The organism is Streptomyces sp. BV286, from assembly GCF_019090165.1.
GTDB lineage: Bacteria > Actinomycetota > Actinomycetes > Streptomycetales > Streptomycetaceae > Streptomyces.
The window spans coordinates 1-57,671 of the sequence record NZ_JAHRIB010000179.1 but is presented as its reverse complement, the minus strand read 5'-3'; the positions used below and the strand labels follow the sequence as shown (position 1 = coordinate 57,671).

The window sequence follows — 57,671 nt, the reverse complement described above, 5'->3', positions numbered from 1 at the left end:
GAGGTCCACGTTCCAGACGGGGTCGGGCAGCCCGTGCTCCGCGATCATGCGGTAGAGGCGGTCCTCGGCGATGGCCCGGCCCTCCGCGAGGAGGGAGTCGACCGCGTCCACCACATGCGGCCGGCTCAGCAGCCTGGCCTGCGTCAACTCCCGCACGACGGCCGCCGGTTCGCAGTGGCCGCCGCGCACCGCCTCGGTGAGCAGGCGGCGGACGGCTCCCGCGTCCGTGAGGCCGGCGACCGCGTCGGCCAGCGCGCGCGGGACGGGCGCCACCGGGATACCGGTGATCTGCTCGGGTTCCGGCATGCCCGGCGTACGGACGATCCGGACGCAGCCCGTCGAGCGCAGCCGGCGCAGTCGCGGGACGAGGACGTCGATGCGGTCCAGGGACAGCAGCGGCGGAGCGGACGAGAAGCGGTGCAGGGCGAGCGCCGCGAGACCGGTGATCATCGCTTCGGCGTACCGATGCGGCGGGTACGGCACGTCGGCTCCCGGCTGGGCGGGGACGGCCGGTTCCGTGAGGGGCGAGCGGGCCGCGTACAGGAGGACCGCGTGCAGCCGCTCCTCGCTGGTGGCGGGCCCGGGGCGGAGCAGGAAGACGCCGGGCAGGAGCTGCTGCCATGAACCGCCGGGTCGGCACTGCGCGTTGGTGTCGGCGGCGCTCACGCCGCGGGACCGCAACTGCGCGGAGGTCAGGACACGCTGCTGGACGTCGGACAGGTGGCGGAGGGGCCGGGGGGAGAGCGGGGTGTTGTGGTTCATGACCCCGAATGTCCCGCGCCCGGTCTCCCTCCTAACCGCTGTTACACGTCCGTCGACAAAACAGGACAGGCCCGTCCTAAAGTGCAAGCGTTCGACTGCCGAAACCCCCTGGTCCGTAAGGGGGTCACGGCACCGATTACCCAAATTCCGTAACTGTTATGGACGCACCCGAGGTCAACCACGGTGTCCCCGTAACCCGTTAGTGAACCCCGGCAGCGGAGCAGTCTTTGAGGGGTGCGAGGAACGGCGCAGTCTTTTGCCTTGAGGGGCGCGGGGAACGGCGCAGTCTTTTAGGGGCGCGGGGAACTGCGCGACCAGCCACAGCGCACCCGGCACCCGAAAACCAACCGCACCCCACCACTCCGCCCCCGGCCCGGAGGGCCCGGAGGGACCCGAGGTGCCGACGGTCAGCCGCCGTCACACGCCTGCCCCCGCAGCGCCCGCGCCAGATCGTCCCGAGCCTCCAGCACCAACCGCCGAAGCGCGGGCGCCCCCGCCTCGTGCGAGGCAAGCCACGCGTCCGCCGCCTCCAGTGTCTCCGGTGTGTCCTGGAGGGACGGGAACAACCCCCGCACCACGTCCATGCCGATCTGGATGGACCGCTCGTCCCAGACCCGCTCGATCACCTCGAAGTACTTCGCCGCGTACGGAGCGGTCAGCTCCCGGTGCGACGGCTGGGCGAAACCGGCGATCGTCGCCTCCACCAGCGCGTTCGACAGCGAGTCCGACTCGACCACCGACGCCCACGCCTGGGCCTTGACCGCGGCGGAGGGCCGGGCCGCCAGGCACCGCACCTGGTGCCGCTTGCCGGACGCCGTGTCGTCCCGGGCCAGCTCGGCGGCGAGCACACCCTCGTCCACGACCCCGTACGCGGCGAGCGGTTCGAGGAAGGTCCAGCGCAGCTCCTGGTCGACCTCCAGCCCGTCGATCTTCGCCGTCCCGTCCAGCAAACCCTGGAGCAGCTGGAAGTCGGCCTCGTTCGACGCGACGGCCGCCAGGAACCGCGCCCAGGTCAGCTGGTGCTGGCTGCCGGGCGCGGCGATCCGCAGCTCGCGCAGCGCACCCTCGGCGAGCAGCCGTCCGCCGGTCTCCCGCCAGCCGGGCGCCGCGTAGTGGGCGAGCGCGGAGTTCGCCCAGGCGTGCAGCATCTGCAGCACGCCGATGTCCGACTCGCGGCCCGCGAAGCGCAGCACCAGGTCGACGAAGTCCCGGGCGGGCATGAGCGCGTCGCGGGTCAGGTTCCACAGCGCCGACCAGCACAGGGCGCGGGCGAGCGGGTCCGTGATGTCGCCGAGGCCGGCCCGCAGGGTCTCCAGCGAGCCCTCGTCGAAGCGGATCTTGCAGTACGTGAGGTCGTCGTCGTTGACGAGGACCAGCTCGGGGGCGTCGGCGCCGACCAGCTCCTCGACGACCGTGCGCGGACCGTCGACGTCGACCTCGGCGCGCGCGTACCGCTCCACGGCGCCGTCGGGGGACCGTCGGTACAGGCCCACCGCCACCCGGTGGGGCCGCAGTTCGGGATGCGACTCGGCCGCCTCCTGGAGGACCGCCAGCTCGGTGACGCGGCCCTCGGCGTCGAGGATCACCTGGGGCGTGAGGGAGTTGACGCCGGCCGTCTGCAGCCAGGACCGCGACCATGCCGCCAGGTCGCGCCCACTCGTCTCCTCCAGGACCGACAGCAGGTCACCGAGGCGCGTGTTCCCGTACGCGTGCCGCTTGAAGTAGCGGCGGGCGCCCTCCAGGAAGGCGTCCCGGCCCACGTACGCCACCAGCTGCTTCAGGACCGAGGCCCCCTTGGCGTACGTGATCCCGTCGAAGTTGAGCTTGGCGTCCTCCAGGTCGCGGATGTCGGCGGTGATGGGGTGCGTGGAGGGCAGCTGGTCGGCGCGGTACGCCCATGCCTTGCGGTTGTTGGCGAAGGTGACCCAGCCGTTCGTGAAGCGGGTCGCCTCGACCATCGAGAACGTGCCCATGAAGTCCGCGAAGGACTCCTTGAGCCACAGGTCGTCCCACCACACCATGGTCACCAGGTCGCCGAACCACATGTGGGCCATCTCGTGCAGGATCACGTTGGCCCGGCGCTCGTACGCCGCCCGGGTCACGTTGCCGCGGAAGATGAACTCCTCGCGGAAGGTCACACAGCCCGGGTTCTCCATCGCGCCGAGGTTGTACTCCGGCACGAACGCCTGGTCGTACTTCCCGAACGGGTACGGGAAGTCGAAGTGGTCGTGGAAGAAGTCGAGACCCTGCTTGGTGACCAGGAAGACGTCGTCGGCGTCGAAGTGCCTGGCCAGGCCCTTGCGGCACAGGGCGCCGAGGGGGATCTCCAGACGGGTGCCGTCGTCGAGGACACGCTCGTACGAGTCGGTCACGTAGTGGTACGGACCGGCGACGAAGGCCGTGATGTACGTCGAGATGGGCTTGGTCCCGGCGAACTTCCATACCCCGTCGGTGAGTTCACCGACGCCGTTGCTCCACACGACCCAGCCCTCGGGGGCCCGTACCTCGAAGCGGAAGGGTGCCTTGAGGTCCGGCTGCTCGAAGTTCGCGAAGACGCGGCGCGAGTCGGCCGGCTCGTACTGCGTGTAGAGGTAGACCTCGCCGTCCTCGGGGTCGACGAAGCGGTGCATGCCCTCGCCGGTGCGGCTGTAGGCGCACCGGGCGTCGACCACCAGTTCGTTGTCCTCGGCCAGGTCCTCCAGGAGGATGCGGGAGCCGTCGAAGACCGCGCCCGGGTCGAGGTCCCTGCCGTTCAGCGAGACGGCCGTGACGCTCGGCGCGATCAGGTCGGCGAAGCTCGTGGCGCCCGGCTCGGCGCTGCGGAAGCGGATGGTCGTCACCGACCGGAAGGTGCGCGGCTCGGAGTCCGTCCCGCCGACCGCGGAGCGCAGGTCCAGGGACACCTCGTACTCCTCGACGGACAACAGTGCGGCCCGCTCGCGGGCCTCGTCGCGGGACAGATTCTCACCGGGCACGGGCGGCACTCCTCGGGGCGTCATGGGTACGCGTGAACAGGACCGATCCTGCCACGCGCCCCTGACACGGGACACCGGGAATGGCACGGGTGACCGATCGCGTTGGGGCAGGAGAGTGCATCCAGGACTCGTGCATCCCAGGCAGCCCCCATTGAGGAGAACCATGTCCGAGCAGACCTCCGGCAAGACGCCCGTCGACTTCTGGTTCGACCCGCTGTGCCCCTGGGCGTGGATGACCTCACGGTGGGTCCTGGAGGTGGAGAAGGTCCGGGACATCAAGGTCCGCTGGCACCTGATGAGCCTCGCCGTGCTGAACGAGGACAAGCTCGACGACCTGCCCGAGAACTACCGCGAGCTGCTCACCACCAAGGCGTGGGGCCCCGTCCGGGTCGTCATAGCCGCCCAGGAGGAGCACGGCGCCGAGGTGCTCGGTGACCTCTACACCGCGCTCGGCACGCGTATCCACAACGAGGGCGCGGGCCCCGAGAAGGAGGTCGTCGCGGCGGCCCTGAAGGACGTCGGCCTGCCCGAGTCCCTCATGGACCACTGGGACGACACCCCGTACGAGCCCCAGCTGCGCGCCTCCCACAAGGAGGGCATAGACAAGGTCGGCCAGGAGGTCGGCACCCCCGTCATCGCGGTCCCCGGCGCGGACGGCGAGCAGGTCGCCTTCTTCGGTCCGGTCGTCACCCCGGCCCCCAAGGGCGAGGACGCCGCCAAGCTGTGGGACGGCACGCTGCTGGTCGCGTCGGTCCCGGGCTTCTACGAGATCAAGCGGACGCGGACGGCGGGGCCGGACTTCAGCAATCTGTGACCGACCTCGGCGCCGACCTCTGACCCGGCAGGTCCCTCGCGGGACGGGGCGGTCGTCTCCGTCGCCCGGCGAGGCGCTCGGCCGGACCGGGACGCTCAGTCGAACTCGGGCATCCGCACCGGTGGGTGGAAGGGGTCGTCGACCCAGGCGTAGCGGACGTTGCGGCAGTCGCCCTTGGTGCACATCCAGTAGTCCTCGACGTACTTCTTGCCGGTGCGCTCCCGCAGCCACACCCGCTCCCGCTCGTCGGCGGGCGGCCGGTGGGATTCCCGGGATCCGCACGTGAAACAACGGAAGACCTGTTCGCTCGGCATCGCGCAACCATGCCCCCGGAATCCCCGATACCGGAAGACCCCCGCGAGTCACGTCCTCGCGGGGGTCCTCCTTTCATCCGCCTGCCCGCGTGAAAGGTGAGAAGACGATCACGAGGCAGGGCGCTTCGGGTGCCCTCAGGGGGCGAGCAGCAGCACGTCCGGACGGGACTTCGCCGCCGCGTAACGACGTGCCACGTCCTGCCAGTTGACGACCTGCCACATGGCGTCGATGAAGTCGACCTTCTGGTTGCGGTACTGGAGGTAGAAGGCGTGCTCCCAGGCGTCGAAGACCAGGATCGGGGTGGACCCCTGACCGACGTTGCCCTGGTGGTCGTAGATCTGTTCGACGATCAGCCGGTCGCTCAGCGGCTCGTACGCGAGGACGCCCCAGCCGGACCCCTGGGTGGTCGCCGAGGCCTTGGTCAGCTGGGACTTGAATGCGGCGAAGGACCCGAAGGACTCCGTGATCGCGTCGGCGAGCTCGCCGGTCCCGTCCGCCGCGAGCGGCTCGCCGCCGCCCTCGCCCGTCATGTTGTGCCAGTAGACGCTGTGCAGGATGTGGCCGGAGAGGTGGAAGGCGAGGCTCTTCTCCAGGCCGTTGATCGAGCTCCACGACTCCTTGTCACGGGCCTCCGCCAGCTGTTCCAAGGTGTCGTTCGCCCCCTTCACGTACGCCGCGTGGTGCTTGTCGTGGTGCAGCTCGATGATCTCGGGGCTGATCACGGGTGCAAGTGCGGAGTAGTCGTACGGCAGTTCGGGAAGTGTGTAGACGGCCATGCCAGGTCCTCTCCGACCTCTTATTGCAAAGTACTTGCAAGTGCACGCTAGCAGCAAGAGGGCGGCGTCGTCCGCTCGGGCACACCACTCGGGCACACCACTCAGGCACACCAAAGGGACCGCGCACGCGACCGGGGTTCGGTCGGTGCGCGGTCCGGAACGTGCGGGTTCGTAGTGGCTGTGCAGGGCCGGGTGGCGGAGTCGGACCGGCGCGGCCGGCGCTCCTACCGGGCGCGCCTCTCGCGGACTCGCTGCCAGGCGTAACCGGTGGCCGCCAGCGCCAGTGTCATCGCGCCCGTCGAGTACAGCTGTACCCGCGTGTCCGGCTCCCGGGCCATCAGGACGAAGATCGCCACCATCGCGGCCAGTGCCACCCAGGTCAGCACCGGGAAGGCCCACATCCGTACGACCAGCTTCTCCGGGGCCTCCCGCTCCAGCCCGCGCCGCAACCGCAGTTGCGCGACCGCGACGAAGATCCAGACGACCAGGATCACCGCCCCGATCATGTTGAGCAGCCAGGGGAAGACGTCGTCGGGACGCCAGTAGCTGAGCAGGACGCAGCCGAAACCGAAGACGGACGAGGCCAGTACGGCGACACGCGGCACCCCGCCGAAGACCCGGCCGAGAGCCCGCGGACCCTGGCCCCGCTCCACCAGCGAGTAGGCGATGCGCGAGGCGCCGTACACGTTGGCGTTCATCGCGCTCAGCAGCGCGACCAGCACCACGACGTTCATGAGCGGGCCGGCCCCCGGGATGTCCAGACGGTCGAGGGTGGCGACGTAGGGGCCCTGCTCGACGACGGCCTTCGAGTCCCACGGGACGAGCGTCACGATGACGGCCATCGAGCCGATGTAGAAGAGCGCGATGCGCCACATCGCCGTGCGCACGGCGCTCGCGACGCCGCGGACCGGGTCCTCCGACTCGGCCGCCGCGATCGTCACCGTCTCCAGGCCGCCGTACGCGAAGACCGAGGCGAGCAGACCGATGACGAGCCCCTCGCCGCCGTTCGGCAGGAAGCCGCCCTCACCGGTGAGATGGGCGAGGCCGGGGGAGTCCGTCCCGGGCAGCACCCCGGCGATCGCCAGCACGCCGAGGACCAGGAACAGGGTGATCGCGCCCACCTTCAGCGCGGCGAACCAGAACTCGAACTCGCCGAAGTTCTTCACCGCGGCGAGGTTCGCGCCGCAGAAGGCGACCATGAACAGCGCCACCCACGCCCACTCCGGCGTACCGGGCAGCCAGCCGGTCATGATCTTCGCGGCGCCGATGCCCTCCAGCCCGACCGCCGTGCACAGCAGCACCCAGAACGACCAGCCCGCGGTGAACCCCGCCCACGGCCCGATGGCCCGCTCGGCGTGCGCGGAGAAGGAACCGGAGGACGGGTACGCGGCCGACATCTCGCCGAGCATCCGCATCACCAGCATGACGAGCAGACCGGAGACGGCGTACGCGACGACGATCGACGGACCGGCGGCCGCGATCCCCGCGCCGGAGCCGACGAACAGGCCCGCGCCGATCACCCCGCCGAGGGCGATCATCGACAGATGGCGCTGCTTGAGGCCGTGCGGGAGCGAGGGCGGGTGCGCGTCGCCGGAGCCGGACGAACCGGGCGCGACGTCATGGGTGGTACGGGACATGGGTGCGGGTGGTCCCTTACGTGCGACTGGGCAAAAACGCCCACAGTCTGGGCGGCCCCTCCGTTCGCACGAAGAGGCCGTCCATCATGTGGACACACCCGGTACCCAGGGTGAGAGCCCGGCTACGCCACCGGGGTGTAGTGCGAGGCGTCGCCCGAGATCGAGTAGCTCTCCTTCCCTTCGATGCCGACCGGCACGTCACCGGCGACCGTCACCCGGTTCAGGCGGCGCGGCAGGCCGTCGTAGTTGTCGATGGCGTAGTGCTGGGTGATCCGGTTGTCGAACAGCACGAGCTGGTTCGGCGACCAGCGGTGACGCAGGACGTTCTCGGGCCGGGTGACGTAGGCCTGGAGCAGATCGAGGACCTTGCGGGACTCGTTCACGGACAGGCCGACGATCCGCTGGGCGAAGCCGCCGATGAACAGCCCACGCTCGCCGGTCAGCGGGTGGACCCGGACCACGGGGTGGGCGGTGCGGTACTTGATGGAGGTGAACTGGGCGCGCTGGGCGGCCTGTGCCTCGTCGATCTCCTCCTCGGGCACCGCGTAGTCGTAGTCGTTGGTGTGCTCGGCCCACAGGGTGTCCGCGAGCCGGCGGAGGGGCTCGGGCAGATTGCGGTAGGCGGCGGCGGAGCTGGCGATCAGTGTCTCGCCGCCGTACGGCGGGACCGTGATGCTGCGCAGGGTGCTGGCCTGCGGGGGGTTGAGGACGAACGTGACGTCGGTGTGCCAGTTGTTGGCGGCCCGGCCGCGCTCGCTGTCGACGGGCAGCACGTTCGGGGCGCCGTCCACGGCGGGCACGGTCGGGTGGGCGGTGGTGAGGTCGCCGAAGTGCCGGGCGAAGGCCTGCTGGCCCTCGTCGTCCAAACCGACGTTGTCGAAGACCAGTGCCTTGTGGTCGTTGAGGGCGGCCCGCAGGGCGGTGACCGTCTCCTCGTCGAGCGGCTCGGCGATGTCGACGCCGGATATCCGGGCGCCGATCCGTGCGGTGACCTTGTGGATCTCGAGGTCGGACATGGGGTTCCTTTCGGGTCGGGCTCAGACTCGGGCGAGTGCCGGGGAGACGTGCTGGTTGGCGGGGCGCGGGAGCCCGTACCGTTCGCGCAGGGTCCGGCGCGGGCCGTACTCCTCGCGGAGCAGTCCTCGGGTGCGCAGGATCGGGACGACGTGGTCGACGAAGGCGTCGAGGCCGGACGGCAGGACCGCGGGCATGATGTTGAATCCGTCGGCGGCGCCGAGCGTGAACCACTCCTCGATGGCGTCGGCGACCTGCTCGGGCGTCCCGGCGAAGGTCAGGTGCCCGCGTCCGCCACCGAGCCGGCCGATCAGCTGCCGCACGGTGAGGCGTTCGCGCCGGGCCAGTTCCACGACGAGCGTGTAGCGGCTCTTGGCACCCTCGATGGAGCTTTCCGGCGGCAGGTCGGCGGGAAGCCGGGCATCCAACTCCAGTGTCCCCGCAGGCAGTTGAAGCAGGCTCTCCAGGCGGCCCACACCGTGCGTGTACACGATGTGGTCCTCCAGGACCTGTTCGAGTGCCCGCGCCTCCGCCTCCGTCGAGCCGATCACCGGGACGATGCCGGGCAGCACCTTGATGTGGTCGGGGTCCCGGCCGACCGCCGCCGTACGGGACTTGAGGTCGGTGTAGAAGTCCTGGGCGTCCTTCAGGGTCTGCTGGGCGGTGAACACCGCCTCCGCGTACCGGGCCGCGAACGCCTTGCCGTCCTCGGAGGAGCCGGCCTGGACCAGCAGCGGGTAACCCTGCGGACTGCGCGGGACGTTGAGGGCGCCCTCGACGCTGAAGTACTTCCCACTGTGCCGGGGCGGATGGATCTTCGTGTCGTCGCCCCAGACACCGGCCGCCTTGTCGGCGACGATCGCGTCGTCCTCCCAGCTGTCCCACAGCTTGAGCGCCACGTCGAGGAACTCGGCGGCACGGGCGTACCGCTCGGCGTGCGCGGGCTCCGCGTCGAGCCCGAAGTTGCGGGCGGCCTCGGCGCCCGCCGTGGTGACGATGTTCCAGCCGGCCCGGCCACCGCTGACGATGTCCAGGGAGGCGAACCTGCGGGCCAGGTTGTAGGGCGAGTTGTACGAGGTGGAGGCGGTGGCGATCAGGCCGATGTGCTCGGTTGCCGTCGCCAGCGCGGTGAGCAGGGTGAGGGGCTCCAGGGTGCCGGCCGGCCGTTGGGCGATGTTGCCCCACAGCTGCGGTCCGTCGGCGAGGAAGAGCGAGTCGAAGGTGCCGCGTTCGGCGATCCGGGCCAGGTGGACGTAGTGGCCGAGCTCCACGTGGGCGTACGGGTCGCTCTCCGGGAGCCGCCACGACGCCTCGTGGTGGCCGGTGTTCATCAGGAACGCGTTCAGGTGGAGCTGTCTCGATGTCACTGGTGGTCCTCCGTCACGCCGAGCGCGGACAGCAGCCGCTCCCGGTATTCGCCCAGCAGCGGGTCGCGGTACGAGCGCGGGTGCGGGCGGTCGATGGTCAGGTCGAGGCCGACGCGGCCCCGGTCGAGCACGAGCACGCGGTCGGCGAGCACGATCGCCTCGTCCACGTCGTGGGTGACGAGCAGGACGGACGGCCGGTGGCGCTTCCACAGCTCGCGCAGCAGGGCGTGCATCTTGATGCGGGTGAGTGCGTCCAGTGCGCCGAACGGCTCGTCGGCCAGCAGGAGTTCGGGCTCGCGGACGAGGGAGCGGGCCAGTGCGGCGCGCTGGGCCTCGCCGCCGGACAGCTCGTTGGGCCAGGCCCGCTCGCGTCCCTTCAGTCCCACCTCGTCGAGAGCCTCACGGCCCCTGCGGTCGGCGTCCTCGCCGTCGAGACCCAGCAGCACGTTGTCCAGGACCCGGCGCCAGGGCAGCAGGCGGGAGTCCTGGAACACCACGGACACCCGTTCGGGAGCGGTGAGCCGGCCACTTCCGGTCACCTCGTGGTCGAGGCCGGCGATGGCCCGCAACAGGGTGCTCTTGCCGGACCCGCTGTGTCCGAGCAGGGCCGTGAACTGGCCGGGCGGGAGGTCCAGATCGATGCCGTCGAGGACCGTCCGGTCGTCGAACGACCTGGTGAGACCCCGGAGTTGGACCGTGGGCCGGGTCAGCTGCTCAGCGTGCGTCGCCATGACAGCACCCTCCGTTCGATGAGGCGGACCGTGCTGTCGGAGGCGAGTCCGAAGATGCCGTAGACGACCAGGCCGACGAGGATGACGTCCGTCTGGCCGTAGTTCTGGGCCTGGAACATCATGTAACCGAGCCCGCTGGTGGCGTTTATCTGCTCCAGCACGACCAGGCCGAGCCAGGAGCCGGTCACCCCGAGCCGCAGGCCGACGAAGAAGCCGGGCAGGGCGCCGGGTATGACGACCTGCCGGACGAAGGCCCACTTGGACAGCCCCTGGACCTCGGCGAGTTCGACGTACCGGTGGTCGATGCCGGACAGCGCGGAGTGCAGGTTCAGATAGATCGGGATGTAGACGACGATGGCGATGATCGCGATCTTGAAGGTCTCGCCGATGCCCAGCCAGAGGATGAACAGCGGGATCAGACCGAGGGTGGGGATCGCCCTGTTGAGGTTCACCGTCCCGTCGATCAGCGCCTCCCCGGTCCGGGTGAGCCCGGAGGCCAGCGCGAGCACCACCCCGGCGGTCAGACCGATCGCGAACCCGGCACCGGCCCGCTGCAGCGAGGTCAGGATGTCGCCCAGCAGCGTGCCGTCGGTCCACAGTTGGACGCCGGTTTCCAGCACCGTCCAGGGCGCCGGGATCGCGCCCGGATCCAGCTGACCGGCGGCCGAGGCCCCCGCCCACAGGGCGAGGAGGAGGACCGGGCCGATGAGCCGGGCGGCGGGCAGGGGCTTGCCGGGGGAGAGAGCGCGGCGGCGGCGCGCCTTCGGCACGGCCACTGCGTCGGTGACGACGGGCGCGGTCGTGGTGCTCGTGGTCACGGCGCTCACCTCCGGTACTCCGCCGTGACGGCCTTCGCCGCGATGCCCTCGAAGCGCCGGTCGAAGAGCGAGTCGACCTTGAACGCCTTCACGAAGCCGCCGTCGGCCAGCAGGTCCGCGGTCTCCTGCTCCCACTTCACGGCCTCGTCCCAGCTCGGCGGGAACAGCGGCTTGTTGGCGAGCTCGGTGATCGACTCGGCCTGGGCGAGCGTCAGGTTCTGCGTCTTGACGTAGAACTCCTCGTTCCAGTCGTCGGGATGCTCGTACGCCCACACCTGGCCCTTGGCCCAGCGCGGGATGTACGCGGCGACCGCGGCCGCCTTGGCCTTGTCGGCCAGCACGGAGACGGGCGCCCACAGCAGGTTGAGCAGGTCCACGACGTCGGTGGGGATGGTGCGGGCGCCCCTGGACCCGTACTGCTTGAGGTAGGCCGGTGACTGCTGGTTGGCGAGCGGGGCGATGTCCACCTGGCCCGCCTGGAGCGCGGTGAGGAACTGGTTGCTGGTCAACGGCACCAACTGCACGTCGTCGTACTTCAGTCCGGCCTGCTTGAGGGCCCGCAGCAGCACGACACCCTGGGCCTGGCCCTGCGAGAAGGCCAGCTTCCTGCCCTTGAAGTCCTGGACGGTGCGGATGTCGCTGCCGGGTTTGGTGGCGAAGAGGTAGTTGGGCTTGCGGGTGACGTTGATCGCGACGATCTTCGCGTCGAAGCCCTGGTAGTGCGCCTGGATGGGCGGGATGCCCGCGTTGTTGGCGACGTCCAGGGACTTGGAGCGGAAGGCGTTGATGACGTCGGGCCCGGCGCCGATGTTCGCCCAGGAGGAGACCTTGAACGGCAGGTCGGACAGGCCCGCGAGCTTGAGCTGCAGCTGCTGGACGCCCTGGAACGAGGAGATCTTGAGGCTCGTACCCGACGGGACCTTGGCCGCCAGCGGGGCGGACGTCGACCCGCCGGCCCCGGTGTCGGCGGCGCTGCTGCCCGCGCAGCCGCTGAGCCCGGCCGTGGCGGCGGCGCCGAGCACGGAGGAGAGGAAGAGCCGCCGGTCGATTCCGGACGCGGACAGAGATGACATGGGAGGGCTCCCTGAATTCATGAGGTGGTGCACGAGGCCGTGCCACGGAGGGCAGGAAGGTGCGCGAAGAACCCGGCAGGGCGGAGCCGGGAAGGTGAGAAACGCGCAGGAGAAGGCACACGCGCGGGGCGTGGCAGGAGATGACAGAGAGGGACGCCGACGGACGTCAGTGCGTCAACGCGTCAGCAACAGACCCGGAGCCTGCCCGGCGACGCGCCCAACGGATCCCGGACAGCAGGTCCGGGCCACCGAGCCCCCCCCCGACGGCCAGGACCGCATCGGGGAAACCGGTCGGCACGACGTCCGACGTCTGACGTCCGTGTCCGACGTCCGTGTCGGACGTCCGTCTCGGCCGGGCGAGCCGGATTCGCTCCGCTCGCCTCAGCGGCGACGACAGATGGCGGTGCCTTGGCGTCGCAGGTCGACATAGCGACGCGACGCGAAGTTCTCAGCCTGGGCAACCATGGCTTGAAGCGTAGAGGGCGGGGGCGTGTCCGGCCAGGGCTGAATTGTTTCGCCCTCGCGAATTCCCTTTGGCGGGACCTCACAGTCGACCCGCACTCGGCTCGCGGTGGACCGGGTAGGAAGAGCCACTCCACCTCAGTGACCAGCATCACGCCCGCGCGGGTGTACGCGGCACTCTTTGTCGAAGGTGCACCAACTCCCGGTTCCCGCCTTTGTCGACCGCTGACGGTGATCGGCCGGAAACCTCTGGGATAGCGTCAGGTGTCCCCGCCACCTTCACCCCTGTCCGGAGCACCCATGGCCACCGCCGTCGCCCCCGCCCACCCGCGCCAGGTCCTCGCCGACCTCCTCCCCGCCTCCCGCGTCAGGGACGTCGCCCTCGTGGCGGGCGGCGCCGCGCTCGTGGGCCTCGCCGCCCAGCTCGCGGTGCCCGTACCGGGATCCCCGGTGCCGGTGACCGGCCAGACCTTCGCCGCCCTGCTCGTGGGCACCGCGCTCGGCGCCGGCCGCGGCCTGGCCTCCCTCGCCCTGTACGCGCTGCTCGGCCTCGCGGGACTGCCGTGGTTCGCCGAAGGCAGCTCCGGCGTCACCGCGTCCTTCGGCTACATCCTCGGCATGCTGCTCGCCGCGACCGTCGTGGGCGCCCTCGCCCGCCGCGGCGCCGACCGCTCGGTCGTGCGCATGGCGGGCGCGATGCTGCTGGGCGAGGCGATCATCTACGCGATCGGCGTCCCGTACCTGGCCTTCGCGGCCGACCTGACGGCGGCCCAGGCCGTGGCGGCGGGCCTCACCCCGTTCCTCGTCGGCGACGCCCTCAAGGCCGCCCTGGCGATGGGTGTCCTCCCCGCCGCCTGGAAGTTCGTCAAGCGCGAGAGCTGACGGCTGCGTCGTAGTTCCTGCGGAAGAGGTTCGCCGGGTCGTACACCGACTTCAGTCCGGCGAGCCTCTTGTGCGTCCGCGGGTCTCAGCGGCCCTCCGTCGTACGTCCGCCCGCGCCGCGCCTCCCACGACACCGCCTCCACGACAACGCCCCCACGGTGAGGCCGTGGAGGCGTCGTCGGGACGACGGGCGCGCACGCGGTTCGTGTACGCGGTTCGTGTACGCGGATCGTGTACGCGCGTGGCCGCGGTGCGAGCCGTTACGACTCGTTCCGCACGGGCCGCCGCTGCGTCCACCACATGCCCATCGCACCCGCGGAGATGAGCGCTGCGCCGACCGCACCGAGCGGCAGGACCCGGTCGGCCGGACCGGTCTTGGGCAGTTCCTTGTCCTCGCCCTTGCCGCCGGCGTTGTCCTTGGCCTTGTCGTCGGCCTTGTCGTCGGCCTTGTCACCGCCCGGCGTGACCGGGCTGTTGTCGGTGCCGAGCAGGAGAGGCGTCGCCGGGGCGTTCGGCGAGGGGTTGTTCGCGCCGAACGGGACCGGGCCCTGCTGCCAGAACGTCTTCTTGCCGTCGGCGTCCTGGACGGGCAGGCAGATCTTGCCCTCCTTCTTCAGATCGAACGTCGCGTCCACGGCGTACGACTTCGACTTGCCGGCCGCCAGATTGTCGATGGCGCAGGCGAAACCGCTGTTCGATCCCTCGGGGAGGTCCTTCTCGGGGATTTCCGAACACCCCTTGACGCCCTTGACCGAGAGGCCGTCAAAACCGACCACGAGCAGCCGGATTTTGCCGCTTTCCTTCGTTCCCCCGTTCTTCACGGTGGCCGTAATCGCTGTTTCCTTCGAACTGTTGTCGACGGTGATCTTCTCGGGCAGCAGTGTCGTCAGCTTGACGCCCGCGGGCGCCTCGTCAACGGCCTTTCCCCCCTTGCCGCTCATCGGTCCCTGGTCCTCCGCCACTGCGGAGTGGGAAAGGATCATCACCGCCGAGAAAGATGCGGTGAGCAGCGATCCTGTGGCGATCTTCATGCGACGAGAACTCATGTTCGTCCCCCTTGTATCCCCCGGGCTGCGCCTGAATTCGCAGCACTTGAAGAGGTACCACAAGATTTCTCCGCACTATGCTGGTGCGGCACAAAGTTGTGACCGTTCTGCTTCTATGCGGTTCTTCTGTGGCGGGTGTTGAAGGGGGGACATGGGGGTGCCGGAAATAACGAGGGGTGGTATTCCGGGATTGCTGGTGACGGGGCGATACCGGCTGGCCGAGAGCATTGGCCAGGGAGGAATGGGGCGAGTGTGGCGTGCCGTCGACGAAGTGCTCGACCGGCAGGTCGCCGTCAAGGAAATGCGCATCGACGGCATGGACCAGGAGGACGCCAGGACCCGCCGCGAACGGACCCTGCGCGAGGCCCGGGCCACCGCCCGCATAGACCATCCCAACGTGGTGCGCGTGTACGACGTGGTGGACGAGGGCGAGCGCCTGTGGATCGTGATGGAGCTGGTCGACGGCCGTTCCCTCGAACGGGTTGTCGCGGAGGACGGCCCGCTGACCGTGCGTGACACGGCTCGGATCGGTCTGGAACTGGTGGCGGCGCTCGGGCAGGTGCACGCGGGCGGCGTCCTGCACCGGGACATCAAGCCGGGCAACGTACTCGTCGAGCGGCGCGCCGGCCGGGTCGTGCTCACCGACTTCGGCATCGCCGCCATCCAGAACGCGGAGGCCCTGACGATGGCGGGCATGCTGGTCGGCTCCCCCGACTACATGGCCCCCGAGCGGGTCTCCGGCCGCCCGCAGGGCCCGCCCTCCGACCTCTGGTCCCTTGGCGCCACCCTCTGCGCGGCACTGGGCGGCCGCTCCCCCTTCTCCCGTGCTACGACCTTCGCGACCCTGCACGCCGTGCTGTACGAGGAGCCCGAGATCCCGGCGGCGGCGGGGGAGTTGCGGGACCTCCTCACGAGTCTGCTCCAGAAGGACCCGGCGGGTCGGCCCGGACTGGAGGAACTGGCCGAGGCCCTCGGCCCGGTGGCGGACGGCAGCACGGGGACGGCGGCACCGGCTGTTCCCAGGGAGGAGACCACCGAACCGTCACCGTCACCGGCACCGGCACCGGCACCGGCACCGGCACCGTCATCGGCACCGGCACGGACAGCGACGGTGACGGTGACGGAGGCGCCGGTTCCCGACGACCTGGTTCCCGACGACCCGGGCCCCGGCGTGCCGGACACCGGCACCGGTCCGGGCGCCGGACCGCCGGAGCCAGAAGCGGCACCGGACCCGGTGACAGCGGCGGAGCCGGAGCCCGACGCCCCCGGGCCACCGCCGGTCGAGCACCCGACGACCCCGTTCCGGCGCCTCCCCGTCCTGGAGCCGCCTCTCGTCACCCCGCCGACGACGCACGAGGGCACCCACGGCTCCGCGGAACCGGTGGAGGACGCCGTACCGCTTCGGGCAACTCCGGCAACTCCCGAGGCATGTGCGGGCCCGGACGTCACCACCGGTCCCGCTGACCCCACCGGCTCCACCGACCACTCGGGGTTCACCCACCCCGACGTCGAGAACGCGTCCTCCGAAGCGCCGCCCGAAGGCACCCCCGAAATCCCCTCGGCGGGCGCGGCGCCCGGGCACGCCTTCCACGCGTCCGGGGTCCGCTTGGAACGGCCTGAACCACCGGAGCCATCGGAGCCATCGGAGCCACCGGGGTCGAAGGGACCGACAGGACCACAGGGACAGACGGAAGCGGAACCCCCGACGTCGCCAAACCCGAAGTCGCCGGACCCGCAGGCCGAGAGGTCGCCGGACCCGCAGGCCCAGCGGTCACCGGACCCGCAGGCCGAAGTGAACTCCGCTCTCCCCACCAGGCCCCGGGCCGCTGTCGTCCCCATGCGGCCGGGCGAACTGCCAGGCCCCGCCGTGCCGTCCGGATCACGGGGCGCGGGGAGCGGCACCCGATCCGGCAAGGCCCTCGTGGCCGCCGTGGGAGTGCTCGTCGCCGGAGTCGTCGCCGCCGTGGTCCTGCCGGGACTCGGCGGATCGCCCGACGACAAGGACAAGGCTTCCCCGTCCTCCTCCGCAGCCCCCTCCCCGACTTCGTCCCCCTCCCCCTCCGGTTCCTCCTCCGACGAGGGCGGCCCGCCCAGCCCGGACCCCACCGTCGCGGGCACCGCACGCCCGGCGGGCTCCCGCACCGAGGCCGGTATGTACGCCTGGGTTCCGCCCGAGGGATGGGAACGCGTCGTGCAGAGCGGCGCCGAGGTCCACTACACGTCACCGGACCGGATGCAGGAGATCCTGGCGAACGCGGCCCCGGCACGCGGCAATCTGATGGACCAGTGGGAGAAGACGGAGAAGACCACCAGCAAGGGCCTGGACTACCAGCGGATCCGTCTGGAGGAGACCACGTTCCGCGGGGCGCCCGCGGTCGTCTGGGAGTACACGGTCACGGCGAAGGGACTGCCTTGGCACGCCCGCCTGCTCGGGTTCGACACCGGCGGCAAGTCCTACGAGATCACCACCTGGTACCGCCCGGACATCGAGGACAGGGCTCTCCCCGTCTACGAGAAGGTCAAGGACGGCTTCACGCCCATGTGACCGTCCCGGGCCGGCCGCACCCGGGTGACCGCATACGACGACGCCTCCGCGGAAAGGCCCGCGAAGGCGTCGTACGAAACGGTGGTCAGGTGGTGAATGAGCCCGGCGAAGGGAAGCAGCCGGGCGCGTGACGCCGTGGTTCCCGGAGCTGCCGGAGCCTCAGAGCTTGGCGTCCGGTGCTTCCCGCTGCTCGGGGAGTTCGGCCTTGCCGCGGCGCACCTTCTCCAGGACCAGGGCGATGCCCACCACCACGGCCGCCACGAGGAGCGACAGCAGGACCGTCTTGCGGCCGTCGTGCTCGGTGTCGGTGAGCATGTAGCCGAGTACGAAGACGATCAGCGCGATCGTCGCGTACGTCAGGTACGGGTACAGCCACATCCGCACGACCAGCTTCTCCGGCGTCTCGCGCTCGATGATCTTCCGCATCCGCAGCTGCGAGAGACAGATGACGAGCCAGACGAACAGGGCGACCGCACCGGAGGAGTTGACCAGGAAGAGGAAGACCGAGTCGGGGAACTCGTAGTTGAAGAACACCGCGACGAAACCGAAGGCGACCGACGCGAGGATCGCCGGCATCGGGACACCGCGGCCGGTGGTGCGCGAGAAGGCCTTCGGCGCGTCACCGCGCTGTCCGAGCGAGAACGCCATGCGGGAGGCCGTGTAGAGGCCCGAGTTGAGGCAGGACAGGACGGACGTCAGCACGATGAACTTCATGATCTCGCCGGCGTTCGGGATGCCGAGCGAGTTCAGGGCGGCGACGTACGAACCGTCCTTCTGGATGGCCTCGGAGTCCCAGGGCAGCAGGGTGACGACGACGAAGATCGAGCCGAGGTAGAAGACGCCGATCCGCCAGATGATGCTGTTGGTGGACTTGGTGACCGCACGCTGGGGGTTCTCCGACTCGCCCGCCGCGAGGGTGGCGATCTCACTGCCCATGAAGGAGAAGACGACGAGCAGGATGCCGGTGAGGATCGCTCCGGGCCCGTTCGGCAGGAAGCCGCCGTGGTCCGTGAGGTTGCCGAGCCCGGCGCTGTCGCTGTCCACACCCGGCAGTACGCCGAAGACCGCGAGCCCGCCGATGACGATGAACGCGCCGATGGCGACGACCTTGATCCCGGCGAACCAGAACTCGAACTCGCCGTACGAGCCGACGGAGACCAGGTTCGTCGCGGTCAGCACGATCATGACGATGAGCGCCCAGCCCCACTGCGGTACGGCGGGGACCCAGCTCTCCAGGATCACCGCGCCCGCGGTCGCCTCGATGGCGAGGACGACGACCCAGAAGAACCAGTACAGCCAGCCGATCGAGAAGCCCGCCCAGCGGCCGAGCGCGCGGTCGGCGTGAGCGGAGAAAGAACCCGAGGTCGGATTGGCGGCGGACATCTCGCCCAGCATCCGCATCACGAGGACGACCATCGTGCCGACGAGGGCGTACGACAGGAGGATGCCGGGACCCGCGGTGGCGATGCCCGAGCTGGAGCCGACGAACAGGCCGGCGCCGATGACGCCGCCGATGGCGATCATCGACAGGTGACGGTTCTTGAGCCCGGCCTGCAGGCCGGCGTCGGGTCCTCCGGGTTCGGGTCCTTCGGGGCCGTTTCCGGCCTTCGTCAGGGTCGGCTGCGAGGTCATGGACGGTGTTCCTTTGCGCCGGGGACTGTGGGGGAGGGGACTGCGTGGGGGCTCTCGATCACCGCGGACCTCGGGGGTTCACCACGGGACATCCGTACGAGCGGCGTACGGGTGGTGCACACGAGGCCCACGAGCCGGTCCAGTGAATCCCAGGTGAATGGATTCTTGAACCTTTGAATCCGGATTGTTACTTGAGGTTTCCTTGAGGTTCTGCGGTATTACTCACACTTTTCCAGCAGGTGCCCCGTCGCGTTTCCTGCGCCTGCCCCGGCGGGGCCGATCCGAAACAGCCGTGTCACACTCGGACCATGCGCGTGTACCTCGGCTCCGACCATGCCGGTTTCGAACTCAAGAACCACCTCGTCGAGTGGCTCAAGTCCGCCGGGCACGAGCCCGTCGACTGCGGGCCCCTCATCTACGACGCCCAGGACGACTACCCGCCCTTCTGCCTGCGTGCCGCGGAGCGGACGGCGGCCGACCCCGGGGCCCTGGGCATCGTGATCGGCGGGTCCGGGAACGGCGAGCAGATCGCCGCGAACAAGGTCGCGGGGGTGCGTGCCGCCCTCGCGTGGAGCGAGGAGACCGCCGGTCTCGGGCGAACGCACAACGACGCCAACGTCGTCGCCGTCGGTGCGCGGATGCACTCCGAGGAAGAGGCGACGAAGTTCGTCGAGATCTTCCTCGGCACGCCGTTCTCCGGTGACGAGCGCCACATCCGCCGGATCGACATGCTGTCGGCGTACGAGACGACGGGCGAACTGCCGGCGATCCCGCCGCACCACCCGCAGGGCTAGGGACCTCCTCAGCCCCCGCCGTCCCCACCCTTCCCTCCCTTTCGGGGCCTGCCCTCGAACCCCTGCTCCTGGAACGCCGGACAGGCTGACTCCCAGCCTGTCCGGCGCTCCGGGGCGAGGCCGTTCAGGCCGGCAGCGGGGGTCCGGGGCGCAGCCCCCAGCAGGGACGCCCTCACCGACCGGCCCAGGAGGTCGCCGTGCCCGAGGGGCACACCATCCACCGGCTGGCCGAGGACTACCTGGCCGCCTTCGGCGGGCGCCGGGCGCACGTCACCAGCCCGCAGGGCAAGTTCGCGGACGCCGCGGCCCTCCTGGACGCCACGTCCCTCACCCTGGCGGAAGCCCACGGGAAGCACCTCTTCCTCCGCTTCGAGACGGACGACTGGATCCACATCCACCTCGGCCTCTTCGGCAAGGTGAACTTCGGCGGCACCCCCGCGCCCCCGCCCACCGACACGGTCCGCCTCAGGCTCCGCAACGACACCGCGTACGTCGATCTCCGCGGGCCCACCACCTGCACCCTGATCACGGACTCGGAGAAGCAGGCGATACACGACCGCCTGGGGCCGGACCCCCTGCGCGAGGACGCGGAACCGGGCGACGTGTACGCCCGCGTCGCCCGCAGCCGCACGACGATCGCCGCCCTCCTGATGGACCAGAAGGTCATCGCGGGAGTGGGCAACGTCTACCGCGCGGAGGTCCTCTTCCGCCACGGCATTGACCCCTACCGGCCGGGCAGGGACATCACGCGGACCGAGTGGGACGCGATGTGGACGGACCTGGTGGCGCTCATGCGCCAGGGAGTCCGCAACAACCGCATCGACACGGTCCGTCCGGAGCACGAACCGGACGCGATGGGCCGCCCACCGCGCAAGGACGACCACGGCGGCGAGGTCTACGTGTACCGCAGGGCCCAGCTGCCCTGCCACATCTGTGGCGGCGAGATCCGCACCGCCGGTCTCGCCGCCCGCAACCTCTTCTGGTGCCCCGCCTGCCAGCGGACCTGACACGGTCCGGGCCCGGGCCCGGCACCGGTCAGAAACCGTGCGGCAGCCAGGGCGCCACGACGGAGGAGAAGCCGAGCGAGGCCTCCGCGAGGGCGCCCTGGCGCAACTCCCGCACCCGCCCCGCCGCGGCCAGCGAGGCGAGGGACACGCCACCGAGATAGGCCGCCCCCAACTCCCGTACGGACAGGCTGAGATCGGCCGCGTCGGCGGTCCGTGCGCAGGACGCGCCCTTCGCGTCGCCCGTGAGCCGCCAACGCCCCTCGTTCCAGGGGCAGAAGGTGTCCTCGACCTCGAACACCACGTCCACGGGCGTCTGGTACGTCCGGGCCTCCAGCGCCGCGCCCACGTCGACGAGCCGCACATGGAGCGAGTCCCGCTGCGCCGTCCCGCACCGCCTGGGGTCGGAGACGAGATGCTGCCAGGCGTCGTCCACGGGCCTGTTGTACGTCTTCACCGTCGACGTCAGGTCGATGTCGAAGAGGTGCCGCCACAGCGCCGCGTACGCCGCCGGGTCGAGCGCCTCCAGGTCGCGCAGCTCGACCGTGCCCCTCGGCCCGGCCGCGTCCCAGTCCGGCTTGATGAAGTACCGCACATAGCCGATGACTTCACCGTCCCGCCGGGCGAGTACGCACTGCAGCGGCGACCCGCCCTTGCGGTCGCTCTCCGGGTCGAGCAGCGGCAGCCGCTCCCAGCCCGGCCGCCGCTCCAGCATCCCGGGCCGGGCCGCCGCATGCCGCGCGTACACCGCCTCGCACGCGTCGCGTACGGCCGCGTCGTGCGGGTCCGCGCGCCGCAGCTGTACGTCGTCCGTGCCGTCCGGGACCGACAGCCGTACCCGGGACGTGTCGATCTCGGCGCGCAGCTGATGGGTCGCGATGCCGTAGCCGAAGCGGCCGTAGATGACCGGCTCGCTCGCCGTGAGCACGGCGAGCGGCTCGCCCCAGGACCGTACGTCGTCCAGCTGGCGCCGCATCATCGAGGTGAGCACACCGCGCCTGCGGTGCGTCGAGGAGACGCTCACCATCGTGACGCCCGCGGCCTGCACGGAGGCACCGCCCGGGACCGTGACCCGGAAGGTGAACGCGCCGGCCGTGCCCACGCACTCGTCACCGTCCCAGGCGCCGATGAAACGGTCGTGCTCCGTGAGGTCGCTCCACAGCGCCCGCTCCTCGGGGGATTCCGCGACCCCGCCGAACGCGAGCTCCAGCTTCCCGTACCACTCGTCCCAGTCGTCCGGGCGCAGCCCGCGCAAGTCTGTCGTCATGTCCCCATGCCTACCAGGGCAATCCGGGCTGAGCGACTGCATTTCTCCCGGCCGGGCGTTGCCAGGTCCCGATCCGGCCGTACGCTCTGCGAGGGCCGGTGTTCCCTGTGACTTCCGTCCCCGGACGGGGGACAAGTGGGACCTCCCGTGCCAAGCACCTGGTCCGATGGATAGGGTCCCGAACTAATGGCAGCAGGACGAGAGCGGCGCGCGGAAGCCGATACGTTCACGGCCCGGTTGAAGAAGCAGGTACACCGGGTCCGCACCGGGCTGCGCAGATCCGCCGTCGACTACTTCCGGGGCGACGGTTCGGACTGGGTCGCGCTCGCGGGTCTCCTGCTGACCATTCCCGTGATCGCCTGCGTCACACTCATGAACTCCGTCTGGTGCTCGCCGGCGATGCTCGTCCTGCCGATTGTCGCGGGCGGGCTGCTGCTGAGGCCGTCGAGCCTGCTCGGGCTGTACGCCGCGGCCGCGACCGCGTTGATCGTGGAGTCCGTGAAACTCGGCCCCTACACCGAGGGGCCCTCCCGGGTGACGCCGGGCATCGTGCTGGTCGTGGCCGCGTGCGGGTTGTTCGGGCTGCTGATCGCCCAGTTCCGCAGCCGGGTCGGGGTGCCGTGGCGGCGGGGCGGCACGATGCTGTTCGACCTCCGCGAGCGGATTCGGGTGCAGAGCAAACTGCCGAAGCTCCCCGCGGGATGGCATCGGGAGATGGCGCTGCGGCCGGCCGGGGGCCAGTCGTTCTCCGGTGACTTCGTGGTCGCGGCCCGTACGAACGGCGGGCGCACTCTGGAGGCGGTCCTGACGGACGTCTCCGGCAAGGGGATGGACGCCGGATCGCGGGCGCTGCTCCTGTCCGGCGCGTTCGGCGGGCTGCTGGGTTCCCTGCCGCCGCACGCCTTCCTGCCCGCGGCGAACGGCTACCTGCTGCGGCAGGACTGGGACGAGGGGTTCGCCACGTCGATCCATCTCGTGCTGGACCTGGACTCGGGGGACTACGAACTCTTCAACGCGGGACACCCGCCGGGGCTTCAGCTCAGCGCGGGAAACGGACGCTGGGAGGAGAAGGCCGCGGAGGGGCCCCTCCTGGGCGTGTACGACGGCGCGCAGTTCGACCCGGTGAAGGGATCGCTGCGTCCCGGGGACGTCCTGATGCTCTTCACGGACGGGCTGGTGGAGACGTCCGACCGGGACATCGTCGAGGGCATCGACAAGCTGACCGGGGAGGCCGACCGGTATGTGGCCGGCGGGTTCCACGGCGCCGCCTGGCACCTGATCGAGGCGGTCGCCAAGGACGTGAACGACGACCGGGCCCTCCTGCTGATCTGCCGCGAGGGCGCGACGACGGGTCCCGCCACGCTCTGACCGTCACCTGCGAACACCGGCGGGGCCGCCATGGGCCCCTCCGGTGTCCGCGTCAGCCGACCCGCGCCGTCTCCCGTACCTCGGTCTCCGCACGGTCCTTGCCGCCGGGCAGCACCCTGGCCAGCCACTCCGACCGCCCCGCGGCCAGTGGACCGAGAACGGCCAGCACCAGCACGTACCCCGCGATGAAGGGCGAAAGCCGGGGGTCGAGCCCCGCCACCGCGGCCATCGTGGCGAGGATGAGAGCGAACTCCCCGCGGGCGAGAAGCGTGGTCGAGATGTTGGCGGCCGGGCCGGGCCCGAAGCCGTAGATGCGGGCCGCGCCCAGTCCCGCCAGCACGTTCATGACCAGCGTCAGCGCCACCGCCGCGAGGACCGGCCACAGGACCGTCGGAAGGTCGCCCGGGTCGATGGAGAGTCCGAAGGCGAAGAAGAACATCGCGCCGAAGGCGTCCCGCAGCGGGTGGACCAGCTTGCGTATGCGCTCGCCGGAGGTCGTGCTGCCGAGCATCAGGCCGACCATGAACGCCCCGATGGCGTCCGCCACTCCGAACCACTCCGAGACTCCCGCCATGAACACGGCCGCACCGAGGAAGGAGATGACCAGCAGCTCGTCGTCCTTGGTGGCGAACAGGCGTCCCACGATCCGCGTACCGAAGCGGGCGGCGAGCGCCAGCAGCAGGAGGAAGGCGAAGGCCTTGCCGCCGTCCAGGACCGCCGCGCCCAGGGAGTCGGCGCCGGACAGGATCGGCTGGAGGGCCGCCAGGTAGAGGGCGAGGAAGATGTCCTCGACCACGATGATGCCGAGGATCGGCTTCGTCTCGGGATTGCCCAGCCGCCCCGTGTCCACCAGCACCTTCGTGACGATCGCCGACGAGGAGATGCCGAGCACCCCGGCGAGCACCAGCGCCTCGGACGTGCCCCAGCCGAGGGCGAATCCGAAACCCAGGCCCGCGCCGACGTTCAGCGCGAGGTAGGTCCCCCCGGCGAGCGCCATCCGGCGGCCACCCGCCTTGAGGTCGTCCATGTGGAATTCGAGGCCGAGGTAGAAGAGCAGCAGCACCAGGCCCAGCGCGGAGAGCATCTCCATGTCGTGCGGGTTCGAGACGAGCACGATGCCGGGCGTGTGCGGACCGAGCAGGATCCCGGCCAGGATGAAGAGGGGAATGGTGGGGAGCCCGATACGGGCGCCCGCGCGGGCGAGAACGGCGGCGGCCAGAAAGGCGCCGCCCATGGCGATCAGGAGCTCTGCGTGTCCGATGGGCCCGTTCCTCCTTGGTCGAGTGGGTCAAGAGAGTGTCAAGAAAGCGTCAGTAGTTAGTTTACCAAACGACTTGTGGAGGTGGTCGGGTGGGGTTTCCCCCACCCGGACCCGGAGGTCGTCCTCATGGCCGTGGCCGGCCCCCGCTCCGTAGCGTCGAGGCATCGGCAGCGAGCCGCCGCGAAGAGCGGCACGACGGATGACGGAAGGGCGGGACCCGGCCATGGGGCTGCGCAGGAAGCGGTACGAGGACCGGGACGCCGTGCACGACACGACCGGTCCGGCGGGCGACTGGGCCGTCGAACTGCGGGGCGTGCGGCGCCAGTACGGGCGCGGTGGCTCGGCCGTACACGCCCTGCGGGGGATCGACCTCGCCCTCCCGCGCGGCAGCTTCACCGCCGTCATGGGCCCCTCCGGCTCGGGCAAGTCCACGTTCCTGCAGTGCGCGGCCGGCCTGGACCGGCCGAACGGAGGGACCGTCAGGCTCGGCGGCACCGAGATCACGGGCATGAGCGAGAACAAGCTGACGGCCTTGCGGCGTACCCGCCTCGGGTTCGTCTTCCAGGCGTTCAACCTGCTGCCGTCCCTGACCGTCGAGCAGAACGTCGTCCTGCCGATGCGCCTCGCGGGCCACCGGCCCGACCGGCGACGGGCGGCCGACGTCCTGCGCCAGGTCGGCCTCGACGGGCTGGGACGGCGACGCCCCGGCCAGCTCTCCGGCGGACAGCAGCAGCGTGTCGCCATCGCCCGCGCCCTCGTCACCCGGCCCGACGTCGTCTTCGCGGACGAGCCCACCGGAGCGCTCGACACGACCACCGCGGCCGAGGTCCTGGGACTGCTGCGGCGGGCCGTGGACGGCCTGGGCGCCACCGTCGTCATGGTCACCCACGACCCGGCGGCCGCCGCCTGGGCCGACCGCGTGCTCTTCCTCGCCGACGGCTCGATCACCGACCACCTCGAAGGAGCCACGGCCGAGCGGATCGCCGCCCGCATGACCGCCCTGACGGCCCCCTCCTTCTCGGGAGCGGCGGCCTGATGTTCGTGCCCAACGGGCTCGCCCGTGCCGCCGTCCGCTTCAAGCCCGCCGCCTTCGTCGGCACCTTCGTCGCGCTCGCCATGGCCGCCCTGATCGTCTCGGCCTGCGGCATCCTCCTGGAGACCGGCCTGCGCGCCTCCGTTCCCCCCGTCCGCTACGCCGGCGCCCCCGTGGTCGCCGCCGCCGACCAGCGCGCCCACCTCGTCACCGGCCACGGCGAGGACCGCGAGGACGACCCCGTGCCCGTCCCGGACCGGGCCCGGCTGGACGGCTCGCTGGTGGCGAAGGCCGCTTCGGTGCCCGGCGCGCGGACAGCGGTGCCGGACGTGACCTTCCCCCTCCGGACGGGGGCGGGCGACCCGGTCACCGCGCACGGCTGGGGCTCCACCGCCTTCACGGGCGAGCGGCTGACGGCGGGGCAGGCTCCCCGCGAGGGCGAGGTCGTCCTCACGAAGGGCACGGTCGGCGACCGCGTCACCCTGACGACCGCCGACGGCCCCCGCTCCTTCCGCGTCTCCGGCCTCACCGGCGCGGGGCGGCCCACCGCATGGTTCGCCGACACCGAAGCCGTACGCATCTCCGGGCACCCCGGCCGGATCGACGCCATCGCCGTCCTCCCGGCGGACGGAACCTCCGCCGCGACCCTCAAGTCCCAGGTGGCGCGCGCCCTCGGACACCGCGCCGAGGTGCACACCGGTGACGACCGCGGGGCCGTGGAGGACTCCTCCCTCGCCGAGGCCAAGGAGATGCTCATCGCGCTCGGGGCCTCCTTCGGCGGCGTCGCCGCGACGGTGGCCATCTTCACCGCGATGGGCACGGTCGCCCTGTCGGTGGCCCAGCGCGCCCGCGAGTTCGCCCTGCTGCGCGCCATCGGTACGACGCCGCGCCAGGTCCGCCGATCCGTCGCCACCGAGGCCCTGCTCGTCGCGCCCCTCGCGGGCCTGGTCGGCTGCCTGCCCGGAGTCGCCCTGGCCCACTGGTGGTTCGGACAGCTCAGGGACAAGGGAGCGATTCCGGAGGCCGTCGGCCTGTCCGTCTCGTACATCCCGCTGCTCGCGGCCGTCGGTGCGGTGCTGCTGGCGGCGCTGGTCGCGGGATACGTGGCCGCCCGCCGCCCGGCCCGGACCAAGCCGGGGCAGGCGCTCGTCGAAGCGTCCGTGGAGCGGTTGCGGCCGGGCTGGATCCGTACCCCGCTGGGCATCGCGGCAGCTGTCGGGGGCACCGTCTGCGCGGGGCTGTCCGCCTCGCTGACCGGCGAGGACGCGGCCAACGCGGCACTGGGCATCGTCATGCTGTTCATGCTGGCGGTGGCACTGCTGGGGCCGCTCGTCGCACGCGCCTGCGCCGCCCTGTTCGGACTCCCGCTGCGCGGGGCGGGTGCCTCCGCCTCGCTCGCCGCCGCCAACTCCCGTACGAACGCCCGCCGGATGGCCTCCGCGATCACCCCGATCGTCCTCGCGATGGCCTTCTCGTCCGTCCTCGTCTTCATGCACAGCAGCGAGGAGCGGGCCGTCCAGGAGCAGCAGCGGGACGGCATCGTGGCCGACCACATCGTGACGTCCGACGCCGGTCTCGCCCCGGACGCCGTGCGAGAGGCCGCGCGCACCCCCGAAGTCACTGCGGCTGTGGGCCTGTTGCGGACCGAGGTCCTCTTCCGGGGGAACGGCATGCTCGACTCGGCCTCCACGCAGGGCGTCACGGGTTCGCCCCGCGACCTGGCCCGCGTGCAGGACCTCGAGGTCGAGAAGGGCGCCCTGTCCCTGAAGCGGGGCGAGGTCGCGCTCGACGCCTCACTGGCCCGGAGCGCCGACGTCGGCGTGGGCGACCGCGTCGAACTGCGCCTGCCCGACGGTACGAAGACGTCGCCGCGCGTGGTGGCCACGTACGGGCGTGGCCTGGGACTGGCCCAGGTCACCATGGGCCGGGCGGACCTGGCGGCCCATGTCACCTCCGCCTTCACCACCGAGGTCTGGACGAAGGGCGGGAGCGCCGAGGCCCTGGCGAAGGTCGGCACAGTCGTGGACCGCGGCGACTACACCGCCGCCCGGTCGCTCGACCTCGAACTGAACGAGTGGGCCAACACCGTCATGGCGGCCGTCCTCGGCGGTTTCGCGGCCGTCGCCGCCGCCAACACCCTGGTGATGACGGTGCTCGACCGCCGCCGCGAGCTGGGCACGTTGCGGCTCATCGGGTCCACCCGCCGCCAGGTGATGCGCATGATCCGCTGGGAGGCCCTGCTCGTCACCCTGGCCGGTATCGCCCTCGGCACGGCCATCGCGCTCGCCACGCTCGTCCCGATGATGAAGGGCCTGACCGGCCAGGCACCGTACGTACCCCCGCTGGTGTACGGGTCGTTCGTGGCGGCCGTCGTCGTTCTTGGGCTGACGGCGGCGACCGTACCGGCGAGGGCGGCGATACGGGGCACACTCGACGCATGACCGACAACGAGCGCCGAACGCCCGAGACCGCCGCGCTGACCCTCACGGAGGTCGAGGCCCTGGCCCGCAACGCGCACGCCGCCCAGACGGACAAGGCGGGCCGCCCGTACGCCGAGCATCTGCGGGCCGTGGCCGACGGGGTGCGGGCCCGCGGCGGCGACGAGGAGCAGATCGCCGCCGCCTGGCTGCACGACTCGGTCGAGGACGAGGCGCTCTCCGAGGACTGGCTGCGCGGGGCGGCGCTGTCCGCGCGGACGAAGGACATCGTGCTGGCCGTCACCAAGAAGGCGGGCGAAGCCCCGCAGGCCTATGCCGCGCGCGTCCTGGCCACCGAGGGCGCGCTGCTGGTCAAGGAGTCCGACCTCGCCCACAACGCCGACCCGGTGCGGCTGGCGGCCCTGGACGAAGCGACGAGGGCACGCCTGACCCAGAAGTACGCGACGATGCGCGAACTCCTGGGCCTGCCCCAGGACTGACGTCCTCAGGGGCGCCCCCTGAGGGGCACGGGGAACTGCGCGACAAGCCCTCACCTGCCCGCAGGCAGGCACGTACCGCAAGCCCGCAGCAAGCCCCCGGGCCCCGGACCGGGCCAAGCCGTCAGGACTTGGCCCGCTCGCGGGCGAGCTCGGTGGCGTCCCGCTTGAACGCCCACTCCATCTTCGGCTCCATCGCGAAGCGGAACATGCGCTGCACCGGCGGGGTGCACAGGGCGGTGATGACCGCCGCGGCGAAGACGGAGACGAAGATCTCGCCGAGCGGCTGGTTCAGCCAGGCGTAGTCGTCGTACCAGCCCCAGAAACGGGAACCCTTCGCGAGGAAGCCGTGCAGCAGGTAGCCGTACAGCGTGCCCGCGCCGAGCACGGTGAACCACATCTTGCGGCGCGGCACCCAGGCGAAGAAGCACGAGGTGAGCACCATCGAGCAGCCGAACATCGCGAGCGTCATCACGACACCGGCCCACCACGGCGCACCCAGTTCCTGGGCACTGTCACGGTGGTAGAACCACGCCGAGTTCATGCGCGGCCCGGCCCAGTACGCGAAGGCCAGCGTGACCGCGAGCACCGGCAGCGACAGGATCCGCACCTCGCGGCGCCGCATCAGCTGGAAGTGCTCGGGCTTCATGCACAGGCCCACCACGAAGAACGGCAGGAACTGCAGGACGCGCTGGAGGTCCAGGTCGTCGCCGATGTCGGGGGAGACGGAGGCGAGGACGGCGATGGCGAGCGCGAGCGGCACGGGCCAGCGCACGACCTTCCACAGCGGGACGGTCATCCGCCACACGAACAGCGCGACCAGGAACCAGGTGAGGTACCAGGGGTCCAGCAGGCTGATCGGGTGGCTGGGGTCGTCGTCGGCCCACTTCTTGAAGAGGGAGTACGCCACCTCGAAGAGGACGTACGGCACCGCGATGCCCGTGACCAGCCGCCGCAGCCGGTCGGGACGCATGTCGAAACTGCGGGAGAAGTAGCCGGAGATGAGGATGAAGGCCGGCATGTGGAAGGTGTAGACGACCATGTAGAGCGCCTCGGCGGCGCGGCTGTGGTCGGTCAGCGGTTCCCAGGCGTGGCCCATGGCGACGAACACGATCGCCAGGTACTTGGCGTTGTCGAAGAACGCGTCGCGCTGCTTGGCGGGCTTGGCGTCCGGCCCGGCGGTGGCGGCACCCGCCTGCGGTGTGTGCGGAGCCGTGGATGGTCGCGGGCTCGGTACTCCCGGCGCCGACGACTGGGTCGGCGGGAGCGGAGCCCTGTGATGGCCGTGCGGACGGAGCGAGTTCGTCACAGACCCTCCCACCAGGAGCTGGGGGAGACGATCCGCGACCTCGCTGCACATGCGGGGGACGAGGCAGCGTAGGACATCTGAGGCACCCTAGCGTTGTCTGTGGGATTCCGTAAAACCCCTGAGGTGAATCCTGCTTGTCTTTCGCGCATACCCAGGATTTGGCGAAGTTGACATGGCAACGACTATGTCGATCGCCACACTCTGTACGGGGGTTACGTCCGGATTCGTCATGACTAAACGTTGCATAACACCCGCGGGCGACTCTGGTGAAATGTCCGGGTGAGTCGGCTTTAGTGGCCTGTTAGTGACCCGCCCTCAGGTTCGCCGGTGTGCCTGTGCCAACAATTCGAATTACCTGCGAACAGGTTGTGTGCACGGTTGGGTGGACATGGAAACGACCACTCTTAATTTCTCGTGAGAGGGTCCACTCGAATTGCCGTGCGGGACCAGGCCGTTCGCGTCGGCGGCCGATGGATGCCTCACCCGCCGCATACGGGGGGCCTGTTGGTGGCACGATGGTTCTGGCGGGGGCGTGCGGGGTTGCGCCTCCGGGCCGGGAGAGCGGACCGACCGTAGGGTGTGATCAGTTGTGGCCATTTCGCTGTCAGTGGTGCTTCTGTTGGGAATCGTCCTGGTGGTGTTGATACGAGGCGGGTCGATCAAGGGAGGGCCGGCGGTGGTCGCCGTGCTCTTCGGCTTCTTCCTCGCCTCCACGGGCATGGCGGACGACATCCAACGGTTCCTCAACTCGGTGGCGGAGACCATCAACTCGATTCAGTTCTGAGCGGGTTCGCGGGTCCGGTGACCGTGGGAGCGGAGCGCGCAGCGGCGGACGGGGTGACCGAACCGCCCGGTCCGGCCGCCCGACGGCCGGTTCGTGCACGACGGCCGCCCCGCGCCCGGTTCCGGCACGCCACCGCCGCAAGCCCGGCGAAGGCACGGTGCGACAGCCCCGTACCCCCGCTCGAACAGGTCGCGGTCGCCGAAACGGGTACCCCTCGGCCGACGGCACAATCCGAACTCGACGGCGAACCAGGGCGGTCGGCCTCCCGCACCCGGCACCGCACGCCCGGGAGAGCCGGAGCGCCGCCCGGGCCGGGCCGACCCCCCTCCACCCCGGTGCCGAACGCCCCGCCACCGCACGCCCTTACGCGTACGCGCCCCTCTTGAGCCGGGCCGCCAGTAAGCCCGGCCCTCGTAAGCCCGGGCGCCCGTGCCCGCCGTGAGGAATCCGCCCGGCCCCTCCGGTGGATGCGGGCCCCCTGCGACCGACGTACGCCTCTCCCCGAAGGAGCCCGCCGACGTGAACGCGAAGCCCGCCTGGCAGCTGCGTGAGAGCTGGGAGAGCCCGATCGGGACACTCCGGTGGGACCGCCTCGGACCGGAGGAGGGCCCGCCGGTGGTGCTGCTGCACGGCACCCCGTTCTCGTCCTACGTGTGGCACGAGATCGCCCCGGCCCTGGCCGCGGAGGGGCACCGGGTCCACGTCTGGGACATGCCCGGCTACGGCCGCTCCGGCAAGAGCGAGGGCCAGGACGTCTCGCTGAAGGCACAGGGCGAGGTGTTCGCCGAGCTCCTCGGTGTGTGGGGACTGACGAGCCCTTCGGTGATCGCACACGATTTCGGCGGCTGCGTCTCGCTGCGCGCGCATCTGCTCCACAAGGCCGGGTACCGGCGCCTCGCGCTGGTCGACCCGGTTGCGCTGGCGCCCTGGGGATCGCCCTTCTTCCGGCTGGTCGCCGGGCACGCCGACGTCTTCGAGCGGCTGCCCGCCCCGCTGCACGAGGCTCTGGTCCGTGAGTACGTGAGCTCCGCGAGCCATCGCGGACTGCGGCCCGACGTCCTGGCCGGGCTGGTCGAGCCCTGGACGGGCGAGAGCGGACAGGCGGCGTTCTACCGCCAGATCTCCCAGGCAGACCAACGCCACACCGACGAGATCCAGGCCCTGTACCCCACGATGGACCTGCCCGTCACCGTCTGCTGGGGCGAGGAGGACACCTGGATCCCGCCCGCCAAGGGCGAGGAGCTGGCCTCCCTGATCCCCGGCGCACGCCTGCGCACGATCCCGGACGCCGGCCACCTCGTCCCGCTGGACGCCCCCGCCCGGCTCCTCGCCGCCCTGCTGACGTTCCTGGGCGACTGAACGCCCGGAGACGGCCCGGGGCCGAGACTGCGCGGACGAACAGGCGAGCGGACGAGACGGCGCCCCGGTCGAAGGCCGCTGAGGAAACGTCGAAGGCCCCGGAGAAACAACGAGGGCCAGGCAGAGAAACCAACCTCTGACCTGGCCCTACGTCATATGGAGCGGGCGACGGGAATCGAACCCGCGTAGCTAGTTTGGAAGACTAGGGCTCTACCATTGAGCTACGCCCGCACAGCGTGCGCCGCAGGTCAGTGACGCGCGGCACTGAAGCATCGTAGCGGGTCGCGCCCCCTGGCCGCACACCCCGCCCGGACGGCGGGGGCGCCCCGGGAAAATGCGGGCACCGCACTGTCCGCGGGCATGTACCCTACGTGTCGCACCAGACGGGGTGTGGCGCAGCTTGGTAGCGCGTCCGCTTTGGGAGCGGAAGGCCGTGGGTTCAAATCCCGCCACCCCGACCACCGTGCCGGACCACCGGCAAGATCACCTTTTGGGGCGTGTACCGCCTGCGGCTAGTATGCAAACTGCGCGCCCGTGTGTCTGCATTTTCATGTCCCTCAAGGGCCCGCCAAATCCGCTGAGGCTCCGCCGTATCCGACGGAGAACGTCAGCAGAACCCGAAGAAGTCAGCCCCCAAGGAGACCGAACCGTGAAGAGCGCCGTGGAGACCCTGAACCCGACCCGGGTTCGGCTCAGCATCGAGGTGCCCTTCGAGGAGCTCAAGGACAGCCTCGACGCGGCGTACAAGAAGATCAACCAGCAGGTCACGGTGAAGGGGTTCCGGAAGGGCAAGATTCCGGCGCGCGTCATCGACCAGCGGTTCGGCCGCGGTGCGGTTCTTGAGGAAGCGGTCAACGACGCGCTTCCGAAGTTCTACACCGACGCGGTCAACGAGGCCGAGCTGAACGTCCTCGGCCAGCCCGAGGTCGACATCACGGAGCTGAAGGACGGCGAGACGCTGAACTTCACCGCCGAGGTCGACGTCCGCCCGACCATCGAGATCCCGGACTACTCCGGCATCGAGGTCGAGGTCGACGCCGTCGAGGTCAGCGAAGAGGACATCGACAAGGCCGTCGAGGAGCTGCGTGAGCGCTTCGCCTCGACCGCTCCCGTCGAGCGTGCCGCCGAGGACGGTGACGTCGTCACCCTCGACCTGGAGGCCAAGGTCGACGGCGAGGTCCTGGAGGACGGCGTCGCGAGCGGCGTCTCCTACACCATCGGCTCCGGCGAGCTGCTGGACGGCATCGACGACGCCGTGAAGGGCGTGGAGGCCGGTGGCGAGGCCACCTTCGCCTCCGAGCTCAAGGGCGGCTCGGCAGCCGGCAAGGAGGCCGAGGTCTCCGTCAAGGTCACCCAGGTCGCCAAGCGTGAACTGCCCGAGCTGGACGACGACTTCGCGCAGCTCGCGTCGGAGTTCGACACCCTCGAGGAGCTCCGTGCGGACAGCCGCAAGCGTCTCGAGAACATGAAGCAGTACGACCAGGCCACGCAGGCCCAGGAGCGTGTCCTGGAGAAGCTGCTGGAGCTCGTCGAGGTGCCCGTCCCCGAGAAGCTCCTCGAGGACGAGATCAACACCCGCAAGCACAACCTGGAGCACCACCAGCTCGGCCAGATGGGCCTCGACCTCGAGAAGTACCTCGAGATCCAGGGCAAGACGGTCGAGGAGTTCGACGCCGAGACCAAGGAAGCCGCGGTCAAGGGCATCAAGACGCAGTTCGTCCTGGACGAGCTCGTCAACAAGGAGAAGCTGAACGTCAACCAGGAGGAGCTCACCGAGCACCTCATGCGGCGGGCCGCCTCCTCCAACATGTCCCCCGACCAGTTCGCCCAGCAGGTCGTCGAAGGCGGCCAGGTTCCGATGCTGGTCGGCGAGGTCGCCCGCGGAAAGGCCCTCGCCGTGGTCGTCGAGGCCGCCACCGTCAAGGACACGAACGGCGAGCTCGTGGACCTGGACGACGAGGACGAGGACGAGACCTCCACCGAGACCTCCACCGAGGGCTCGGCCGACGCTGCGACCGAGGACGCCCCGGAGGCCACCGAGGCCCCCGCCGCCTCCGAGGAGAAGACCGAGGCCTGACCGCCTCGCGAGTAGGACGTACTGCGGGCCCCCAGGACACGCCCTGGGGGCCCGCGGGCCTTCCCCGGGGCTCGCAGGGCCCTCAAGGGGCGTGGGGAACCGCGCGAGCAACCCACGACAAGCCGCACCCGCCGACGCACCATCCGTGGCAGACGCGACTGCGGCCCGGCGAGGGCCGGCCGCGCAGTGGCCCGCGCTGCTGGGAGGGGAGGGGGCTGAGCCCGTAATCCCTGCTGAACCCAGCGGAGCGCATGCGCTCACAGCGAACAGTTCCTTCTCCGGGATTCCCCGGAGGGACCCGCGCGTTAGGGTCCATGAGTACGAGGGCAGGGGAGTCCCCGGAGCCGTCCGACACGGCACGCACACGGGGTCCCACGCCCCCAGCAGAAGACGTGTAGACGGCCCGGCGCCGTCGTAAGACGAGCAGGTGGATACGTGACGAATCTGATGCCCACAGCCGCCGGCGACCCCATCGGTGGTGGCCTCGGCGACCAGGTCTACAACCGGCTGCTCGGCGAGCGGATCATCTTCCTCGGCCAGGCGGTCGACGACGACATCGCCAACAAGATCACCGCACAGTTGCTGCTCCTTGCCTCCGACCCGGAGAAGGACATCTACCTCTACATCAACAGCCCCGGCGGCTCGATCACCGCCGGCATGGCGATCTACGACACCATGCAGTACATCAAGAACGACGTCGTGACGATCGCGATGGGCATGGCGGCCTCCATGGGCCAGTTCCTGCTGAGCGCGGGTACTCCGGGCAAGCGCTTCGCGCTGCCGAACGCGGAGATCCTGATCCACCAGCCCTCGGCCGGCCTCGCCGGCTCCGCGTCGGACATCAAGATCCACGCCGAGCGGCTGCTGCACACCAAGAAGCGGATGGCGGAGCTGACCTCGTTCCACACCGGCCAGACCGTGGAGCAGGTCACCCGCGACTCCGACCGGGACCGCTGGTTCGACCCGATCGAGGCCAAGGAGTACGGCCTCATCGACGACATCATGCCCACCGCTGCCGGAATGCCGGGCGGCGGCGGCACCGGAGCGGCGTAGGTCGGCGGTCCGCGCCCGTTCGCCCCTCCAGGCGCCGGGCGTGGGCCGACACCAGCCCCTCCGAGCCCACAGCCGACCGCCTCAGCCCTTATCAGGCTTTCCAGGAGACACAGTGAACGACTTCCCCGGCAGCGGCCTCTACGCCCGCACGGAGGCCGAGTACACCGGCCCACGCGCGGAGTCCCGCTACGTCATCCCGCGCTTCGTCGAGCGCACCTCGCAGGGCGTCCGTGAGTACGACCCGTACGCGAAGCTCTTCGAGGAGCGCGTGATCTTCCTCGGCGTGCAGATCGACGACGCCTCCGCCAACGACGTCATGGCGCAGCTGCTGTGCCTGGAGTCGATGGACCCCGACCGTGACATCTCGGTCTACATCAACAGCCCCGGCGGCTCCTTCACGGCGCTCACCGCGATCTACGACACGATGCAGTTCGTGAAGCCGGACGTCCAGACGGTCTGCATGGGCCAGGCCGCGTCGGCCGCCGCGATTCTGCTGGCAGCCGGAACGCCGGGCAAGCGCATGGCACTTCCGAACGCGCGCGTGCTGATCCACCAGCCCTACAGCGAGACCGGCCGCGGCCAGGTCTCGGACCTCGAGATCGCCGCCAACGAGATCCTCCGGATGCGCGGTCAGCTGGAGGACATGCTGGCCAAGCACTCGACGACGCCGATCGAGAAGATCCGCGAGGACATCGAGCGCGACAAGATCCTCACGGCCGAGGACGCGCTCGAGTACGGCCTGATCGACCAGATCATCTCCACCCGGAAGATGAACAACGCATCGGTCGCGTGACGCATCGCTGTATCGTCAGCCGCTCCTTGGCACGGTTCACGACAAAGTGAACCGCGCCAAGGGGGGCCCGAACGGGGGGCCCGGCAAGGTACCGTCGGACATAAGGCAGCACCAGGAGCCGCTGGACCTAGGCGTCTCCCAGGCGAAGGGGAAGCACACCGTGGCACGCATCGGTGACGGCGGCGATCTGCTCAAGTGCTCGTTCTGTGGCAAGAGCCAGAAGCAGGTCAAGAAGCTCATCGCAGGCCCTGGTGTGTACATCTGCGACGAGTGCATCGATCTCTGCAACGAGATCATCGAGGAAGAGCTCGCGGAGACGAGCGAGGTCCGCTGGGAGGAACTTCCCAAGCCTCGTGAGATCTACGAGTTCCTCGAGGGGTACGTCGTAGGCCAGGAGTCCGCCAAGAAGGCCCTCTCGGTCGCGGTGTACAACCACTACAAGCGGGTCCAGGCCGGCGAGAACAGCACGGGACAGAACCGCGAGGACGCCATCGAGCTGGCGAAGTCCAACATCCTCCTGCTCGGCCCCACGGGCTCCGGCAAGACGCTGCTGGCCCAGACCCTGGCCCGCATGCTGAACGTCCCGTTCGCCATCGCCGACGCGACGGCGCTCACGGAGGCGGGGTACGTCGGCGAGGACGTCGAGAACATCCTGCTGAAGCTGATCCAGGCGGCGGACTACGACGTCAAGAAGGCCGAGACGGGCATCATCTACATCGACGAGATCGACAAGGTGGCCCGTAAGAGCGAAAACCCGTCGATCACGCGTGACGTGTCCGGCGAGGGCGTCCAGCAGGCCCTGCTGAAGATCCTGGAGGGCACCACCGCCTCCGTCCCGCCGCAGGGCGGGCGCAAGCACCCGCACCAGGAGTTCATCCAGATCGACACGACGAACGTCCTGTTCATCGTGGGCGGTGCCTTCGCGGGCCTGGAGAAGCTCGTCGAGTCCCGCGCGGGCGCCAAGGGCATCGGCTTCGGTGCGACGATCCGCTCCAAGAAGGAGCTGGAGGCGAAGGACCGCTTCGAGGACGTCATGCCCGAGGACCTGGTGAAGTTCGGCATGATCCCCGAGTTCATCGGCCGCCTGCCCGTCATCACGTCGGTCCACAACCTCGACCGCGAGGCCCTCCTCCAGATCCTGGTGGAGCCGCGCAACGCGCTGGTGAAGCAGTACCAGAAGCTGTTCGAACTCGACGGCGTGGAGCTGGACTTCGAGCGCGAGGCCCTCGAAGCCATCGCCGACCAGGCCATCCTCCGCCAGACCGGCGCGCGCGGCCTGCGCGCCATCATGGAAGAGGTCCTCCAGGCGGTGATGTACGAGGTCCCGTCCCGCAAGGACGTGGCCCGCGTCGTCATCACCTCGGAGGTCGTCCGCTCGAACGTGAACCCGACGCTGATCCCACGCGACGCGCGGGGCCGCGGCCCGGGCGAGCAGAAGACCGCGTAGGCGGCACACACGCACGAGTACGCGAAGGGGCCCCGGTCAACCGACCGGGGCCCCTTCGCCGTTGCTGCGCAAGCCGGACGCGCGCGTCAGATCTTGACGCGGACCTCCTTGCGGAACTTGGCCGTCAGGTCGGCGGCCGCTCCGAGGTCGGCGCCCTTGCCCGCCATGGCGCTCGCCATGTCGATGTTGATGATGACGCCGAGGGTGCTGTGGTCACCCCAGATGCACACGGGCATGCTGAACGACGACGGGCCGGCGGCCGCGTCGCTCGAAGCGTCCTCGTTCGTGATCTTGGTTTCCTGGCACTTGAGGACCGCGCCGTCCAGGCCGCTGGGCTCGTAGCTCTTCGGACTGCCGACGAGCCGGCCGCCGTCCGGTTCCTTCGTGGCTTCCTTCTTCAGGTCGGCGAACATGGCGTCGACGACCTTCTCCGGGTCCTCGATCTCGCCGTAGACGCCCATGAACTGGACCATCTGCTGCGACAGCGGATTGTCCTTGTCCCCGGCCTGGTAGCCCGCGTTGACGTCCTTGGCGCCCTTGACGCCGTGCTTCTCGGCCTTCTTGACATCGCTTGCGTCGAAGCCGTCACCGTTGGCCTCGTCGCTCTTCTTGTAGTCACCGCCGAGCACCGTCGCCGGAGTCGTCAGCTTGTGCGGGCCGTCGTCCGCGACGTCCGAGGAGCCGCTGCTGCCGCTGCCGACGACGAAGTACGCGCCGACGGCGACAGCGGCCACGACCGCCACCGCGCCGATGATGAGGCCGGTCTTCTTCTTGCCTCCGCCGGGAGCCGGCGGCATCGGCGCACCGTACGGGGCGCCGGGGGGCTGCTGGCCGTACGGCGGCTGCTGGCCGTAGCCGGGCTGCTGCGGAGGAACCCCGGGAGGGGTCTGCTGCGGGTACCCGTAACCCGGCTGCTGCCCGGGCGCCTGCTGCGGGTAGCCGTAGCCGGGCTGGGGGGCCTGCGGCTGCTGGCCGTAAGGACCCGGCTGACCGTACGGTCCGGGCTGCTGGGGCTGCCCGCCGTACGGGCCCGGCTGGTTGTAGCTCATTCCTGGGTTCCCCTCCAGATGCTTATGTGTTCCGAACATCCTCACCCAAGGGACCGGCGGCCGGAGCATCGGGGCTCTCACCGTTACCAAGTAATCGAGTTTCAGAGCGAGCCTGTGACACCTCTAAACTGGGTGGGTGACCGACAACGCTCAGCAGCAGCCGCCAGCCAACACCCCCGAACTGCCGACCCAGTACGCGCCGGCCGAGGTAGAGGGGAAGCTGTACGAGCGCTGGGTCGAACGGGGTTACTTCACCGCCGACGCGAACAGCGACAAACCTCCGTACACCATCGTCATCCCGCCGCCGAACGTCACCGGCAGCCTCCACCTGGGCCACGCCTTCCAGCACACGCTGATGGACGCGCTGACCAGGCGCAAGCGCATGCAGGGGTACGAGGCGCTGTGGCTGCCCGGCATGGACCACGCGGGTATCGCCACGCAGAACAAGGTCGAGCAGCAGCTCGCCGAGGAGGGCAAGTCGCGGCACGACCTCGGGCGCGAGGACTTCGTCGAGCGCGTCTGGCAGTGGAAGGAGGAGTACGGCGGCAAGATCCTCGGGCAGATGCGGCGCCTGGGCGACGGCGTCGACTGGGACCGCGAGCGGTTCACCATGGACGAGGGCCTGTCCAAAGCCGTCCAGACCATCTTCAAGAAGCTGTACGACGACGAGCTGATCTATCGGGCCGAGCGCATCATCAACTGGTGCCCGCGCTGTCTGACGGCCATCTCCGACATCGAGGTGAACTACCAGGAGGACGACGGCGAGCTCGTCTCCATCAAGTACGGCGAGGGTGACGAGACGCTCGTCGTCGCCACCACGCGTGCCGAGACGATGCTCGGTGACACCGCCGTCGCCGTCCACCCCGACGACGAGCGCTACCGGCACCTCGTCGGCAAGCGCATCAAGCTCCCGCTGACCGACCGCACCATCCCGGTCGTGGCGGACACGCACGTCGACCCCGAGTTCGGCACGGGTGCCGTCAAGGTCACCCCCGCCCACGACCCGAACGACTTCGCCATCGGGCAGCGCCACGGCCTGGAGTCGCTCACGATCATGGACGAGCGGGCGATCATCACCGTCCACGGCCCCTTCGAGGGACTCGACCGCTACGAGGCGCGCTCCGCCGTCGTCGCCGCGCTGCGTTCGCAGGGCCGGATCGTCGCCGAGAAGCGTCCGTACGTCCACAGCGTCGGACACTGCTCGCGCTGCGGCACCACCATCGAGCCGCGGCAGTCCCTGCAGTGGTGGGTCAAGGTCGGCCCGCTCGCGCAGGCCGCCGGTGACGCGGTCCGCGACGGCCGGGTGAAGATCCACCCCGAGGACATGTCGAAGCGGTACTTCGACTGGGTCGACAACCTCAACGACTGGAACATCTCGCGTCAGCTGTGGTGGGGCCACCGGATCCCGATCTGGTACGGCCCGGGCGGCGAGACGGTCTGCGTCGGCCCCGACGAGCAGCCGCCCGGCACGGAGGCCGAGGGATGGCGGCAGGACACCGACGTCCTCGACACGTGGTTCTCGTCCGGCCTGTGGCCGTTCTCCACGCTCGGCTGGCCCGAACAGACCCCGGACCTCAAGAAGTTCTACCCGACCGACGTCCTGCTCACCGGCCACGACATCATCTTCTTCTGGGTCGCCCGGATGATGATGTTCGGTCTGTACGCGATGGACGGCGAGGTCCCCTTCAAGACCATCGCCCTGACCGGTCTGGTCCGTGACGAGCGCGGCAAGAAGATGTCGAAGTCGTTCGGCAACGTCGTCGACCCGCTCGACTGGATGGACGCGTACGGCTCCGACGCCGTCCGCTTCACCCTGGCCCGTGGCGCCAACCCCGGTACGGACGTGCCGATCGGCGAGGACTGGGTCCAGGCCTCCCGCAACTTCGCCAACAAGATCTGGAACGCGACGCGGTTCGCCCTGATGAACGGCGCGACGGTCGAGGGGCCGCTTCCCGACCCGTCCGAGATGTCGGCGACGGACCGGTGGATCCTCTCCCGTCTCAACAAGACGGTCGCCGAAGTGGACGCCTTCTACGACGACTTCCAGTTCGCGAAGCTCTCCGACACCCTGTTCCACTTCGCGTGGGGTGAGGTCTTCGACTGGTACGTCGAACTGTCGAAGACGACGTTCATGGCGGGCGGCCCGGCCGCGGAGGTCAGCAAGCGGGTCCTCGGCGAGGTCCTGGACGTCACGCTGCGGCTGCTGCACCCGGTCGTCCCGTTCGTCACGGAGACGCTCTGGACGACCCTCACGGGTGGCGAGTCGGTCGTGATCGCGGACTGGCCGAAGGACAGTGGCTTCCGCGACAGCGGCGCCGAGCGGGAGATCGAGGCGCTTCAGCAGGTCATCACGGAGGTCCGCCGCTTCCGTGCCGACCAGGGGCTGCAGCCCGGCCAGCGGGTCCCGGCCAGGCTGACCCTCGACGGGACCGCCCTCGCCCCGCACGAGGCGGCCATCCGTCAGCTGCTGCGCCTCCAGCCCGAGGGCGACGCCTTCACGGCGACGGCGACCCTGCCGGTCGCGGGCACGCAGGTCGCGCTCGACCTCTCCGGCACGATCGACGTGGCGGCCGAGCGCAAGCGGCTTGCCAAGGACCTGGCCGCCGCCGAGAAGGAGAAGGCCCAGGCGAACGGCAAGCTCGGCAACGAGGCGTTCCTCGCCAAGGCCCCGGACCAGGTCGTGGAGAAGATCCGCACGCGGCTCGCCAAGGCCGACGAGGACATCGCCCGCATCCGGACCCAGCTGGAAGGGCTGCCGCAGGCGTAGGCGGCACACGCCGTTGTCGGCTGCCGGCCCGTCGTGGCCTGTCGCGCAGTTCCCCGCGCCCCTGACTAGGGCTGCGCCCTCCCAGGGGCGCGGGGCTCCGTAGACTGGGGGGCGTGAGTGAGCTCCCGCACGACAGCAGTGAGTCCGACCCGTACGACGCCTCGGATCCGTTCGACGAGATCGTCGAGGCGGAGACGGAGCGCGATCCCGATCTCGCCGTGATCGAGGCCGGCAGCCGCACCCTGCGCACGCAGGGCGGACCGCCGCAGTCCGACATCCCCGGTCGCCCGGGCGACCCGGAGACCGACAAGGCGCTGCGCGAGGTGGAGGCCGAGCTCGCCACACGGTGGGGCGAGACCAAGCTGGAGCCGTCCGTGAGCCGGATCGCCGCGCTCATGGACGTGCTCGGCGAGCCGCAGCGGGCGTACCCCTCGATCCACATCACGGGGACGAACGGCAAGACGTCCACGGCCCGCATGATCGAGGCGCTGCTCAGCGCCTTCGACCTGCGCACCGGGCGGTACACCTCGCCGCACGTCCAGTCGATCACCGAGCGGATCAGCCTGGACGGGGCGGCGATCTCCGCCGAGCGGTTCGTGGAGACGTACCGGGACATCCAGCCGTACGTCGAGATGGTCGACTCCCGGCAGGAGTTCCGCCTCTCCTTCTTCGAGGTGCTCACGGGCATGGCGTACGCGGCCTTCGCGGACACGCCCGTCGACGTGGCCGTCGTCGAGGTCGGGATGGGCGGCAGCTGGGACGCCACGAACGTGATCGACGGCGATGTCGCCGTGGTGACCCCCATCGATCTGGACCACACGGACCGGCTCGGTACGACCCCGGGGGAGATCGCCACGGAGAAGGCCGGGATCGTCAAGCAGGACGCGACGGTGATCCTGGCCCAGCAGCCCGTCGACGCCGCCCAGGTGTTGCTCAAGAAGGCCGTCGAGGTCGATGCCACAGTCGCCCGCGAGGGGCTCGAGTTCGGCGTCGTGAGCCGCCAGGTCGCCGTCGGCGGGCAGCTGCTGACGCTCCGCGGTCTCGGCGGGGAGTACGAAGAGGTGTACATCCCGCTGCACGGGGCGTACCAGGCGCACAACGCCGCGGTGGCGCTCGCCGCCGTGGAGGCGTTCTTCGGCGTCGGGTCGCAGCGGCCGGAGCCGCTCGACATCGACACGGTCCGCAAGGCCTTCGCGGCGGTCGCCTCGCCGGGCAGGCTGGAGGTCGTGCGCCGGTCGCCGACCGTCGTCCTGGATGCCGCACACAATCCGGCGGGCGCCCGGGCGACCGCCGAGGGGATCCGTGAGGTCTTCGACTTCAGCCGGCTGATCGGGATCGTCGGAGCGAGCGAGGACAAGAACGTACGAGGGCTGCTGGAGGCCTTCGAGCCGATCTTCACCGAGGTCGTGGTCACGCAGAACTCCAGCCATCGGGCGATGGACGCGGACACGCTCGCCGCTGTCGCCGTCGAGGTGTTCGGGGAGGACCGCGTGCAGGTCGAGCCCCGGCTGGACGACGCGCTGGAGGCCGCGATCACGCTGGCCGAGGAGGAGGCCGAGTACGCGGGCGGTGGTGTCCTCGTGACCGGTTCCGTCATCACGGTCGGCGAGGCCCGGCTGCTGCTGGGGAGGGGCTGAACCGTGCGTACGCTCTGTGCTTCGACGCTGATCGGTGAGTTCTTCGTCATCGGGTTCGCCGGGCTCGTGGCGATGAAGGACCCCGATCTGTCCATGGCCACGGTCTGGACGGTGTGCGGGATCACGATGGTGCTGTGCCTGCTGCTGTGCGGGATGATCACGCGGCCGGGAGGTGTCCAGCTCGGCTGGGCCCTGCAGATCGCGCTGATCGCGAGCGGGTTCGTGGTGCCGGTGATGTTCTTCCTGGGGGCCGTTTTCGCCGCGCTGTGGTGGGCCTCGGTCCACTACGGACGCAAGGTGGAGGAGGCGAAGGCGCGGTTCGCCGCGCAGGCCGAGGCCGGGGGCAACACGGCGTAGGGGTGACTCCGGTTGTCGGGTGCGGGCGGGGTGTGGCCGGTCGCGAAGTTGCCCGCGCCTCTGAACGCAGTTCCCCGCGCCCCTGAAGGACGGGGCTGTGCCTCGACCTCTCCGGCCCGTATACACCTGACGCTGCGTAACACGCACCCGGACACGCCCTGTAGCCTCGTCATCCGCACATCTGTGACCTGAAGGAGCCACCACCGTGAGCCAGCGCACCCTCGTCCTTCTCAAGCCTGACGCGGTCCGTCGTGGCCTGACCGGCGAGATCATCAGCCGTATCGAGCGCAAGGCCGGCTGGCAGATCACCGCGCTGGAGCTGCGCACGCTGGACCAGGACACGCTGGAGCAGCACTACGGAGAGCACAAGGGCAAGCCCTTCTACGAGCCGCTGGTCGCCTTCATGGCTTCCGGCCCGGTCGTGGCGCTGGTCGTCACGGGCGAGCGTGTCATCGAGGGCGTACGGGCACTCGCGGGCCCGACCGACCCGATCGCCGCCGCCCCGGGCTCCATCCGCGGTGACTTCGGCGTGATCGTCCGCGAGAACCTGATCCACGCCTCCGACTCCGAGGAGTCGGCCGAGCGCGAGCTGAAGATCTTCTTCCCGGGCCTCGCGTAGCGGTCGCGGTGACACAGGCCGGGACTGCTCCGTTTCACGCGAACGCACGCGAATCGGAGCGGCTCCGGCCCACGGCGCGCCGTCGGCCGGACGCATCACCCGAACGGCGCCGACGCCGTGTGCCGGCCCGGGACCCGTTTCCGGACGGCGCCGGCGGGTGACCCGCGCGGGGCTGTGCCGCAGGGCCGCTCCCCGCGCCACTGCCCGGGCTCGGCCCGGACAGGTCCCCGAGCCCCGCCCGGCAGGGCCGGGGGAAGACAGACGCCGGACTGCCCCAGCGCCCCCTCGTGCCGGACCGCCCCGCTGGTCACCGCGCGCGACGCGCCCGTACGACCCGGCCCAGGAAGCGGCTGCGCCCGCCGTTGAGGGCCGCCCCACGCGGCCTCCGAGCGAGCCCGTTCCGTCCCGGCCGGTCCTGAGTGCGGCCCGGTGTTCGACCGAACGGGGCTCACCCCTAGGCTGTACGAAAATCTTCTGAAGCCTTGTCGGACAGGTAGGCGTCTGACCTGCGGTCTGCGCAGAATGGTGGCTGTCCGCTGGCATATGCGGAGCGATCGGGGGAACGCGTTCCCCCGATCGCCCGTCTCCACGAGCGAGGCGGCGCGTCATCTGGTGACAATGGCGAAGACCCTCGCGCAGTGTTCGTGCAGGCGAGACTACGATGGAAGTCTTCACGTCACAGCGCTCACCCTCGCCGACCTAAAAAGCCATCAAAAGCTCCACTTGGGAAGGCCAGACGAATCCTGATGGGGAACTCAATGTCGTTCATCGGCCGTGACATGGCTGTCGACCTCGGGACCGCCAACACGCTGGTGTACGTCAGGGGTCGCGGGATCGTACTCAACGAGCCGTCCGTCGTCGCGATCAACACCAACACCGGTGGCATTCTCGCGGTCGGCGCGGAAGCGAAGAAGATGATCGGGCGGACGCCGGGCAACATCGTTGCCGTGCGCCCGCTGAAGGACGGTGTCATCGCCGACTTCGAGATCACCGAGCGCATGCTCCGCTACTTCATCCTGAAGATCCACAAGCGGCGCTATCTTGCCCGTCCTCGCGTCGTCGTCTGTGTGCCCTCCGGCATCACGGGCGTCGAGCGTCGTGCCGTCATCGAGGCGTCGTCCCAGGCCGGCGCCCGCCAGGTGCACATCATCGAGGAGCCCATGGCCGCGGCCATCGGCTCCGGTCTGCCGGTCCACGAGGCGACCGGCAACATGGTGGTGGACATCGGTGGCGGCACCACCGAGGTAGCGGTCATCTCGCTCGGCGGAATCGTCACGGCACAGTCCATCCGCGTGGCCGGCGACGAGCTGGACAACGCGATCATCCAGCACATCAAGAAGGAGTACTCGCTCCTTCTCGGTGAGCGGACGGCCGAGCAGATCAAGATCACGATCGGTTCCGCGTACGACCTCGACAATGACGAACACACCGAAATCCGTGGCCGGGACCTCGTGTCCGGGCTTCCCAAGACCGTCGTCATCTCGGCCGCCGAAGTCCGCAAGGCGATCGAGGAACCCGTCAACGCCATCGTCGACGCGGTCAAGACCACCCTCGACAAGTGCCCGCCGGAGCTGTCCGGCGACGTCATGGACCGCGGCATCGTGCTGACCGGCGGTGGCGCACTCCTGCGTGGCCTCGACGAGCGGCTGCGCCGCGAGACGGGCATGCCGATCCACATCGCCGAGGACCCGCTGGACAGCGTGGCGCTCGGCTCCGGCAAGTGCGTGGAGGAGTTCGAGGCGCTCCAGCAGGTGCTGGACGCCCAGCCGCGCAGATGACGTAACTCTTCGATTCCGCCGTACGAGATGATCCCTTCTCGTACGGCGGATCGTTGATATCGAGGCATAAGCTCCGCACAACACTCGCGGGTTCCGCCCTTCAGGGCGCTCCAGGGCTCTTCGGGACCCTGCTGGACGAGTCACAGACGAAATTCCGACGAGGAAGGCACGGCCGCCGCACGTGAGGGACACACGAGAGAGCCGGCTGCTCTTGGTGCTGCTGATCGCCATCGCGTTCGCCTTGATCACGGTGGACATCCGCGGCGGCGAGGACTCGCCGGTCGACGGTGCCCGGCGGACCGCCGCCACCGTCTTCGGCCCGATCGAGAACGGGGTGTCGTCCGCGGTCAACCCCGTCGGCAACGCGATCCAGGCCGTGAAGGACTCCGGCGACCGCCACGACCGCATCGCCCAACTCGAGCGTGCCAACGCCGGGTTGAAGGCGAAGCTGGGCAGCGACGACCGCAACCGCAGCCGTCTCAAACAGCTCGACAAGATCCTCAGAACGGCCGGCGCGGGCCAGTACGGCATCAAGGGCGCCGAGGTCATCGCCATAGGAGCGGCCCAGGGCTTCTCCTGGACCGTCACCATCGACGTCGGCGCGAACGACGGCATCAAGCGCGACATGACCGTCCTCAACGGAGACGGGCTGGTCGGGCGGGTCACCACGGTGGGGCCCAACACCGCCACCGTGCTGCTCGCCAACGACCCCGACTTCACCGTCGGCACGCGCATGGAGTCCACCGACGAGCTCGGCTTCGCCTCCGGCCAGGGCGACCGCCCGCTGCGCGTGGAACTGCTCAACGGCAAGGCCAAGATCAAGAAGGGCGACCGGCTCGTCACCTTCGGCTCCCAGGCGGACAAGCCGTTCGTGCCCGGCGTTCCCGTGGGCCTGGTGTCCCGCGTCGACCCCTCCGGCGGCGACCTGACCCGCACGCTCTACGTCACGCCGTACGTGTCCTTCACCAAGCTCGACATCGTCGGCGTCGTCGTCCAGGCCCCGCGCAAGGACCCACGGGACGACGTGCTGCCACCCAAACCGAAGCCCACGCCCACGCCGACCGTGACCGTGACGGTCACGCCCTCGGGCGACGTGCCCGCCGACGGCCTGCAGCAAGAGCAGCAAGAGCAGTAGGAGCTGAATTCCCCATGCGCTTCAACCGAATGCTGCTCTCCGCGACGCTGGTGATCGTCGCCCTGGTGGTCCAGGTCAGCGTCCTCGCCCGGCTGCACCTGCCGGGCGCCGTACCGGACCTCCTGCTGCTCACCGTCCTCGGCCTCGCCCTGGTCTACGGCCACGTCGGCGGCGCCCTCGTCGGCTTCGGCGCGGGTCTGCTCGCCGACCTGGCCCCGCCCGCCGACCACGCCGCCGGACGCTACGCCCTCGTGCTCTGCGTCATCGGCTACCTCGCCGGACTCGCCAAACCCGAGAACGGCCAGCTCAAGTCGGCGACGGGCCCCATGGCCGTGGTCGTGGCCGCCGCGGTCGGCTCCACGCTGCTGTACGCGGGAGTGGGCGGCCTCGTCGGCGACACCACCGCCCGCCACGTGGGCCTCAGCAGCCTGCTGTTCACCGCCGCCGTGTACGACCTGCTGCTCGCCCCGTTCGTGGTCCCCGGGATCATGGCCCTGGCCAGACGCGCGGAGAACGATCCACTCGCCGAGACCAACGGCGCAGGCAAGGCGGCCGACGTCACCGCGGGCTGGCTGTCCTCCGGCACGGGCCTGCGCATCGGCAGCCAGCGCGGCGGACTGAGGGTGAAGGCCGCCAGGGCGCGGATGGCCCGTGCGGGACGCATCAAGGGAGTCAAGCGGCTGTGAGCGCGGTGCCCGGCAACAGCACACCGAACGAGGCGAGGGAGGGGGAGCAGTGACCAATATTCCCGAGACCGGCCGGACCCCGCGGGTCCAGATCCGGCTCGTCGTCATCCAGGTCCTCGTCCTGTCCCTCCTCGGCACCCTCGGCGGGCGCCTCTGGTACCTCCAGATCCGCAACGGCGAGGAGTACGCCAAGGAGGCCTCCGGCAACCACGTCCAACAGGTCGTCAGCCCCGCCGTGCGCGGTTCGATCCTGGACGCCCGCGGGGTGCCGATCGCCGACAACGAGACCCGGCTCGTGGTCTCCGCGTCCCGCACCGACCTGCTGAAGATGAAGGACGACGGCGACGCGGTCCTCACCAAGCTGGCCGCCGTCCTCGGAATGAAGGCCACGGACGTGCTGGACAAGGTCCGGCTGTGCGACTCGAAGACGCCGCAGCCGTGCTGGAACGGCTCGCCCTACCAGCCGATCCCGATCACCGACGAGGCCACGCCCAAGCAGGCCCTGCAGATCCGCGAGCGCGCCGAGGACTTCCCCGGCATCACCGCGGAGCCGCAGGCCGTCCGCCGCTACGCCGCCCCCGGCAAGGCCAACACCGCGCAGGTCCTCGGCTATCTCTCCCCCGTCACCGACGAGGAGATCACCAAGGCCGAGAACACCGACTCGCCGTACCTGCGCTCCGACCAGGTCGGCCGGTCCGGCCTGGAGCGCCAGTACGACAAGGAACTGCGCGGCAAGGCCGGCGTCACCCGCTACGAGGTCGACAACCTCGGCCGGGTCATCGGGCAGGCCAAGAGCGACGAGGCCGAGCCCGGCGCGAACGTCGTCACCAGCATCGACTCCCGCGTCCAGCGCGTCGCCGAGTACGAGCTGAACGAGGCGATGAAGGCCGCCCGCGACGTGCACGACAGGAACACCGGCGAGAACTACAAGGCCGACTCCGGTGCCGTCGTCGTCATGGAGAACAAGACCGGCCGGGTCGTGTCGATGGCGTCCAACCCGTCGTACGACCCGAACGCCTGGGTCGGCGGGATCTCCGGCAAGGACTACGCGCGGCTCACCGGCAAGGACTCCAACTACCCGCTCCTGAACCGCGCGATCCAGGGCCAGTCGGCCCCCGGCTCGATCTTCAAGGTCGTCCCGACGGCTGCCGCGATCAACGCCGGCTACTCCTTCAACGGCCCCTACCAGTGCGCCAGTTCGTACTCCATCGGCGGCCAGGTCTTCAAGAACTTCGAGTCCAAGGGGTACGGCCCGATCAGCCTCGGCCGCGCCCTGGAGGTCTCCTGCGACACCGTCTTCTACAGCCTGTCCCACCAGGAGTGGAAGCGGGACGGCGGCATCAAGCCGAACAAGAACGCCAAGGACTGGTTCTACAAGACGGCCCACCAGTTCGGCCTCGGCAAGGAGACCGGCATCGACCTGCCGAACGAGGTCACCGGCCGCGTCCCCGACCGCAAGTGGAAGCAGGACTACTGGAAGGCCAACAAGGACGCCTGGTGCAAGTACGGCAAGAAGGGCGGCTCGTACGCCCAGCAGATCGCGTACGAGAACTGCCTCGAGGGCAACAGGATGCGCGCCGGTGACTCCGTGAACTACTCCATCGGACAGGGTGACACGCTCGTCACGCCGATCCAGATGGCGACGATCTACGGGGCGATCTCCAACGGCGGCACCCTCTACGACCCGACCGTCGGCAAGGCGATCATCAGCCCGGACGGCAAGACCGTCCAGGAGATCAAGCCGAAGTCGCACGGCAAGCTGCCGATGTCGCAGAAGACCCGCGACGAGATAGACGGTGCCCTCGCGGGAGTCGCGACCCGCGGTACGGCCGCCTGGAGGTTCGGCGGCTGGCCGCAGGACGAGATCCCGATGCACGCCAAGACGGGTACGGCCGAGGTCTACGGCAAGCAGACGACCTCGTGGTTCGCCACCTACACCAAGGACTACACGGTCGTCATGACCATCTCCCAGGGTGGTACGGGTTCCGGTGCCTCGGGCCCCGCCGTGCGCAAGATCTACAACGCGCTGTACGGGGTGTCCGAGGACGGCGCGATCGACAAGAAGAAGGCCCTGCTCTACACGCCGCAGAAGGACCTGCCGAAGATCGAGAAGGACGGGTCGATCGACTCCCCGAAGGCCGAGGCGTACCCGCCGAAGAAGGACGAGCAGGCCACCGAGGAGGGGCAGCAGCAGCCGGCGGGCGACGACCCGGCCGCCACGGTGCGCGATCCGAACGCCGGCAACAACCGCGACACCCGCAGGCGCTCGGCCCGCCCGAAGAAGAGGCGGAGGGCCATCGCATGACCGGCGCGAACGGCTTCTCCGTCTCCGGATACGGACCCGAACGAGCCGGCTGGACACGGCTGTTCGCCCGTGACTCGCTGGCCCGCAGACTCGACTGGCCGATACTGTTCTCGGCCATCGCGCTCTCCCTGATCGGCGCGGCCCTCGTCTACTCGGCGACCCGCAACCGCACCGAGCTCAACCAGGGCGATCCGTACTACTTCCTGTTCCGGCACCTGCTCAACACGGGCATCGGCTTCGCCCTGATGATCGGCACGGTCTGGCTCGGCCACCGCACCCTGCGCACGGCCGTGCCGATCCTGTACGGGCTCTCCGTCTTCCTGGTCCTGCTGGTGCTGACCCCGCTCGGCGCGACCATCAACGGCGCGCACGCGTGGATCGTCATCGGCGGCGGCTTCTCGCTCCAGCCCTCCGAGTTCGTGAAGATCACGATCATCCTGGGCATGGCGATGCTGCTCGCGGCCCGGGTCGACGCCGGCGACAAGCCGCACCCCGACCACCGCACGGTCCTCCAGGCGCTCGGCCTGGCCGTCGTACCGATACTGATCGTCCTGCTCATGCCCGACCTCGGTTCGGTCATGGTCATGGTCATCATCGTGCTCGGTGTGCTGCTCGCCTCCGGTGCCTCCAACCGCTGGATCTTCGGCCTGATCGGCGCGGGCGCGCTCGGGGCCATCGCGGTCTGGCAGCTCAAGATCCTCGACGAGTACCAGATCAACCGCTTCGCCGCCTTCGCCAACCCCGAGCTGGACCCGGCGGGCGTCGGCTACAACACCAACCAGGCGCGGATCGCGATCGGCTCCGGAGGCCTGTTCGGCACGGGGCTCGGCAAGGGCTCGCAGACCACCGGCCAGTTCGTGCCCGAGCAGCAGACCGACTTCGTCTTCACGGTCGCGGGCGAGGAACTCGGCTTCGTCGGCGCCGGACTCATCCTGGTCCTGCTGGGCGTCGTCCTGTGGCGGGCCTGCCGCATCGCCCGCGAGACGACCGAGCTGTACGGCACGATCGTCGCCGCCGGGATCATCGCCTGGTTCGCCTTCCAGTCCTTCGAGAACGTCGGAATGACCCTCGGCATCATGCCGGTCGCGGGCCTGCCACTGCCCTTCGTCTCGTACGGAGGTTCGTCGATGTTCGCGGTCTGGGTGGCGGTCGGGCTGCTGCAGTCGATCAGGGTGCAGCGGCCGATGTCGGCATAGCCGTTCCACTGGGTTGCGCCGGTGGGGTGCGGTGAATTTCTGCGTGCAGGTCGTTCGTGGCCGGGCGCGCCGTTCCCCGCGCCCCTTACGGGGCCCGGGGAACGGCATCTAGATTCAGGTCATGGTGGACACCAAGCGGGAGATCGAGCGTAAGTACGAAGCCGATGAGGACACCGGACTGTCGGAGCTGCCGGACCTGACGCGTGTCCGGGGCGTCTCGGCCGTCGTCGACAAGGGCGTCGCCGAACTGGACGCGACCTACTACGACACGGCCGACCAGCGCCTCGCCGCCGCGTCACTCACCCTGCGCCGCCGCACCGGGGGCGACGACGCGGGCTGGCACCTGAAACTCCCGGTGTCCGACGGCGTACGGGACGAGATCCACTCCCCGCTGTCCGACACCGTGCCCCACGCCCTCACCGCCCTCGTCCGCTCCCGGGTGCGCGACGCCGAACTCGTCCCCGTCGTACGGCTGTTGTCGTCCCGCGACGTCCGCCACCTCGTCGACGACGCCGGGGGACTGCTCGCCGAGATCAGCGTCGACCGCGTACGGGCCGAGCGGCTCAGCGGCGGCGACGGCACCACCGCCTGGACCGAGATCGAGGTCGAGCTGGCGGACGACGGCGACCCCGCCTTCCTCGACAAGGTCGAGAAGAAGCTGCGCAAAGCCGGAGTCTCGCGCTCCAGGTCCGCCTCCAAGCTGGCCAGGGCGCTGGAGGAGACGGGCCGCAAACCGCGCCGGAAGGCCGTCGTCGGGGCGGCGCCGGTCACCGCGGGCGACCACGTCCTCGCCTACGTCCGGGCCCAGCGCGACGCGATCGTCGCACTCGACCCGGCCGTCCGGCGGGACGTCCACGACGCGGTGCACAGCATGCGCGTCGCCACCCGCAGACTGCGCGGCACCTTCCGCTCGTACGGCAGCATCCTGGACCGGGCCGTCACCGACCCGATCCGCGACGAACTGAAGTGGCTGGCGGGGGAGCTGGGCGTCGACCGCGACCAGGAGGTCCTCACCGAACGGCTGACGGCGGCCCTCGACGAACTGCCGGCCCCGCTGCTCGCCGGGCCCGTCCGTGAACGCCTGCACACCTGGGCGCACGACCGCCGGGCCGGCTCCCGGAGCCGGCTGATCGCGGTCCTCGACGGCGGACGCTACCTGGACCTGCTCGTCGCCCTCGACTCCCTGCTCGCCACGCCGCCCCTGCTGAAGGCCGCCGCGGGCACCACGGACAAGGCGATCACGAAGGCGCTGCGCAAGGACTTCGACAAGCTGTCGGAGCTGGTCGGCAGGGCCGTGGAGCTGCCGACCGGAACAGTCCGCGACCTCGCCGTCCACGAGGCCCGCAAGAAGGCCAAGCGCACCCGTTACGCGGCCGAGCTCGCCGCTGCCGTACTCGGTGGACCCGCGAAGCGCCTGGTCAGCGACATGAAGTCCCTCCAAGGACTGCTCGGCGAGCACCAGGACAGCGTGATGACCAGGGAGGCACTGCTCGACCTGGCGGCCGAGGCGTACACGGCGGGGGAGAGCGGCTTCACCTACGGGGTCCTGTACGGGCGTGAGGAGCGGACCGCCGCAGCGGTGGAGGCCGGACTGCCGGCGGCGTGGGAGGCGGTCAGGAGCAGAGCGGCCCTGTGAGCGGCCCGCGAGGAGCCCCGGGCACGGCCCGGGCCCGCCGGGGAGGAACCCGGCGGGCCCTGCTCCGAACGGCGGACGGGGGGTGCCTCCGGGCGCGTTACGCTTGAGGATCACCCCCGTCAGCTCACGAAGGTTCGCCAGATGCCTGCCGAAACCGCTGTGTCCGTGTTTCCACAGCTCGAAGCTCTGCTCCCGCATGTGCAGAAGCCGATCCAGTACGTCGGCGGAGAGCTCAACTCCACGGTCAAGCCCTGGGAGGCCTGCGACGTCCGCTGGGCGCTCATGTACCCGGACGCGTACGAGGTCGGACTGCCCAACCAGGGCGTCATGATCCTCTACGAGGTCCTGAACGAGCGCGAGGGCGTGCTCGCCGAGCGCACGTACAGCGTGTGGCCGGACCTCGAGGAGCTGATGCGTGAGCACGGCGTCCCGCAGTTCACGGTGGACAGCCACCGGCCGGTCAAGGCCTTCGACGTCTTCGGCCTGTCCTTCTCCACGGAGCTGGGCTACACGAACATGCTGACGGCGCTGGACCTGGCGGGCATCCCGCTGGAGTCCAAGGACCGCACGCTCGACGACCCGATCGTCCTGGCCGGCGGCCACGCCGCGTTCAACCCCGAGCCGATCGCCGACTTCATCGACGCGGCGATCATCGGCGACGGCGAGCAGGCCGTGCTCGACATGACCGAGATCATCCGGGCCTGGAAGGCGGAGGGCAGGCCGGGCGGCCGCGAGGAGGTCCTGTTCCGCCTCGCGAGGACCGGATCGGTGTACATCCCGGCGTTCTACGACGTCGAGTACCTGCCCGACGGCCGTATTGCCCGCGTCGTCCCCAACAGGTCGGGTGTCCCGTGGCGCGTGTCCAAGCACACGGTCATGGACCTGGACGAGTGGCCCTACCCGAAGCAGCCCCTCGTGCCGCTCGCGGAGACGGTCCACGAGCGCATGTCGGTGGAGATCTTCCGCGGCTGTACGCGCGGCTGCCGCTTCTGCCAGGCGGGCATGATCACCCGCCCGGTCCGTGAGCGCTCCATCACGGGCATCGGCGACATGGTCGAGAAGGGCCTGAAGGCCACGGGCTTCGAGGAGGTGGGCCTGCTCTCCCTCTCCTCGGCGGACCACTCGGAGATCGGCGACCTCGCCAAGGGCCTGGCGGACCGGTACGAGGAGGACAAGATCGGTCTGTCCCTCCCGTCCACCCGGGTCGACGCGTTCAACGTGGACCTGGCCAACGAGCTGACCCGCAACGGCCGTCGCTCGGGTCTCACCTTCGCCCCCGAGGGCGGCTCCGAGCGCATGCGCAAGGTCATCAACAAGATGGTCTCGGAGGACGACCTCATCCGGACGGTCTCGACGGCGTACGGCAACGGCTGGCGCCAGGTCAAGCTGTACTTCATGTGCGGCCTGCCGACGGAGACCGACGAGGACGTCCTCCAGATCGCGGACATGGCGATGAACGTGATCGCCGAGGGCCGCAAGGCCTCCGGCCAGAACGACATCCGCTGCACGGTGTCCATCGGCGGCTTCGTCCCGAAGCCCCACACGCCGTTCCAGTGGGCCCCGCAGCTGTCGGCGCAGGAGACGGACGCCCGCCTGACGAAGCTCCGCGACAAGATCCGCGGCGACAAGAAGTACGGCCGCTCCATCGGTTTCCGCTACCACGACGGCAAGCCCGGCATCGTCGAGGGCCTGCTCTCCCGCGGCGACCGCCGCATCGGCTCCGTCATCCGCGCCGTCTACGAGGACGGCGGCCGCTTCGACGGCTGGCGCGAGCACTTCTCGTACGACCGCTGGATGCAGTGCGCCGAGAAGACGCTCCCCGACCTCGGGGTGGACGTCGACTGGTACACCACCCGTGAGCGCACCTACGAGGAGGTCCTCCCCTGGGACCACCTCGACTCCGGTCTCGACAAGGACTGGCTCTGGGAGGACTGGCAGGACGCGCTCGACGAGACCGAGGTCGACGACTGCCGGTGGACGCCCTGCTTCGACTGCGGCGTGTGCCCCGCGATGCAGACGGAGATCCAGGTCGGCCCGACCGGCAAGAAGCTGCTGCCGCTGACGGTGAAGAAGCCGGCGGTCAGCGGGCACGTGCACTGACCGACGCCTTTCGCAGGCCCCGCCGGCGGCGAGCCGGGGGGCGGGCGGGGACAAAAGCCGCGGCTCTGCATCCGTTGGGGCCGCTCGCGCGTCTTCGTGGACATGGACCTGGAGAAGTCACCGCCGCCCGCGTCACCCGAGCCGCCCGGGGTGCGCGCGTCGCCGGAGCCGTACGCGGGCTCCCGCGCGCCCGCGCCGCGGGGTGACCCCGCTCCCGGCGGATGTCTCGCCGTCGCGATCCGCATTCCGGTGCGGATCGTGGTGTTCGTGCTGGTGGTGCCCGTCCGGATGGCGTGGGACGCGCTGGTCGTCGGCGGCCGGTTCCTCAACGACATCCTGTTCCGGCCGCTCGGCCGGGCGTTCATGTGGGTGTTCGCGCCGGTCGGGCGTGCCGCGGCGTGGCTGCTCGAAGGCATCGCGACCGTCGTCGCGTGGCTGCTGACCGGGCTCGGGTACGGGCTGACGTGGCTGTGCAAACTGGTGTTCGTCTGGCCGTGGGTGGGGCTGTGGCGTTACGTGGTGGTGCCCGTGAGGCGAGGGCTCGCCTGGCTCGGGCACGTACTGCTCGTCGTCCCCGCCCGGTGGCTGTACGCGTGGGTGCTGACGCCTGTCGGGCACGGCGTCGTGTGGGCGCTGCGGGGGCTCGGGGCCGGATGCGCCTGGCTGTGGCGTATGTCGGTGGTCGCGCCCACGGGCTGGCTGTACCGGGCTCTCCTCGCGCCGACCGGCCGGGGCATCGCCTGGGCCGCCCGCGGGCTGTGGGCCGGTGTCGTGTGGGCCTCCAGCGGGTTGTGGGCCGGCATGACATGGATCGGCGGGGGACTGTGGGCCGGCATGACATGGCTGGGCCGAGGTCTCTGGACCGGCGTCTCATGGGTGGGCCTGGGGGTCTGGGCAGGGGTGTCCTGGCTCGCCATGGTCATCGGGACCCTCCTGCGGTGGATCTTCGTCGTGCCCCTCGTCGCCTTGTGGCGCTGGGTGCTCGCGCCGGTCGGGCGGGGTGTCGCCGTGGTCGCGCGGGAGATCGGCGAGGCCCTGGGGCACGCGTGGCGGGTCGCCGGGTACGTGTCGCTGGCCGTCGGGCGCTTCCTCGGACGACTCTTCCGGTGGATCTTCGTCGAGCCGGTGCGGTGGGCGTACCGGAGCGTGTTCACTCCGATGGGGCACTTCGTACGGGATGCCGTCTGGCGGCCCGCCGCGGAGGCCGCCCGCAGCGTGGGCCGCACCACCCGGCAGGCCCTGGCGAGCGCCCGGGAGACGGCACGGCAGACCAGGGCCGACATCCGGCGCATGCTCTTCGGAGCCCCGCGCGAACCCGAGCCGGTGCCCCTGGCCGGACCCCGGGCGGAACCGGTACCGGTACGCCTGGTCAAGCCCGCCGGGACCGTCCGGCCGGAGCCGGACCGCTCCCGACGGGAACCGCCGGCCGCCGGGACACGTACTCTAGGTAGCAGTACGACCGCACTCACGAAGGACTGAACGACACTGGGCAAGCGACAGCCCGAAGGCCCGCCGCCCGCACCCGCGGTGCAGCGCATCCGACTGCGCTACACCAAGCGCGGCCGCCTCCGGTTCACCAGCCACCGCGACTTCCAGCGTGCCTTCGAGCGCGCGTTGCGCCGCGCCGAGGTGCCCATGGCGTACTCGGCAGGGTTCACGCCGCACCCGAAGGTGTCGTACGCCAATGCCGCACCCACCGGCACGGGCAGTGAGGCCGAGTACCTGGAGATCGCGCTCACCGACACGCGCGACCCCGACACACTGCGCGAGCTCCTCGACGAGTCGCTGCCCACCGGGCTCGACATCATCGACGCGGTGGAGGCCCGTACCTCGGGTCTCGCCGACCGGCTCACCGCGTCCGTGTGGGAACTGCGTCTCGACGGCGTGTCCCCCGAGGACGCGGAGCGCGCGGTCGACGCCTTCCTGGCGGCCGAGACCGTCGAGGTCCAGCGCAAGGCGAAGAACGGCATGCGCACCTTCGACGCCCGCGGCGCCGTCGCGGGTCTGGAGGCGCACAGCGCACCGCCGGAGGCGCACGGTCCCCAGGCCGATAGGCCGACCGACCAGGCCTGTGCGATACTGCGGCTGGTTGTTCGGCACGTGACGCCTGCCGTTCGACCCGACGACGTTCTGTCCGGTCTCCGAGCTGTGGCCGACCTGGCGCCGCCGGTCCCCGCAGCGGTGACCAGGCTGGCGCAGGGGCTGTTCGATGAAGAGACCGGCACGGTGACCGACCCGCTCGCGCCCGACCGCGAGGCAGCAGCATCCGCCCCGAATGCGTTTTCCGGGGACACCGCTTCTGCCGCCGCGAAGGCGTCGGCGTAAGGAAGGTCCCGCGTAGGGACGTACGTCGAAGCGCCGCCCTCGTATCCGGGAGCCACCTGGGTCGGGCAGCGCACCGACCAGAAGACTTTCGCCAGGCCGTACGCACACAGGGCGTACGGAACCGGCGAGACAGGACACAGAGAGCTCCCGTGCGGCGCCCGCGCCCCCGGACGGCGGCACCGCGCATCGCGCGAGCCGCGGACGTCACCGGATCTGCGGCGCCCGGGAGCCTGACGGGAGATCCACCCGCATGCTTGAGCCGACCGAACCCACCGAGTCCGCAACGGGCTCCGAGAACAGCACCCCGAGCGACACGCTGCCGCCGCGCCGGCGCCGTCGTGCCGCTTCCCGCCCCGCGGGACCACCCTCGGCGAACGCCGAGGGTGCAGCCGAGGCCGAGACCACTGCGCCGGCCATACCGGCTGTGACCTCCGCCGACCTCGCGACAGAAGAGGCGCAGGAGACCGAAGAGGCGGCTGCGGCCACCGGGGCGGCCGCCCCGGGCCAGGCTGCCGACGAGGCGCCGGCCGCCGAAGCCGCTCCGGCTCCGCGTCGCCGTCGTGCCTCGCGTCGGGCGTCCGCCCCTGCGGGTGCGCCGCAGACGGCTGAGGCCGAGGCTGCTCCGGTGGCCGTTGAGACTCCCGCGGCCGCCGAGCCCGTCGTTGAGGAGGCGCCTGCCGTCTCCGAGGCCGAGGTCGAGGCTGCTCCGGCTCCGCGTCGCCGTCGTGCCTCGCGTCGGGCGTCCGCCCCTGCGGGTGCGCCGCAGACG

At 70.3% G+C, this 57,671-nt stretch carries 44 protein-coding genes, 2 tRNA genes and 2 pseudogenes (1 of these 48 running past the window's edge); 30 read left to right on the top strand and 18 right to left on the bottom strand.

What is annotated here, in order from left to right; translation table 11 throughout:
• Window positions 1-762: the 5' portion of a hypothetical protein gene (locus KUF83_RS34950; protein ID WP_217459055.1), read on the bottom strand. Its footprint begins 285 nt before the window's first position; 762 of the gene's 1,047 nt are visible here — the first part of the coding sequence; it begins with the start codon at window positions 760-762; the stop codon falls past the left edge of the window.
• 407 nt (window positions 763-1,169) lie between these two features.
• The gene (gene pepN, locus KUF83_RS34945) at window positions 1,170-3,737 is read right to left on the bottom strand and encodes an aminopeptidase N (protein ID WP_217459054.1); all 2,568 of its coding nucleotides are present in this window, start codon (window positions 3,735-3,737) and stop codon (window positions 1,170-1,172) included.
• A gap of 163 nt (window positions 3,738-3,900) precedes the next feature.
• On the opposite strand from pepN, the gene KUF83_RS34940 reads away from it, so the two are divergent.
• Window positions 3,901-4,551 carry a DsbA family protein gene (locus tag KUF83_RS34940; RefSeq protein WP_217459053.1) on the top strand — a complete coding sequence of 217 codons (651 nt, stop codon included), beginning with the start codon at window positions 3,901-3,903 and terminating at the stop codon, window positions 4,549-4,551.
• 95 nt (window positions 4,552-4,646) lie between these two features.
• Here KUF83_RS34940 and KUF83_RS34935 read toward each other — a convergent pair whose 3' ends face one another.
• From KUF83_RS34935 to KUF83_RS34900, 8 genes are all read right to left on the bottom strand, one after another.
• Complete coding sequence (locus KUF83_RS34935; RefSeq protein WP_217459052.1) at window positions 4,647-4,865, bottom strand: hypothetical protein; 219 nt, start codon at window positions 4,863-4,865, stop codon at window positions 4,647-4,649.
• A 135-nt stretch (window positions 4,866-5,000) separates the two neighbouring features.
• Window positions 5,001-5,642 (bottom strand): superoxide dismutase, encoded by a 642-nt coding sequence (locus tag KUF83_RS34930; protein ID WP_217459051.1) that lies wholly within the window; start codon window positions 5,640-5,642, stop codon window positions 5,001-5,003.
• A 224-nt stretch (window positions 5,643-5,866) separates the two neighbouring features.
• Window positions 5,867-7,279 (bottom strand): amino acid permease, encoded by a 1,413-nt coding sequence (locus tag KUF83_RS34925; RefSeq protein WP_217459050.1) that lies wholly within the window; start codon window positions 7,277-7,279, stop codon window positions 5,867-5,869.
• Between the two features lie 122 nt (window positions 7,280-7,401).
• Window positions 7,402-8,295 carry a TauD/TfdA family dioxygenase gene (locus KUF83_RS34920; protein WP_217459049.1) on the bottom strand — a complete coding sequence of 298 codons (894 nt, stop codon included), beginning with the start codon at window positions 8,293-8,295 and terminating at the stop codon, window positions 7,402-7,404.
• Window positions 8,296-8,316: 21 nt separating this feature from the next.
• On the bottom strand, window positions 8,317-9,660 hold the full coding sequence (locus KUF83_RS34915; protein ID WP_217459048.1) for an LLM class flavin-dependent oxidoreductase: 1,344 nt from the start codon (window positions 9,658-9,660) through the stop codon (window positions 8,317-8,319).
• Complete coding sequence (locus KUF83_RS34910; RefSeq protein ID WP_217459047.1) at window positions 9,657-10,391, bottom strand: ABC transporter ATP-binding protein; 735 nt, start codon at window positions 10,389-10,391, stop codon at window positions 9,657-9,659. The genes KUF83_RS34915 and KUF83_RS34910 overlap by 4 nt, the downstream gene beginning before the upstream one ends.
• Window positions 10,367-11,218, bottom strand: a complete 852-nt coding sequence (locus KUF83_RS34905; protein ID WP_217459046.1) for an ABC transporter permease — start codon at window positions 11,216-11,218, stop codon at window positions 10,367-10,369. Before KUF83_RS34905 ends, KUF83_RS34910 begins: the two co-directional genes overlap by 25 nt.
• On the bottom strand, window positions 11,215-12,282 hold the full coding sequence (locus KUF83_RS34900) for an ABC transporter substrate-binding protein (RefSeq protein WP_217459045.1): 1,068 nt from the start codon (window positions 12,280-12,282) through the stop codon (window positions 11,215-11,217). Before KUF83_RS34900 ends, KUF83_RS34905 begins: the two co-directional genes overlap by 4 nt.
• Window positions 12,283-13,044: 762 nt before the next feature.
• Between KUF83_RS34900 and KUF83_RS34895 the strand changes: the two genes are divergently transcribed.
• On the top strand, window positions 13,045-13,626 hold the full coding sequence (locus KUF83_RS34895; RefSeq protein WP_217459044.1) for a biotin transporter BioY: 582 nt from the start codon (window positions 13,045-13,047) through the stop codon (window positions 13,624-13,626).
• Here the strand turns inward: KUF83_RS34895 and KUF83_RS43115 are convergent.
• Both KUF83_RS43115 and KUF83_RS34890 read right to left on the bottom strand, forming a co-directional pair.
• Window positions 13,610-13,696, bottom strand: a pseudogene (locus KUF83_RS43115) (hypothetical protein); the annotation flags it as partial. The gene KUF83_RS34895 and the pseudogene KUF83_RS43115 overlap by 17 nt on opposite strands.
• Window positions 13,697-13,886: 190 nt before the next feature.
• Window positions 13,887-14,672, bottom strand: a complete 786-nt coding sequence (locus tag KUF83_RS34890) for a hypothetical protein (protein WP_217459043.1) — start codon at window positions 14,670-14,672, stop codon at window positions 13,887-13,889.
• 241 nt (window positions 14,673-14,913) lie between these two features.
• Here KUF83_RS34890 and KUF83_RS34885 point away from each other — a divergent pair, with 241 nt between their 5' ends.
• Window positions 14,914-17,217, top strand: coding sequence for a serine/threonine protein kinase (locus KUF83_RS34885; protein WP_254644805.1), 2,304 nt, complete (start codon window positions 14,914-14,916; stop codon window positions 17,215-17,217).
• Between the two features lie 159 nt (window positions 17,218-17,376).
• Here the strand turns inward: KUF83_RS34885 and KUF83_RS34880 are convergent, their stop codons facing one another.
• Window positions 17,377-18,849, bottom strand: a complete 1,473-nt coding sequence (locus KUF83_RS34880; RefSeq protein ID WP_217459041.1) for an amino acid permease — start codon at window positions 18,847-18,849, stop codon at window positions 17,377-17,379.
• A gap of 308 nt (window positions 18,850-19,157) precedes the next feature.
• On the opposite strand from KUF83_RS34880, the gene KUF83_RS34875 reads away from it, so the two are divergent.
• Window positions 19,158-19,643 carry a ribose-5-phosphate isomerase gene (locus KUF83_RS34875; protein WP_217459040.1) on the top strand — a complete coding sequence of 162 codons (486 nt, stop codon included), beginning with the start codon at window positions 19,158-19,160 and terminating at the stop codon, window positions 19,641-19,643.
• A gap of 197 nt (window positions 19,644-19,840) precedes the next feature.
• The gene (locus KUF83_RS34870) at window positions 19,841-20,650 is read left to right on the top strand and encodes an Fpg/Nei family DNA glycosylase (protein WP_217459039.1); all 810 of its coding nucleotides are present in this window, start codon (window positions 19,841-19,843) and stop codon (window positions 20,648-20,650) included.
• Window positions 20,651-20,678: 28 nt separating this feature from the next.
• Here the strand turns inward: KUF83_RS34870 and KUF83_RS34865 are convergent, their stop codons facing one another.
• Window positions 20,679-21,914, bottom strand: a complete 1,236-nt coding sequence (locus KUF83_RS34865) for a GNAT family N-acetyltransferase (RefSeq protein WP_217459038.1) — start codon at window positions 21,912-21,914, stop codon at window positions 20,679-20,681.
• Between the two features lie 186 nt (window positions 21,915-22,100).
• Here KUF83_RS34865 and KUF83_RS34860 point away from each other — a divergent pair, with 186 nt between their 5' ends.
• Window positions 22,101-23,282 (top strand): PP2C family protein-serine/threonine phosphatase, encoded by a 1,182-nt coding sequence (locus KUF83_RS34860; protein WP_217459037.1) that lies wholly within the window; start codon window positions 22,101-22,103, stop codon window positions 23,280-23,282.
• 52 nt (window positions 23,283-23,334) lie between these two features.
• Here KUF83_RS34860 and KUF83_RS34855 read toward each other — a convergent pair whose 3' ends face one another.
• A complete protein-coding gene (locus KUF83_RS34855; RefSeq protein ID WP_217459036.1) occupies window positions 23,335-24,516 on the bottom strand; it encodes a cation:proton antiporter in 1,182 nt (393 codons plus the stop codon).
• Window positions 24,517-24,766: 250 nt separating this feature from the next.
• On the opposite strand from KUF83_RS34855, the gene KUF83_RS34850 reads away from it, so the two are divergent.
• Genes KUF83_RS34850 through KUF83_RS34840 form a run of 3 tightly spaced genes read left to right on the top strand, consistent with a single transcriptional unit; the run spans window position 24,767 to window position 28,493 of the window.
• Window positions 24,767-25,579, top strand: a complete 813-nt coding sequence (locus KUF83_RS34850) for an ABC transporter ATP-binding protein (RefSeq protein WP_217459075.1) — start codon at window positions 24,767-24,769, stop codon at window positions 25,577-25,579.
• Window positions 25,579-28,017, top strand: a complete 2,439-nt coding sequence (locus KUF83_RS34845) for an FtsX-like permease family protein (protein ID WP_217459035.1) — start codon at window positions 25,579-25,581, stop codon at window positions 28,015-28,017. Before KUF83_RS34850 ends, KUF83_RS34845 begins: the two co-directional genes overlap by 1 nt.
• Window positions 28,014-28,493, top strand: coding sequence for an HD domain-containing protein (locus KUF83_RS34840; RefSeq protein WP_217459034.1), 480 nt, complete (start codon window positions 28,014-28,016; stop codon window positions 28,491-28,493). The genes KUF83_RS34845 and KUF83_RS34840 overlap by 4 nt, the downstream gene beginning before the upstream one ends.
• Window positions 28,494-28,614: 121 nt before the next feature.
• Here KUF83_RS34840 and KUF83_RS34835 read toward each other — a convergent pair whose 3' ends face one another.
• A complete protein-coding gene (locus KUF83_RS34835) occupies window positions 28,615-29,799 on the bottom strand; it encodes an acyltransferase family protein (RefSeq protein ID WP_217459033.1) in 1,185 nt (394 codons plus the stop codon).
• Between the two features lie 589 nt (window positions 29,800-30,388).
• On the opposite strand from KUF83_RS34835, the gene KUF83_RS34830 reads away from it, so the two are divergent.
• On the top strand, window positions 30,389-30,583 hold the full coding sequence (locus KUF83_RS34830; protein WP_055611884.1) for a hypothetical protein: 195 nt from the start codon (window positions 30,389-30,391) through the stop codon (window positions 30,581-30,583).
• Window positions 30,584-31,102: 519 nt separating this feature from the next.
• On the top strand, window positions 31,103-31,942 hold the full coding sequence (locus tag KUF83_RS34825; RefSeq protein WP_308403275.1) for an alpha/beta hydrolase: 840 nt from the start codon (window positions 31,103-31,105) through the stop codon (window positions 31,940-31,942).
• Between the two features lie 157 nt (window positions 31,943-32,099).
• Here KUF83_RS34825 and KUF83_RS34820 read toward each other — a convergent pair.
• Window positions 32,100-32,173 (bottom strand) — tRNA-Gly (locus KUF83_RS34820).
• A 153-nt stretch (window positions 32,174-32,326) separates the two neighbouring features.
• Here KUF83_RS34820 and KUF83_RS34815 point away from each other — a divergent pair.
• The 5 genes from KUF83_RS34815 to clpX all read left to right on the top strand — a co-directional run bounded on the left by KUF83_RS34815 (window position 32,327) and on the right by clpX (window position 37,312).
• Window positions 32,327-32,403: transfer RNA gene (locus KUF83_RS34815), tRNA-Pro, on the top strand.
• Window positions 32,404-32,591: 188 nt separating this feature from the next.
• Complete coding sequence (tig, locus tag KUF83_RS34810; protein WP_217459032.1) at window positions 32,592-34,019, top strand: trigger factor; 1,428 nt, start codon at window positions 32,592-32,594, stop codon at window positions 34,017-34,019.
• A gap of 447 nt (window positions 34,020-34,466) precedes the next feature.
• On the top strand, window positions 34,467-35,072 hold the full coding sequence (locus tag KUF83_RS34805; protein WP_107016456.1) for an ATP-dependent Clp protease proteolytic subunit: 606 nt from the start codon (window positions 34,467-34,469) through the stop codon (window positions 35,070-35,072).
• A gap of 112 nt (window positions 35,073-35,184) precedes the next feature.
• Window positions 35,185-35,865 (top strand): ATP-dependent Clp protease proteolytic subunit, encoded by a 681-nt coding sequence (locus KUF83_RS34800; protein WP_217459031.1) that lies wholly within the window; start codon window positions 35,185-35,187, stop codon window positions 35,863-35,865.
• A gap of 160 nt (window positions 35,866-36,025) precedes the next feature.
• Window positions 36,026-37,312 carry an ATP-dependent Clp protease ATP-binding subunit ClpX gene (clpX, locus tag KUF83_RS34795; protein WP_217459030.1) on the top strand — a complete coding sequence of 429 codons (1,287 nt, stop codon included), beginning with the start codon at window positions 36,026-36,028 and terminating at the stop codon, window positions 37,310-37,312.
• Window positions 37,313-37,398: 86 nt separating this feature from the next.
• Here the strand turns inward: clpX and KUF83_RS34790 are convergent, their stop codons facing one another.
• Window positions 37,399-38,361, bottom strand: a complete 963-nt coding sequence (locus tag KUF83_RS34790; protein WP_217459029.1) for a hypothetical protein — start codon at window positions 38,359-38,361, stop codon at window positions 37,399-37,401.
• 136 nt (window positions 38,362-38,497) lie between these two features.
• Here KUF83_RS34790 and KUF83_RS34785 point away from each other — a divergent pair, with 136 nt between their 5' ends.
• The 14 genes and pseudogenes from KUF83_RS34785 to KUF83_RS34720 form a co-directional block, all read left to right on the top strand.
• Window positions 38,498-41,128, top strand: coding sequence for a valine--tRNA ligase (locus KUF83_RS34785; protein ID WP_217459028.1), 2,631 nt, complete (start codon window positions 38,498-38,500; stop codon window positions 41,126-41,128).
• A gap of 113 nt (window positions 41,129-41,241) precedes the next feature.
• Window positions 41,242-42,765: a folylpolyglutamate synthase/dihydrofolate synthase family protein gene (locus KUF83_RS34780; protein ID WP_217459027.1), complete on the top strand. Its 1,524-nt coding sequence runs from the start codon at window positions 41,242-41,244 to the stop codon at window positions 42,763-42,765.
• A gap of 3 nt (window positions 42,766-42,768) precedes the next feature.
• A complete protein-coding gene (locus KUF83_RS34775; protein WP_217459026.1) occupies window positions 42,769-43,122 on the top strand; it encodes a DUF4233 domain-containing protein in 354 nt (117 codons plus the stop codon).
• Window positions 43,123-43,327: 205 nt separating this feature from the next.
• A complete protein-coding gene (ndk, locus tag KUF83_RS34770; protein WP_217459025.1) occupies window positions 43,328-43,741 on the top strand; it encodes a nucleoside-diphosphate kinase in 414 nt (137 codons plus the stop codon).
• A gap of 758 nt (window positions 43,742-44,499) precedes the next feature.
• On the top strand, window positions 44,500-45,519 hold the full coding sequence (locus KUF83_RS34765) for a rod shape-determining protein (RefSeq protein ID WP_037747701.1): 1,020 nt from the start codon (window positions 44,500-44,502) through the stop codon (window positions 45,517-45,519).
• Between the two features lie 181 nt (window positions 45,520-45,700).
• Entirely contained in the window at window positions 45,701-46,654 is a 954-nt protein-coding gene (gene mreC / locus KUF83_RS34760) for a rod shape-determining protein MreC (protein WP_217459024.1), read from the top strand.
• A 14-nt stretch (window positions 46,655-46,668) separates the two neighbouring features.
• Complete coding sequence (gene mreD / locus KUF83_RS34755) at window positions 46,669-47,340, top strand: rod shape-determining protein MreD (RefSeq protein ID WP_217459023.1); 672 nt, start codon at window positions 46,669-46,671, stop codon at window positions 47,338-47,340.
• Between the two features lie 49 nt (window positions 47,341-47,389).
• A complete protein-coding gene (mrdA, locus tag KUF83_RS34750) occupies window positions 47,390-49,645 on the top strand; it encodes a penicillin-binding protein 2 (protein ID WP_217459022.1) in 2,256 nt (751 codons plus the stop codon).
• Complete coding sequence (rodA, locus tag KUF83_RS34745) at window positions 49,642-50,841, top strand: rod shape-determining protein RodA (protein ID WP_217459021.1); 1,200 nt, start codon at window positions 49,642-49,644, stop codon at window positions 50,839-50,841. The genes mrdA and rodA overlap by 4 nt, the downstream gene beginning before the upstream one ends.
• A gap of 121 nt (window positions 50,842-50,962) precedes the next feature.
• Window positions 50,963-52,477: a CYTH and CHAD domain-containing protein gene (locus tag KUF83_RS34740; protein ID WP_217459020.1), complete on the top strand. Its 1,515-nt coding sequence runs from the start codon at window positions 50,963-50,965 to the stop codon at window positions 52,475-52,477.
• A gap of 141 nt (window positions 52,478-52,618) precedes the next feature.
• Window positions 52,619-54,577 carry a TIGR03960 family B12-binding radical SAM protein gene (locus tag KUF83_RS34735; protein WP_217459019.1) on the top strand — a complete coding sequence of 653 codons (1,959 nt, stop codon included), beginning with the start codon at window positions 52,619-52,621 and terminating at the stop codon, window positions 54,575-54,577.
• 102 nt (window positions 54,578-54,679) lie between these two features.
• Window positions 54,680-56,056, top strand: a complete 1,377-nt coding sequence (locus KUF83_RS34730; protein WP_217459018.1) for a hypothetical protein — start codon at window positions 54,680-54,682, stop codon at window positions 56,054-56,056.
• Window positions 56,057-56,104: 48 nt separating this feature from the next.
• Window positions 56,105-56,902, top strand: a complete 798-nt coding sequence (locus KUF83_RS34725; protein WP_217459017.1) for a TIGR03936 family radical SAM-associated protein — start codon at window positions 56,105-56,107, stop codon at window positions 56,900-56,902.
• Between the two features lie 250 nt (window positions 56,903-57,152).
• A pseudogene (locus KUF83_RS34720) lies at window positions 57,153-57,671 on the top strand (ribonuclease E/G); the annotation flags it as partial.

What these genes read in the sequence shown, in the direction of transcription:
- KUF83_RS34940 (WP_217459053.1), top strand. Translation starts at nt 3,901, where the DNA reads ATGTCCGAGCAGACCTCCGGCAAGACGCCCGTCGACTTCTGGTTCGAC.
- KUF83_RS34935 (WP_217459052.1), bottom strand. Translation starts at nt 4,865, where the DNA reads ATGCCGAGCGAACAGGTCTTCCGTTGTTTCACGTGCGGATCCCGGGAA.
- KUF83_RS34930 (WP_217459051.1), bottom strand. Translation starts at nt 5,642, where the DNA reads ATGGCCGTCTACACACTTCCCGAACTGCCGTACGACTACTCCGCACTT.
- KUF83_RS34925 (WP_217459050.1), bottom strand. Translation starts at nt 7,279, where the DNA reads ATGTCCCGTACCACCCATGACGTCGCGCCCGGTTCGTCCGGCTCCGGC.
- KUF83_RS34920 (WP_217459049.1), bottom strand. Translation starts at nt 8,295, where the DNA reads ATGTCCGACCTCGAGATCCACAAGGTCACCGCACGGATCGGCGCCCGG.
- KUF83_RS34910 (WP_217459047.1), bottom strand. Translation starts at nt 10,391, where the DNA reads ATGGCGACGCACGCTGAGCAGCTGACCCGGCCCACGGTCCAACTCCGG.
- KUF83_RS34900 (WP_217459045.1), bottom strand. Translation starts at nt 12,282, where the DNA reads ATGTCATCTCTGTCCGCGTCCGGAATCGACCGGCGGCTCTTCCTCTCC.
- KUF83_RS34895 (WP_217459044.1), top strand. Translation starts at nt 13,045, where the DNA reads ATGGCCACCGCCGTCGCCCCCGCCCACCCGCGCCAGGTCCTCGCCGAC.
- KUF83_RS34890 (WP_217459043.1), bottom strand. Translation starts at nt 14,672, where the DNA reads ATGAGTTCTCGTCGCATGAAGATCGCCACAGGATCGCTGCTCACCGCA.
- KUF83_RS34885 (WP_254644805.1), top strand. Translation starts at nt 14,914, where the DNA reads ATGGGGCGAGTGTGGCGTGCCGTCGACGAAGTGCTCGACCGGCAGGTC.
- KUF83_RS34880 (WP_217459041.1), bottom strand. Translation starts at nt 18,849, where the DNA reads ATGACCTCGCAGCCGACCCTGACGAAGGCCGGAAACGGCCCCGAAGGA.
- KUF83_RS34875 (WP_217459040.1), top strand. Translation starts at nt 19,158, where the DNA reads ATGCGCGTGTACCTCGGCTCCGACCATGCCGGTTTCGAACTCAAGAAC.
- KUF83_RS34865 (WP_217459038.1), bottom strand. Translation starts at nt 21,914, where the DNA reads ATGACGACAGACTTGCGCGGGCTGCGCCCGGACGACTGGGACGAGTGG.
- KUF83_RS34860 (WP_217459037.1), top strand. Translation starts at nt 22,101, where the DNA reads ATGGCAGCAGGACGAGAGCGGCGCGCGGAAGCCGATACGTTCACGGCC.
- KUF83_RS34855 (WP_217459036.1), bottom strand. Translation starts at nt 24,516, where the DNA reads ATGGGCGGCGCCTTTCTGGCCGCCGCCGTTCTCGCCCGCGCGGGCGCC.
- KUF83_RS34850 (WP_217459075.1), top strand. Translation starts at nt 24,767, where the DNA reads ATGGGGCTGCGCAGGAAGCGGTACGAGGACCGGGACGCCGTGCACGAC.
- KUF83_RS34845 (WP_217459035.1), top strand. Translation starts at nt 25,579, where the DNA reads ATGTTCGTGCCCAACGGGCTCGCCCGTGCCGCCGTCCGCTTCAAGCCC.
- KUF83_RS34840 (WP_217459034.1), top strand. Translation starts at nt 28,014, where the DNA reads ATGACCGACAACGAGCGCCGAACGCCCGAGACCGCCGCGCTGACCCTC.
- KUF83_RS34805 (WP_107016456.1), top strand. Translation starts at nt 34,467, where the DNA reads ATGCCCACAGCCGCCGGCGACCCCATCGGTGGTGGCCTCGGCGACCAG.
- KUF83_RS34790 (WP_217459029.1), bottom strand. Translation starts at nt 38,361, where the DNA reads ATGAGCTACAACCAGCCGGGCCCGTACGGCGGGCAGCCCCAGCAGCCC.
- KUF83_RS34765 (WP_037747701.1), top strand. Translation starts at nt 44,500, where the DNA reads ATGTCGTTCATCGGCCGTGACATGGCTGTCGACCTCGGGACCGCCAAC.
- mreD (WP_217459023.1), top strand. Translation starts at nt 46,669, where the DNA reads ATGCGCTTCAACCGAATGCTGCTCTCCGCGACGCTGGTGATCGTCGCC.
- rodA (WP_217459021.1), top strand. Translation starts at nt 49,642, where the DNA reads ATGACCGGCGCGAACGGCTTCTCCGTCTCCGGATACGGACCCGAACGA.
- KUF83_RS34740 (WP_217459020.1), top strand. Translation starts at nt 50,963, where the DNA reads ATGGTGGACACCAAGCGGGAGATCGAGCGTAAGTACGAAGCCGATGAG.
- KUF83_RS34735 (WP_217459019.1), top strand. Translation starts at nt 52,619, where the DNA reads ATGCCTGCCGAAACCGCTGTGTCCGTGTTTCCACAGCTCGAAGCTCTG.
- KUF83_RS34730 (WP_217459018.1), top strand. Translation starts at nt 54,680, where the DNA reads ATGGACCTGGAGAAGTCACCGCCGCCCGCGTCACCCGAGCCGCCCGGG.